The sequence below is a fragment of the Snodgrassella alvi genome, assembly GCF_002777425.1.
In the GTDB taxonomy this organism is placed as follows: domain Bacteria; phylum Pseudomonadota; class Gammaproteobacteria; order Burkholderiales; family Neisseriaceae; genus Snodgrassella; species Snodgrassella alvi_B.
The window spans coordinates 1-44,449 of sequence record NZ_MDVC01000089.1; the positions used below are offsets into that span (position 1 = coordinate 1).

General features: G+C 45.5%; 36 protein-coding genes, 2 tRNA genes and 3 rRNA genes. 18 read left to right on the forward strand and 23 right to left on the reverse strand.

Annotation, left to right across the window (positions count from 1 at the left end; all coding sequences use genetic code 11):
- Positions 1-108 precede the first annotated feature (108 nt).
- The 6 genes from rrf to BGI33_RS07800 all read right to left on the reverse strand — a co-directional run bounded on the left by rrf (position 109) and on the right by BGI33_RS07800 (position 6,638).
- Positions 109-221, reverse strand: a 5S ribosomal RNA gene (gene rrf / locus BGI33_RS07775).
- Between the two features lie 108 nt (positions 222-329).
- A 23S ribosomal RNA gene (locus tag BGI33_RS07780) occupies positions 330-3,219 on the reverse strand.
- A gap of 353 nt (positions 3,220-3,572) precedes the next feature.
- A tRNA-Ala gene (locus BGI33_RS07785) sits at positions 3,573-3,648 on the reverse strand.
- A 15-nt stretch (positions 3,649-3,663) separates the two neighbouring features.
- A tRNA-Ile gene (locus BGI33_RS07790) sits at positions 3,664-3,740 on the reverse strand.
- Between the two features lie 77 nt (positions 3,741-3,817).
- A 16S ribosomal RNA gene (locus BGI33_RS07795) occupies positions 3,818-5,356 on the reverse strand.
- Together the 16S, 23S and 5S rRNA genes with 2 tRNA genes alongside form the textbook arrangement of a ribosomal RNA operon.
- Positions 5,357-5,738: 382 nt before the next feature.
- Positions 5,739-6,638 (reverse strand): Rossmann-like and DUF2520 domain-containing protein, encoded by a 900-nt coding sequence (locus BGI33_RS07800; protein ID WP_100090655.1) that lies wholly within the window; start codon positions 6,636-6,638, stop codon positions 5,739-5,741.
- 134 nt (positions 6,639-6,772) lie between these two features.
- On the opposite strand from BGI33_RS07800, the gene minC reads away from it, so the two are divergent.
- The 5 genes from minC (at position 6,773) to dtd (ending at position 10,235) form a co-directional block, all read left to right on the forward strand.
- On the forward strand, positions 6,773-7,516 hold the full coding sequence (gene minC, locus BGI33_RS07805; protein WP_100090656.1) for a septum site-determining protein MinC: 744 nt from the start codon (positions 6,773-6,775) through the stop codon (positions 7,514-7,516).
- An 83-nt stretch (positions 7,517-7,599) separates the two neighbouring features.
- Positions 7,600-8,415, forward strand: a complete 816-nt coding sequence (minD, locus tag BGI33_RS07810; RefSeq protein ID WP_100090657.1) for a septum site-determining protein MinD — start codon at positions 7,600-7,602, stop codon at positions 8,413-8,415.
- 3 nt (positions 8,416-8,418) lie between these two features.
- A complete protein-coding gene (gene minE / locus BGI33_RS07815; RefSeq protein WP_100090658.1) occupies positions 8,419-8,688 on the forward strand; it encodes a cell division topological specificity factor MinE in 270 nt (89 codons plus the stop codon).
- The gene (locus BGI33_RS07820) at positions 8,685-9,611 is read left to right on the forward strand and encodes a LysR substrate-binding domain-containing protein (protein ID WP_100090659.1); all 927 of its coding nucleotides are present in this window, start codon (positions 8,685-8,687) and stop codon (positions 9,609-9,611) included. Before minE ends, BGI33_RS07820 begins: the two co-directional genes overlap by 4 nt.
- 189 nt (positions 9,612-9,800) lie before the next feature.
- On the forward strand, positions 9,801-10,235 hold the full coding sequence (gene dtd / locus BGI33_RS07825; protein WP_100090660.1) for a D-aminoacyl-tRNA deacylase: 435 nt from the start codon (positions 9,801-9,803) through the stop codon (positions 10,233-10,235).
- 46 nt (positions 10,236-10,281) lie between these two features.
- Here dtd and BGI33_RS07830 read toward each other — a convergent pair whose 3' ends face one another.
- From BGI33_RS07830 to BGI33_RS07845, 4 genes are all read right to left on the reverse strand, one after another.
- Entirely contained in the window at positions 10,282-10,917 is a 636-nt protein-coding gene (locus BGI33_RS07830) for a hypothetical protein (RefSeq protein WP_100090661.1), read from the reverse strand.
- Positions 10,918-11,173: 256 nt separating this feature from the next.
- The gene (locus BGI33_RS07835; RefSeq protein ID WP_100090662.1) at positions 11,174-11,734 is read right to left on the reverse strand and encodes a DNA-3-methyladenine glycosylase I; all 561 of its coding nucleotides are present in this window, start codon (positions 11,732-11,734) and stop codon (positions 11,174-11,176) included.
- 55 nt (positions 11,735-11,789) lie between these two features.
- Entirely contained in the window at positions 11,790-12,356 is a 567-nt protein-coding gene (locus tag BGI33_RS07840; RefSeq protein WP_100090686.1) for a TMEM165/GDT1 family protein, read from the reverse strand.
- Positions 12,357-12,679: 323 nt separating this feature from the next.
- Positions 12,680-14,137 carry a DASS family sodium-coupled anion symporter gene (locus BGI33_RS07845; RefSeq protein WP_100090687.1) on the reverse strand — a complete coding sequence of 486 codons (1,458 nt, stop codon included), beginning with the start codon at positions 14,135-14,137 and terminating at the stop codon, positions 12,680-12,682.
- 398 nt (positions 14,138-14,535) lie between these two features.
- On the opposite strand from BGI33_RS07845, the gene dnaK reads away from it, so the two are divergent.
- From dnaK to BGI33_RS07860, 3 genes are all read left to right on the forward strand, one after another.
- Positions 14,536-16,470 carry a molecular chaperone DnaK gene (gene dnaK / locus BGI33_RS07850; protein WP_100090663.1) on the forward strand — a complete coding sequence of 645 codons (1,935 nt, stop codon included), beginning with the start codon at positions 14,536-14,538 and terminating at the stop codon, positions 16,468-16,470.
- A 648-nt stretch (positions 16,471-17,118) separates the two neighbouring features.
- Positions 17,119-18,288, forward strand: coding sequence for an alpha-hydroxy acid oxidase (locus BGI33_RS07855; RefSeq protein ID WP_100090664.1), 1,170 nt, complete (start codon positions 17,119-17,121; stop codon positions 18,286-18,288).
- 179 nt (positions 18,289-18,467) lie between these two features.
- A complete protein-coding gene (locus BGI33_RS07860; RefSeq protein ID WP_100090665.1) occupies positions 18,468-20,747 on the forward strand; it encodes a Tex family protein in 2,280 nt (759 codons plus the stop codon).
- Between the two features lie 93 nt (positions 20,748-20,840).
- Here BGI33_RS07860 and BGI33_RS07865 read toward each other — a convergent pair whose 3' ends face one another.
- Together BGI33_RS07865 and budA are read right to left on the reverse strand one after the other, a co-directional pair.
- Positions 20,841-21,281, reverse strand: coding sequence for a hypothetical protein (locus tag BGI33_RS07865; protein WP_100090666.1), 441 nt, complete (start codon positions 21,279-21,281; stop codon positions 20,841-20,843).
- 114 nt (positions 21,282-21,395) lie between these two features.
- Complete coding sequence (budA, locus tag BGI33_RS07870) at positions 21,396-22,097, reverse strand: acetolactate decarboxylase (protein WP_100090667.1); 702 nt, start codon at positions 22,095-22,097, stop codon at positions 21,396-21,398.
- Between the two features lie 681 nt (positions 22,098-22,778).
- On the opposite strand from budA, the gene BGI33_RS07880 reads away from it, so the two are divergent.
- The 4 genes from BGI33_RS07880 to BGI33_RS07895 are packed head-to-tail and all read left to right on the forward strand — an operon-like array spanning position 22,779 to position 25,440.
- Positions 22,779-23,939, forward strand: a complete 1,161-nt coding sequence (locus BGI33_RS07880; protein WP_100090669.1) for an MFS transporter — start codon at positions 22,779-22,781, stop codon at positions 23,937-23,939.
- A gap of 17 nt (positions 23,940-23,956) precedes the next feature.
- On the forward strand, positions 23,957-24,163 hold the full coding sequence (locus BGI33_RS07885) for a cyanate hydratase (RefSeq protein ID WP_257378984.1): 207 nt from the start codon (positions 23,957-23,959) through the stop codon (positions 24,161-24,163).
- Positions 24,164-24,189: 26 nt separating this feature from the next.
- The gene (locus BGI33_RS07890; RefSeq protein WP_100090670.1) at positions 24,190-24,783 is read left to right on the forward strand and encodes a uracil-DNA glycosylase family protein; all 594 of its coding nucleotides are present in this window, start codon (positions 24,190-24,192) and stop codon (positions 24,781-24,783) included.
- 27 nt (positions 24,784-24,810) lie between these two features.
- Positions 24,811-25,440, forward strand: coding sequence for an NAD(P)-dependent oxidoreductase (locus BGI33_RS07895; protein WP_100090671.1), 630 nt, complete (start codon positions 24,811-24,813; stop codon positions 25,438-25,440).
- Between the two features lie 80 nt (positions 25,441-25,520).
- Here BGI33_RS07895 and BGI33_RS07900 read toward each other — a convergent pair whose 3' ends face one another.
- The 6 genes from BGI33_RS07900 to metK all read right to left on the reverse strand — a co-directional run bounded on the left by BGI33_RS07900 (position 25,521) and on the right by metK (position 33,490).
- Positions 25,521-26,405: a lipid A biosynthesis lauroyl acyltransferase gene (locus BGI33_RS07900; protein ID WP_100090689.1), complete on the reverse strand. Its 885-nt coding sequence runs from the start codon at positions 26,403-26,405 to the stop codon at positions 25,521-25,523.
- 210 nt (positions 26,406-26,615) lie between these two features.
- Positions 26,616-28,145: a DHA2 family efflux MFS transporter permease subunit gene (locus BGI33_RS07905; RefSeq protein ID WP_100090672.1), complete on the reverse strand. Its 1,530-nt coding sequence runs from the start codon at positions 28,143-28,145 to the stop codon at positions 26,616-26,618.
- Positions 28,146-28,350: 205 nt separating this feature from the next.
- Positions 28,351-29,547, reverse strand: a complete 1,197-nt coding sequence (locus tag BGI33_RS07910) for an efflux RND transporter periplasmic adaptor subunit (RefSeq protein ID WP_445081766.1) — start codon at positions 29,545-29,547, stop codon at positions 28,351-28,353.
- 38 nt (positions 29,548-29,585) lie between these two features.
- Entirely contained in the window at positions 29,586-31,037 is a 1,452-nt protein-coding gene (locus BGI33_RS07915; protein WP_100090674.1) for an efflux transporter outer membrane subunit, read from the reverse strand.
- 19 nt (positions 31,038-31,056) lie between these two features.
- Entirely contained in the window at positions 31,057-31,551 is a 495-nt protein-coding gene (locus BGI33_RS07920) for a MarR family transcriptional regulator (RefSeq protein ID WP_100090675.1), read from the reverse strand.
- A gap of 769 nt (positions 31,552-32,320) precedes the next feature.
- Complete coding sequence (metK, locus tag BGI33_RS07925; protein WP_100090676.1) at positions 32,321-33,490, reverse strand: methionine adenosyltransferase; 1,170 nt, start codon at positions 33,488-33,490, stop codon at positions 32,321-32,323.
- A gap of 99 nt (positions 33,491-33,589) precedes the next feature.
- Between metK and BGI33_RS07930 the strand changes: the two genes are divergently transcribed.
- Positions 33,590-34,468, forward strand: a complete 879-nt coding sequence (locus BGI33_RS07930) for a lysophospholipid acyltransferase family protein (RefSeq protein ID WP_100090677.1) — start codon at positions 33,590-33,592, stop codon at positions 34,466-34,468.
- A gap of 734 nt (positions 34,469-35,202) precedes the next feature.
- Positions 35,203-35,418 (forward strand): hypothetical protein, encoded by a 216-nt coding sequence (locus BGI33_RS07935; protein ID WP_100090678.1) that lies wholly within the window; start codon positions 35,203-35,205, stop codon positions 35,416-35,418.
- 343 nt (positions 35,419-35,761) lie between these two features.
- Here BGI33_RS07935 and rpsI read toward each other — a convergent pair whose 3' ends face one another.
- The 3 genes from rpsI to dinG all read right to left on the reverse strand — a co-directional run bounded on the left by rpsI (position 35,762) and on the right by dinG (position 38,868).
- Positions 35,762-36,154 carry a 30S ribosomal protein S9 gene (rpsI, locus tag BGI33_RS07940; protein WP_025329932.1) on the reverse strand — a complete coding sequence of 131 codons (393 nt, stop codon included), beginning with the start codon at positions 36,152-36,154 and terminating at the stop codon, positions 35,762-35,764.
- Between the two features lie 9 nt (positions 36,155-36,163).
- Complete coding sequence (gene rplM, locus BGI33_RS07945) at positions 36,164-36,592, reverse strand: 50S ribosomal protein L13 (RefSeq protein WP_100090679.1); 429 nt, start codon at positions 36,590-36,592, stop codon at positions 36,164-36,166.
- Positions 36,593-36,735: 143 nt separating this feature from the next.
- Positions 36,736-38,868 (reverse strand): ATP-dependent DNA helicase DinG, encoded by a 2,133-nt coding sequence (gene dinG, locus BGI33_RS07950; protein ID WP_100090680.1) that lies wholly within the window; start codon positions 38,866-38,868, stop codon positions 36,736-36,738.
- 132 nt (positions 38,869-39,000) lie between these two features.
- On the opposite strand from dinG, the gene BGI33_RS07955 reads away from it, so the two are divergent.
- From BGI33_RS07955 to BGI33_RS07970, 4 genes are all read left to right on the forward strand, one after another.
- Entirely contained in the window at positions 39,001-39,834 is an 834-nt protein-coding gene (locus tag BGI33_RS07955) for a MetQ/NlpA family ABC transporter substrate-binding protein (RefSeq protein ID WP_100090681.1), read from the forward strand.
- A 287-nt stretch (positions 39,835-40,121) separates the two neighbouring features.
- Positions 40,122-40,721, forward strand: a complete 600-nt coding sequence (locus tag BGI33_RS07960; RefSeq protein WP_100090682.1) for a CDP-alcohol phosphatidyltransferase family protein — start codon at positions 40,122-40,124, stop codon at positions 40,719-40,721.
- 1 nt (position 40,722) lies between these two features.
- Positions 40,723-41,637: a phosphatidate cytidylyltransferase gene (locus BGI33_RS07965; protein ID WP_100090683.1), complete on the forward strand. Its 915-nt coding sequence runs from the start codon at positions 40,723-40,725 to the stop codon at positions 41,635-41,637.
- 3 nt (positions 41,638-41,640) lie between these two features.
- Entirely contained in the window at positions 41,641-42,285 is a 645-nt protein-coding gene (locus BGI33_RS07970) for a lysophospholipid acyltransferase family protein (RefSeq protein WP_100090684.1), read from the forward strand.
- Between the two features lie 484 nt (positions 42,286-42,769).
- On the opposite strand, the gene BGI33_RS07975 is transcribed toward BGI33_RS07970, so the two are convergent.
- Positions 42,770-43,147, reverse strand: a complete 378-nt coding sequence (locus tag BGI33_RS07975; protein WP_100090685.1) for a hypothetical protein — start codon at positions 43,145-43,147, stop codon at positions 42,770-42,772.
- A 4-nt stretch (positions 43,148-43,151) separates the two neighbouring features.
- Positions 43,152-44,449, reverse strand: a 1,298-nt coding sequence (locus tag BGI33_RS07980) for an RHS repeat domain-containing protein (RefSeq protein ID WP_144235406.1), incomplete at its 5' end; no start/stop codon positions are given.

The following is a 44,449-nucleotide window of genomic DNA, read 5'->3' on the forward strand; positions in this document are numbered from 1 at the left end:
AAGGCTGCTGTTATGTTTTGCTAGCAGGCATCTATATTCATTGCCTTCTAGCCTTTAGCCAAAGCAAGAAACCCGGCTGATCTCTCAACCGGGTTCTTCTTATGGGGAGTCTGGCGGTGTCCTACTTTCACATGGGCATCCATACTATCATCGGCGCTAGGTCGTTTCACGGTCCTGTTCGGGATGGGAAGGCGTGGGACCAACCTGCTATGGCCGCCAGACATTAAACTGTCAAATCAGAAAGCCTTAATCTTGGTGATGTGTATTCATCAGTAAGCTTTTATCATTTCTTCTGTACATGCTCTCATGTATGAAGTCCTTCAAATGATAGAGTCAAGCCTCACGAGCAATTAGTATCGGTTAGCTGCAAGTGTTACCACTCTTCCACACCCGACCTATCAACGTCCTGGTCTCGAACGTCTCTTTAGAGGGATTAAATCCCTAGGGAAGTCTCATCTTCAGGCGAGTTTCACGCTTAGATGCTTTCAGCGTTTATCTCTTCCGAACTTAGCTACCCGGCGATGCGACTGGCGTCACAACCGGTACACCAGAGGTTCGTCCACTCCGGTCCTCTCGTACTAGGAGCAGCCCCCGTCAAACTTCCAACGCCCACTGCAGATAGGGACCAAACTGTCTCACGACGTTTTAAACCCAGCTCACGTACCACTTTAAATGGCGAACAGCCATACCCTTGGGACCGACTACAGCCCCAGGATGTGATGAGCCGACATCGAGGTGCCAAACTCCGCCGTCGATATGAACTCTTGGGCGGAATCAGCCTGTTATCCCCGGAGTACCTTTTATCCGTTGAGCGATGGCCCTTCCATTCAGAACCACCGGATCACTATGTCCTGCTTTCGCACCTGCTCGACTTGTCGGTCTCGCAGTTAAGCTACCTTGTGCCATTGTACTATCAGTCCGATTTCCGACCGGACCTAGGTAACCTTCGAACTCCTCCGTTACTCTTTGGGAGGAGACCGCCCCAGTCAAACTGCCTACCATGCACGGTCCCCGATCCAGATGATGGATCCGGGTTAGAACCTCAAAGTCACCAGGGTGGTATTTCAAGGACGGCTCCACAGATACTAGCGTTTCTGCTTCTTAGCCTCCCACCTATCCTACACAAGTGACTTCAAAGTCCAATGCAAAGCTACAGTAAAGGTTCACGGGGTCTTTCCGTCTAGCAGCGGGGAGATTGCATCTTCACAACCATTTCAACTTCGCTGAGTCTCAGGAGGAGACAGTGTGGCCATCGTTACGCCATTCGTGCGGGTCGGAACTTACCCGACAAGGAATTTCGCTACCTTAGGACCGTTATAGTTACGGCCGCCGTTTACTGGGGCTTCGATCCGATGCTTGCACATCTTCAATTAACCTTCCAGCACCGGGCAGGCGTCACACCCTATACGTCCACTTTCGTGTTTGCAGAGTGCTGTGTTTTTATTAAACAGTCGCAGCCACCTATTCTCTGCGACCTCTAACGGCTTACGGAGTTAATCCTTAACCATCAGAGGCATACCTTCTCCCGAAGTTACGGTATCAATTTGCCGAGTTCCTTCTCCTGAGTTCTCTCAAGCGCCTTAGAATTCTCATCCTACCCACCTGTGTCGGTTTGCGGTACGGTTTCATTCAAACTGTAGCTTAGTGGCTTTTCCTGGAAGCGTGGTATCAGTCACTTCGTGTCCGTAGACACTCGTCATCACTTCTCGGTGTTAAGCACCCGGATTTGCCTAAGTGCTCCACCTACCGGCTTAAACGATCTATTCCAACAGATCGATGACCTAACCTTCTCCGTCCCCACATCGCATTTGAATCAAGTACAGGAATATTAACCTGTTTCCCATCGACTACGCATCTCTGCCTTGCCTTAGGGGCCGACTCACCCTACGCCGATGAACGTTGCGTAGGAAACCTTGGGTTTTCGGCGACAGGGCTTTTCACCCTGTTTATCGCTACTCATGTCAACATTCGCACTTCTGATACCTCCAGCATGCTTCTCAACACACCTTCTTCGGCCTACAGAACGCTCCCCTACCATGTCAGTTATCTGACATCCGCAGCTTCGGTTACAGATTTGAGCCCCGTTACATCTTCCGCGCAGGACGACTCGACCAGTGAGCTATTACGCTTTCTTTAAATGATGGCTGCTTCTAAGCCAACATCCTGGCTGTCTCGGCCTTCCCACTTCGTTTACCACTTAATCTGTCATTTGGGACCTTAGCTGGCGGTCTGGGTTGTTTCCCTCTTGACACCGGACGTTAGCACCCGATGTCTGTCTCCCGAGGAACCACTTGATGGTATTCTTAGTTTGCCATGGGTTGGTAAGTCGCAATGACCCCCTAGCCATAACAGTGCTTTACCCCCATCAGTGTCTTACTCGAGGCACTACCTAAATAGTTTTCGGGGAGAACCAGCTATCTCCGAGTTTGTTTAGCCTTTCACCCCTATCCACAGCTCATCCCCGCATTTTGCAACATGCGTGGGTTCGGTCCTCCAGTACCTGTTACGGCACCTTCAACCTGGCCATGGATAGATCACTCGGTTTCGGGTCTACACCCAGCAACTAATCGCCCTATTAAGACTCGGTTTCCCTACGCCTCCCCTAATCGGTTAAGCTCGCTACTGAATGTAAGTCGTTGACCCATTATACAAAAGGTACGCAGTCACGGATTACTCCGCTCCCACTGTTTGTATGCATCAGGTTTCAGGTTCTATTTCACTCCCCTCCCGGGGTTCTTTTCGCCTTTCCCTCACGGTACTGGTTCACTATCGGTCGATGATGAGTATTTAGCCTTGGAGGATGGTCCCCCCATCTTCAGACAGGATTTCGCGTGTCCCGCCCTACTTTGCGTATACTTAGTACCACCTCTGAAATTTCGAATACGGGGCTTTCACCCTCTTTGGCCAAGCTTCCCAGCTTGTTCTTCTATCTCAGTGGCTATCATATACAGGCTCTTACGCGTTCGCTCGCCACTACTTGCGCAATCTCGGTTGATTTCTTTTCCTCTGGGTACTTAGATGGTTCAGTTCTCCAGGTTCGCTTCTCTGCACCTATGGATTCAGTGCAGGATACCATGCTTATACATGGTGGGTTTCCCCATTCGGACATCGCGGGATCACAGCTCTATTGCCAGCTCCCCCACGCTTTTCGCAGGCTTACACGTCCTTCTTCGCCTATCATCGCCAAGGCATCCACCTGATGCACTTATTCACTTGACTCTATCATTTCAAGAACCTCTTGACTTCGCCATCTCCACCGTTGACTAGTGAATATGACTAAGGCCTTTACTCTCATAAAGCTTACTGCTTTGGTTGTCTGAACAACGCCTTTTGTTTTCGTTGTTCAGCGATACAATCATCACCCAATTCTTTCAGCACTTTCTTCTTCATCTGTTTCCAGATTCCGATTCCTGTGCCTCAATCTTTGTTTGTTGATTTCGGCTTTCCAATTTGTTAAAGATCGATGCGTTACTTCGCAAATTAAAGCTAGCTTCTGCTTCGTCTGTACTCAGACTAAACTACCTTTAATTTCCAAAGTATCCTGATTTAACTTCCCTCTTCCTACAGAGTCGTGGTGGAGGCAAACGGGATCGAACCGATGACCCCCTGCTTGCAAAGCAGGTGCTCTACCAACTGAGCTATGCCCCCGCGTCCTTAAATATGTGGTGGGTCTGGGAGGACTTGAACCTCCGACCCCACGCTTATCAAGCGTGTGCTCTAACCAGCTGAGCTACAAACCCAGTTTATTCAGTCTCTTCTCGCATCTTTTCAGTTTACCGATAAGTGTGAATGCGAATCAGCCTCTTCTTTTCTCTAGAAAGGAGGTGATCCAGCCGCAGGTTCCCCTACGGCTACCTTGTTACGACTTCACCCCAGTCATGAAGCATACCGTGTTAAGCGACCTCCTTACGGTTAGTCTACCCAATTCTGGTATCCCCCACTCCCATGGTGTGACGGGCGGTGTGTACAAGACCCGGGAACGTATTCACCGCAGTATGCTGACCTGCGATTACTAGCGATTCCGACTTCATGCACTCGAGTTGCAGAGTGCAATCCGGACTACGATCGGCTTTCTGAGATTGGCTTCACCTCGCGGCTTCGCTACCCTCTGTACCGACCATTGTATGACGTGTGAAGCCCTGGTCATAAGGGCCATGAGGACTTGACGTCATCCCCACCTTCCTCCGGTTTGTCACCGGCAGTCTCATTAGAGTGCCCAACTTAATGATGGCAACTAATGACAAGGGTTGCGCTCGTTGCGGGACTTAACCCAACATCTCACGACACGAGCTGACGACAGCCATGCAGCACCTGTGTTACGGTTCCCGAAGGCACTCTCCTATCTCTAAGAGATTCCGTACATGTCAAGACCAGGTAAGGTTCTTCGCGTTGCATCGAATTAATCCACATCATCCACCGCTTGTGCGGGTCCCCGTCAATTCCTTTGAGTTTTAATCTTGCGACCGTACTCCCCAGGCGGACAATTTCACGCGTTAGCTTCGCTACTAAGGCATCTAGTACCCCAACAGCTAATTGTCATCGTTTAGGGCGTGGACTACCAGGGTATCTAATCCTGTTTGCTACCCACGCTTTCGAGCATGAACGTCAGTGTTATCCCAGGAGGCTGCCTTCGCCATCGGTATTCCTCCACATCTCTACGCATTTCACTGCTACACGTGGAATTCTACCTCCCTCTGACACACTCTAGTCACACAGTTTCAAATGCACGTCCCAAGTTGAGCTCGGGGATTTCACATCTGACTTATTTAACCGTCTGCGCTCGCTTTACGCCCAGTAATTCCGATTAACGCTCGCACCCTACGTATTACCGCGGCTGCTGGCACGTAGTTAGCCGGTGCTTATTCTTTAGGTACCGTCAGCACTAGATGGTATTAGCACCCAGCTTTTCTTCCCTAACAAAAGTCCTTTACAACCCGAAGGCCTTCTTCAGACACGCGGCATGGCTGGATCAGGGTTCCCCCCATTGTCCAAAATTCCCCACTGCTGCCTCCCGTAGGAGTTTGGGCCGTGTCTCAGTCCCAATGTGGCGGATCATCCTCTCAGACCCGCTATGGATCGTCGCCTTGGTAGGCCTTTACCCCACCAACTAGCTAATCCAACATCGGCCGCTCAAATAACGCGAGGTCCTAAGATCCCCCGCTTTCCCCCTCAGGGCGTATGCGGTATTAGCCATCCTTTCGGACAGTTATCCCCCATTACTCGGTACGTTCCGATGCATTACTCACCCGTTCGCCACTCGCCACCAGAGAGCAAGCTCTCCGTGCTGCCGTTCGACTTGCATGTGTAAAGCATGCCGCCAGCGTTCAATCTGAGCCAGGATCAAACTCTTATGTTTAATCTTAGCTTGTTGCAATCTCGAAGTTCCCTCCGAAATCACTGGTCTGCTTCAAAGTTATTGACAAGTATATGTCTATATATCTCGTCTCTCTGAATCAGTGTGAGGCTCATCCGCACTCACACTTATCGGTAATCTGTTCTGTTAAAGAGCGTTGCTTTCGACTGCGTTCTACTTTAAACTGTTTAGTTCGTTTCGTGTCGCGTCATCAGCGAAGAAAGCGAACTATACGCCTCACCTAAACCTCTGTCAACTACTTCATCCTTTTATTTTTGTATAAATTAATAACAAATTGATTCTTAAATAATTTATTTTTGGAGCTTGGCTTCAATTTGTTTTTGATGTAACGAGCTTCCTTAGATATCTCTCTTACTTTAATGGTTTAGTCATCTGTTGATGAAATTATTTGCAGTATCTGTTGATATTTGTCGCTGCTTAATGTGGTTAAGTTTAAAGTTTGTTCTGCCAGTGCTTTATAAACTGCCTGCTCTGATGGATTTAATGCCTGCCAGTGGTGGGCGATTGTGTTGCTGTCGCCTCGTTTTATTGGACCTGTTAATGCTTCTGTTGGAGACATTATTTGCAGTTGATCCAGATTTTGCTGCATTAGCTGGTTGACCAGTTTTTCTGCTAAATTTTGCGGTAAGGATAAGGAAGCCAATATATTGCGTGCATAAGCATTTAATGTGACTAAAAAGTTAGCACTAATGGATAGTGCTGCGTGATAGCGATTTTTTTGAGCAGAATCAATACTGAAACTGTTTAGATTTGCCGCCTGTGCTAGCTGTTGTAATAGAGGTAATGCTGCACTATCACCTTCTATGGCGCACAGATGGCCGGCCAATGTATTAATTGCTGTTTCAATTGAGGCAAAAGCAAATACTGGATGTAATGAACCAGTTAATGCTTTTTGCTTGTTTGGCATTAATACTTTGCTATTTAATGCTCCGCTAAAATGAAGTATCAATGTGTTGGCTGTTATCCAGTCTGCCTGATTAGTTTGTTGGCTAATTGTTTCTATGGCCTGATCACTGACACCTATGGCTATGATATCTGCTGGTGGTAAGGTATTTAGCTGTTTGTGAAGCTGAATATGCGGTATGTGGTTTTTAAGATGCTGTGCTGCTGTAAAACTGCGGTTCCAGGCTGCCTGTATATTTATTTGCCCACTTTGATGCCAGATGATGGCCAGTGTTGAAGCAACTTTACCGGTACCGATGATATTTATTCGTGGTATATATGACTTTGTTGGTTGAGTGGATTTGGTAAAGGTGTCAGTCATTATCAATTTTTCTCGGCTAAAGGATGATTATTTTGTTTAAGGTCATTGGTTGTAATTGAAGCCGCTTAATCAAAACGGTACACTTCGGTACTTACTCTATATTCTAATCATAATTTACTTGGGCAAACACGTTAATGAAAGCTGCTTTTAATGTGAAATCCGCGCGTCTGGATACACTATCAGTACAATTACTGACTGATGATCTGACTTTGATTAACCATGAACTAAAGCAACGGGCAGAACGTTTCGGTAATTTACGTAATATGCCTTTTACTCTGGATCTGCAAAATCTTGTCAATCCGGCAACATTGGATTTGGGAAAGCTGATTGCGCTGTTTGCACGATATTATCTGCGTATTATAGCCATTCGTCATTCTGATGCAGTCTGGGCCAGTTTGGCTAAACAACAAAATATAGCTTTTAGTATTTTGCCGGAAGAGCAGGCTAATACACGGGTTAAGGCTGTAGCCGAGGCACTGTCCCCACAAGCGGCAGATGTTAATAATGAAAAAATTATTTCATCAGCTGCCACAAATGCCCTGCCAACACTGGTTATTGATCGTACGATCCGTACCGGGCAGCAGGTTTATGCGGAAAAATCTGATTTGATTGTTCTGGGACTGGTTAGCGAAGGCGCGGAAATTATTGCCGATGGCAATATTCATATTTACGGCCCTTTACGCGGACGGGCTTTAGCAGGTGCAGCGGGTAATAAGGATACACGTATTTTTGCCCAGTCTATGCAGGCTGAGCTTGTATCTGTGGCAGGTATTTATCGCATTTTTGATCAACAGTTACCGGCACATCTGGATCGTCACCCGGTGCAGATTTTTCTGCAAAATGACCGGCTGGTACTCAGTGCGATTCAGGCAAATTAATTTATTCAGGCTCATGAACTTTATGTGTTGCTGATTTGTGAATGTATTGATTAATTCATTTATATAACAAAAGGAATTTAATTGTGGCAAAGATTATTGTGGTGACGTCAGGTAAAGGTGGTGTTGGTAAAACCACGACCAGTGCCAGCATTTCAACAGGTTTGGCTTTAGCCGGCCATAAAACTGCGGTAATTGATTTTGACGTAGGCTTGCGTAATCTGGATTTGATTATGGGTTGTGAGCGCCGTGTGGTTTATGACCTGATTAATGTTATCCAGAATGAAGCTACTCTTAATCAGGCGTTAATCAAGGATAAGCACTGCGATAATCTTTATATTTTACCTGCCTCACAAACTCGTGATAAGGATGCGCTTACTCGGGATGGTGTGGAAAAGGTTTTAAAAGACCTGACTGGCAAGATGGGCTTCGAATACGTAGTCTGTGATTCACCGGCGGGTATTGAGCAGGGTGCGTTGATGGCTTTGTACTTTGCAGATGAGGCCATTGTAACCACCAATCCGGAAATTTCCAGTGTGCGTGATTCTGACCGTATTCTGGGGATTTTATCCAGCAAATCCCGTCGTGCTGAAACTAATAGCGCTCCGGTTAAAGAACATTTACTGATTACGCGTTACTCACCTGAACGCGTAGAAAAAGGTGAAATGCTGTCGGTTCAGGATATTCAGGATATTTTGCGTATTCCTTTGATTGGTGTGATTCCTGAATCGCAAAATGTGTTACAGGCTTCTAATTCGGGTACGCCTGTTATATTGCAGGAGAATTCTGTGGCTGCTGACGCGTATGAAGACGTGGTGGCGCGCCTGTTGGGTGAAGACCGTCCAATCCGCTTTCTGGATGCTGAGAAAAAAGGCTTTCTCAAGCGCCTGTTTGGAGGTTAAGCCATGTCTATAATGGATTTTCTTTTTGGCAAGAAGCAACAATCCGCTCAGATGGCACGCGACCGCCTGCAAATTATTATTGCGCAAGAGCGTGCTACACAAACGCCGGATTATTTGCCTACACTGCAAAAAGAGCTCTTGGAAGTGCTGTCAAAATATGTTCATGTATCTTTGAATGATATTCAGATTACTCAGGAAAAGAAAGATGGTATGGATGTATTGGCACTCAATATTACCTTACCGGAAACAGGAAAGAAAAAGGCCAGTGAATGACGCTGACTGAATTGCGCTATATTGTGGCTGTAGCTCAGGAAAAACATTTTGGACGTGCAGCCCAGAGATGTTTTGTGAGCCAGCCTACTTTATCTATTGCAATTAAGAAGCTGGAAGAAGAGTTAGGACTAACATTATTTGACCGCAGCAGTAATGAAGTCATGACCACTGAAGCTGGCCAGCGAATTGTGCTACAGGCACGTCGGGTGCTTGAGGAAGCTGATCGTATCAAGCTAATGGCAAATCAGGAACAAAGCGAGCTGGAAGGGATATTTAAGCTTGGTCTAATTTTTACAATTGCGCCTTATTTATTACCGAAACTGATTTTATCATTGCGGCAGCTGGCACCGGAAATGCCGTTGCAACTGGATGAAAACTACACTGATGTACTAACAGAATTACTCAAGCGTGGTGCTCTGGATGCAATTGTAGTTGCTGAACCGTTTCATGAAACGGGACTGCAAACCATTCCGCTCTATGATGAACCTTTTTTCGTTATTGTTCCAAAAAGCCATCCTTTTGAGCAATTAGACGAAGTTACGCCAAAACAGCTGAGCGAAGAACGTGTATTGTTGCTTACAGAAGGTAATTGTATGCGTGATAATGTACTGGATAGCTGTCAGGAACTGGCTTCGCGTCAGAAAATTTTGGGTTTGTCGAATAGTATTCAAGGAAGTTCTATTAATACAATTCGGCATATGGTTGCCAGTGGTTTGGGTATCAGTGTTATGCCTGCTACAGCATTAACAGAAAATGACCATTTGTTATTCAGTATTATTCCTTTTACCAATCCAACGCCAGAACGGCGTGTGGTATTAGCCTCGCGGCGTAATTTTGTCCGCCCCAAAGCCTTACGCATGATTAAATCAGCTATTTTGTCCTCGCGGTTGACCGGAGTACAGTTTATTCATGATTTTGATTAAGCCTTGTTGTCATAATAAAAAACGCCTGTATTTAAGCAGGCGTTTTTATTGGGTAGGATTTTCTGATTGATACCAGATGGGCAGTGTCTGGTTATTTGCCTGTATGGTGTTTTTTTAATCTGTACTGATAGAATAATCTTCTAAAGGGAAAGAAATTAAAAATTAGATAGATTTTAAACAGGATATTCAATGATTGCATTAATACAACGTGTTAAACGAGCTAGTGTCAGTGTAAATAGTGAAATTGTCGGCCAGATAGAACATGGACTGCTGGTTCTGTTAGGTGTTGAACAGAGTGACGATCGACAAAAAGCTGAACGCCTTTGTGACAAGGTACTTGGTTACCGGGTTTTTAGTGATGAGGATGATAAAATGAATTTGAATGTTAAGCAGGTGAATGGGCAACTATTGGTTGTATCACAATTTACTCTTGCCGCTGATACTAAAAAAGGTACGAGACCAAGTTTTACTAAAGGTGCAACGCCTGCTGAAGCTAATCATTTGTATAATTATTTTGTTGAATTATGCCAAAAACAGCTTACTACTAAAACTGGAATTTTTGCAGCAAATATGCAGGTTTCTCTGCTTAATGATGGACCGGTAACGTTCTGGCTACAAGTTTGATTACTGATTATTGCCTATATTTTGAAATATGATTATTGGTTTATTTTTAGTATCGGCTTAACTCTTGTTTCAATACGCGGATATTGGCCTGGCGGTCGGTAACATCTTGCTGCCAGCGCTGAATTTGGGTAACAATGCCTTGTTTCTGTGCCCGACGCAGTTGCTGCTGAGCTGTCGCCAGCGCGCGTTGTTCACTGGTGATATCACGCTGTACTAGCTGCTTTGGGGTTAATTTGGGCACCACAATTATTTTTGCTTGTACTGTAACCGCTTTATTTTTAATTGCAGTGGCGGTATCTAATTTGGGTGTTTGCTGGCGCAGAAAAATACCCATTTTAGGTGTTGGCGGTACTTTCATTAAATCGCTGTCACGACCAAATTCAGCACTATACCAGAGACGTTGTAACTGTTCTAAGCCGGGAGCATTCTGATTTTCCAGAGAATGTTTTTTTAAATCATCACTGTCTGTGGGCGGATGTTTGGCAATCTGGCATTGAACATCTAAAGGTTTGGTTGTGTAGCTAACATGATTATTTGCCAGTGGACATGCATACCAGGTTATCGGCGCATGTGTGCTAGCCGCAGATGCTGCTGTTTTATCTTCAGCCCAAACAGGGTTTAAATAGCCTGATAACAGTACGCAGGCACTGAAATAAAGACCAAGTCTGAACTTGTTTTGCATGGCAATGGCTCATTGGGTCTAAACTAAACTATTAAACAATAAAAACAAATAGTTTAACCACCCTGATTAGGTTAATTAATCAATAAATCTGTATATTCCATACAAGGGGTCTGATTGTACGACAATTTTTTTGCTGTGCTTATGCTTTTTATCGCAGCTTTTACTTTTTTGCATATGATTTTTTAATTTTTGTATTTATTGCGGATGAATGTTGAGTTTATTCTGATTATATGATGATGTGTACAAACTGGCTTTTTTAATGCTGAGCACAAAAACAACTAGTTAAATGATCATTGACTAATCCCATTGATTGCATGAAAGCATAGCAAGTAGTGGGTCCGACAAAGCTGAAGCCGCGTTTTTTTAACGCTTTGGACATGGCAGCGCTGACTTTTGTCTGGGACGGCACGTCAGATAAAAATTTATAGTGATTGATAACCGGCTGATGATTGACAAATGACCAGATAAAACGGGCAAAATCCTCTCCATGCTGCTGCATGGAGAGATAGGCATGGGCGTTATTTATAATGGCCTGCAATTTGGCCGGATGGCGAATCAATCCCGGATTTTGTAGTAATGGTCTGATATCTGTGATGGTAATAATTTTATGTGGATCAAAATTGTAAAAACAGCGCCGGTATTCATCGCGTTTTTTTAACACGGTAATCCATGATAAGCCGGCCTGCTGGCCTTCCAGACAGATTTTTTCAAACAGCTTTTGTCCGTCTTTCTGCACCTGCCCCCATTCATAATCATGATAATGCTGATAAAGGGGATCTGTTTTAACCCAGTCACAGCGTTTTAACTGTTTTTGCATGGTATTTTGATGAATCCGGTAATATTAATCAATCTGCTCAGTCATGCCTGATATTTTAGTTTAACCATGTCTGTATCAGGGTAATGATACCTAAAAGACAAAACAGGAAACAGGCACCTATACGGATTCGATTGAGAGGTAGGCGTTGCATCAGCCAGTTGCCAAAAAATATCACTGGAACATTAGCCAGTAATAAGCCTACGGTACTGCCCAACACTACTGAGTACAAATCACGATATTGAGCGGCCAGTAATATTGTGGCGATCTGGGTTTTATCCCCTACTTCTGCCAGAAAAAACAATACTGCAGTTGCCACAAATGGACCATAGCGCATAAAACGGGTATCGACCCCATCATCTTTATCTGGTTTTAACAGCCATAAGCCAACTACCAGAAAACTGAGCCCAACTACCCAGTCCATTAATTGGGGCGTAAAAAACCGCGCTACTTCAACCCCAAACCAGGCAGAAACAATATGATTAAGCAAGGTAGCACATAGCATACCGGTGATAATGGCATATTTTCGGGCAAAGCGGGTAGCAAGAAATAAAGTCAGTAATTGAGTTTTGTCACCAATTTCAGCCAAAGCAACTGGTATAACAGAAGACAGAAAAGCATGAATCATTTTTAGAATACCGTTGGCGGGCTGAAAGACAAAAGACACGATAAAACGCCCGCCATAGCGGTTTTATCCTGTCTCAAGTCTCGTTAATCCACCATCTGGTCAGACGTTACGACCATACAGCAAATGCTGCAAATATGTTGACCGTAACCACAGGTACTGGAGAAATCACCTGTGCAACTACTCCCTTAAGGCAATGCATCATAACCGATTCCAGACAGAAGCAACAAGTGAAATCCCTGCTAAAACCATTGAATTTGATTTTAAACAACAAAACAGGCTGCCATACTTTCTGGCAGCCTGTGAGGATGAACAGACTTGGATTAATAGTAACCCAGAACTTTCCACCATATACCACCGACAACAACAAATATCATCAGTTCAATTACGCTCATGATGAAACCCACTTTCCACCATTCACCCAAGGTAACGAAACCAGAACCAAATACCACTGGTGAAGTGCCGGTAGCGTAATGGGTAAGCGTCATCATGATACTGGAAGCGGCAGCCATCATTAGTGCAAACAGCATTGGAGGTGCGCCCAGTGCCAGACCAGCAGAATAGAAGGCAGCAAACATAGCTGTGATATGTGCGGTGGTACTGGCAAACATATAGTGTGCATACATATAAGCCAGTAATAACAGTGCACATGCACCCATCCAGCCCATACCCAGGCTACCAATACTGCTTTCCAGTACACCGGAGAACCAAGTAATCAGTCCCAGTTTATTCAGGAAAGTAGCCATCATTACCAGTGCAGCAAACCAAGTAATGGTATCCCATGCACTTTTTTCTTTCAGGATGTCGTCCCAGCTTAATACACCGGTTAACAATAATAGTGATAAACCAATGAATGCAGTAGTGGTTGGGTCGACAGTAAAGGCTTTACCAAACAGCATGGCCGGAATACCTGCCCACAGAATCAGCAATACTGCAAAAATACCCAGCATGATTTTTTCATCACGGGTCATTGGCCCTTGTTCTTTCAGGCGCTCTTTAGCAAACGCAACTGCATTCGGAGTCTGCTTGATTTCAGGCGGATACATCCAATATATAATCAGTGGCATCAGGAACATGGCTACCAGACCGGGCAATAGCATGGCCAGCGCCCATGTCCCCCAGGATAGATGAATATCGCTATTTGTTGCCTTGGCTACAAGATCCACAATTAGTGGATTAGGCGCAGTAGCGGTAATAAACATGATTGAACTGATGGGATTGGCATGGTAGTTTACTAGCGCCAGAAATTTGCCCATGCGTTTTTCTGTACCTTTTTCTGGGTCAGAATCATAGCTGGATGCAATGGATTTCATGATTGGATGAATAATGCCACCACCACGGGCTGTATTACTTGGTGTAACCGGAGCCAGTAACAATTCCACTACGGCCAGACTATAGGCAACACCCAAGGTGCGTTTACCCCACAAACCAATAAACAGATAGCCAACACGTGCACCCAAGCCGGTTTTTAACAAACCACGTGAAATCATGATAGCCACACCGATCAGCCAAATCAGCGGATTACCGAAGCTGCTCAGGGCATCATTCATGGCTTTGCTGGGGCTTTCTGCGGTGACTCCAGTTAATGCTACCAACATAATAGCAATAATGGATAGCGCGCCAATTGGCATGGCTTTGCCAATGATGGCTGCAATCACGCCAACAAACATGGCCAATAAATGCCATGCCTGAGGTGAAACCCCTTCTGGTACCGGTATGGCAAACCAGATAATCAGGCTGATTAACAGCGCTATGGCAGCGGGAATGGGTTTAAACCCAATTTTTACAGGCATACAACATACTCCTAAATCATGAAGATATAGATACAGCCAGACAGAAATCATTAATATAGAGTGATTGTAAACTCTTACTGCAAAATACCGTCTGATATAGCGCAAAAAAGTATCAGACGGTATTGGCGAAAAAAAGCACGATTTTACTGTTCAAGCCTGAATGAATATAACATATAACCATGTAAGCAAACGCTATTGATATTAAAGCAGACTTTTACCAAGCTATTAATTGGATAAAATTTGCAAAACTATGCTTGAAATCGTCCCGGGCATACCCATTTACGATGCATTAGCAATAGCATAGCGGTGGTTTTGAACTACTGTATTTGCAGCCGTACGATAACGGCGCAAATTACGAAATTAAATTATTAGGAGATTTTTAAATTATGGCAAAAGTAATCGGTATTGACCTGGGTACTACCAACTCTTGTGTTGCCATTTCCGAAGGTGGCCAGACTAAGGTAATAGAAAATGCTGAAGGTGCACGTACTACACCTTCTATTGTAGCTTATCTGGACGATAACGAAATTCTGGTAGGCGCCCCAGCCAAACGTCAGGCTGTAACCAACCCGAAAAACACTGTTTACGCAGTAAAACGTTTGATTGGCCGTAAATTCGATGATGCTGAAGTGCAGCGCGATATCAAATCCATGCCTTTCCAGATTGTTAAGGCCAACAATAATGACGCTTGGGTAGAAGCGCATGGTGAAAAACTGTCACCTCCACAGGTTTCTGCTGAAGTATTGCGCAAAATGAAAAAAGCAGCTGAAGATTATCTGGGCGAAACAGTAACTGAAGCTGTGATTACCGTACCGGCCTATTTTAATGATAGCCAGCGTCAGGCTACTAAAGATGCCGGCCGTATTGCTGGTCTGGACGTAAAACGTATTATTAATGAACCAACTGCTGCGGCTCTGGCTTTTGGTATGGATAAAGGTGAAAAAGGCGACCGCAAGATTGCCGTTTATGACCTTGGTGGCGGTACGTTTGATATTTCCATTATTGAAATCGCTGAAATTGATGGCGACAAACAGTTTGAAGTATTGGCCACCAATGGTGATACTTTCCTCGGTGGTGAAGACTTTGACCAGCGTCTGATTAATTACATCATTGATGAATTCAAAAAAGATCAGGGCATCGACCTGAAAAATGATGTAATGGCCTTGCAACGTCTGAAAGAAGCTGCGGAAAAAGCCAAAATCGAACTGTCCAGCGGCCAGCAGACTGAAATCAACCTGCCTTACATCACCATGGATGCTTCTGGCCCGAAACATTTGGCCATGAAAATTACCCGTGCCAAATTCGAAAGTCTGGTAGAAGACCTGATTACCCGCTCTATCGAACCTTGCCGCACCGCAATTAAAGATGCCGGCCTAAGCGTAAATGACATTAACGATGTGATTCTGGTAGGCGGTCAGAGCCGTATGCCGAAAGTACAGGAAGCGGTTAAAGACTTTTTTGGTAAAGAACCACGTCGTGACGTTAATCCAGACGAAGCCGTGGCTGTAGGTGCTGCAATTCAGGGCGCTGTATTAGCTGGTGACCGTAGCGATGTATTGTTACTGGACGTAACGCCATTGTCTCTGGGTATTGAAACCATGGGTGGTGTGATGACCAAACTCATCAATAAAAATACCACCATCCCTACCAAGGCAACGCAGACATTCTCTACCGCTGAAGACAACCAGAGTGCTGTAACCATCCATGTATTACAGGGCGAACGTGAACGTGCTTCTGCCAATAAGAGTCTGGGACAGTTTAATCTAGGTGATATTCCGCCAGCTCCGCGTGGTGTTCCACAGGTAGAAGTGACTTTTGACATTGACGCCAATGGTATTCTGCACGTATCTGCTAAAGACAAAGGTACTGGCAAAGTAGCTAATATTACCATTCAGGCTTCTTCTGGCTTGAGTGAAGAAGAAATCGAACGCATGGTAAAAGATGCGGAGGCCAATGCTGAAGAAGACCGCAAGTTGGCTGAACTGGTAAGCAGCCGCAATCAGGCTGAAGCCCTGATTCACTCTGTACAGAAATCTCTAAGTGAATACGGCGACAAACTGGACGCTGCTGAGAAAGAAAAAATTGAAGCAGCCATCAAGGAAGCTGAAGAAGCTGTTAAGGGCGAAGACAAAGCTACTATTGATGCTAAAGCTGAGGCTTTGGGTACAGCCAGCCAGAAACTGGGCGAAATGATGTATGCTCAGGCACAGGCTGAAGGTCAGCAGGCCGGCGCTCAAGCAGAACAGCCACAAAACAAAGGCAACGACGATATCGTCGATGCTGAATTTGAAGAAGTAAAAGACAAAGAGAAAAAAGACTGATTTTTTTCTCCTTATATGTACAACCCCACTTATGAGTGGGGTTTTATTTTATGGATGATTTGTAACCGATAAAGCCTATTTTGTCTGACCAATTGTTCAGGCAGATAAGAATGATTACTTTCATCCTGATATTTTTGGTGTTCAAACCACAGTTTTGGTATTGCTGTCTGCCAGTATTTTTTACACAGATGAATACATATATGGACAGATACTGCCATTATATCTGTAAAAAAACTAACATGTTAGGAGGCTGGCCGTTACAATAATCGTACCAATTATTTACAACAAAGCAATTCTACTGGAGCAGAAGATGGACTTTTATATTTTGCTAATCCTACTCGGCATCTGTTGTGCCATATTAACGGCTGGATTTTGTGGACGTACGCAGCGTTGGGGACCTTGGACAATGCTGATTGGCATTAGCTGTCTGCTGCTTCTGATTATGGTGATGATTTATAAACTGTCACGTGTTGTCTGATTATTGGCAGCCCTCTACCAGTTTGCTGTCCATTCAGGCAGACAACTTAACTAGTTTAAATGCAGACAGAAATCAATGACAATGATTACAACCAGATAGAATTGATGTATAACTTTATCTTGTTCAGTTAATACTATTCCCACTAAGAAAATTTGAAAATAGGTAACCACATGCAAAACAAATTAAGCAAAATGACATGTATCGAAGATTTGCGCAAAGTTGCTAAGCGCAAAGTACCGAAAATGTTTTACGATTATGCCGATACCGGTTCGTGGACAGAATCTACCTATCATGCCAATAGTGATGATTTTCAAGGTATTAAGCTACGTCAGCGCGTACTGACGGATATGACCGGCCGTACACTAGAAACAACGATGGTAGGACAGCAAGTAAAAATGCCTGTGGCACTGGCACCTACGGGATTAACCGGTATGCAACATGCTGATGGCGAGATTCTGGCGGCACGGGCGGCAGAAAAATTTGGTGTACCATTCACCCTGTCCACCATGTCTGTCTGCTCCATCGAGGATGTTGCAGAAAACACCAGCGCCCCTTTTTGGTTTCAACTGTATGTGATGCGTGATCGTGAATTCATGCGCGATCTGATTCGCCGTGCTCAAGCCGCAAAATGCTCCGCGCTGGTGGTTACTGCTGATTTACAGGTACTAGGACAACGCCACAAAGATATCAAAAACGGCTTGTCTACTCCGCCTAAACCAACCCTGCGCAACTGGATGAATCTGGCCACCAAACCGGAATGGTGTCTGGCCATGCTCAATACTCAACGCCGCACCTTCCGCAACATCGTTGGCCATACCAAAGGCGTAGCTGACATGACCTCACTGTCCTCATGGACATCTGAACAATTTGATCCGCGTCTGAGCTGGAAAGACATAGAGGAAATCAAGGATTTATGGGGTGGAAAACTGATTATCAAAGGTATCTTGGATGCTGAAGATGCTGAAATGGCAGTGAAATCTGGTGCAGATGCGATTGTGGTATCCAATCATGGCGGCCGCCAGCTAGATGGCGCACCCTCTACTATCCATGCTTTACCCAATATTGTCTCTGCGGTAGGTAATAATATTGAAGTTTGGCTGGACAGTGGTATCCGCAGTGGTCAGGACGTTCTCAAAGCCATTGCCATGGGTGCCAAAGGTACATTGATTGGTCGAGCATTCCTATATGGTCTGGGCGCATATGGTGAAGACGGAGTAAAACGCGCATTAGAAATTATCTATGATGAAATGGATACCACCATGGCCTTTACTGGACATACTGATATTAAAGCCGTCAATACGGATATTTTGATACCCGGTACTTATCCTGTTGCCAGATAAATTCATCTAACCCAAACAACATTTAGGGCTATTTGTTTCAAACAAATAGCCTTTTTTATTGATACAGGCCGCTAATACATCTTATGGCAATATTTACTAGCGATTTTCACATACGGGAACAGGTGACAAAGCTTCTGTAGCCAGCTATGCTTGTCTTTTTGATTGCAGATTAAATTGTTATGAACATCACTGAGAAAATTGCTTCAGAACTGAATGTTGCTTCTGCACGGATTCAGGCAGCGATTGACTTGCTGGATGATGGCGCCACTGTACCGTTTGTGGCACGTTACCGCAAAGAAGCTACTGGAGGTCTGGATGATACTCAACTACGCACCCTTGCTGAACGCCTACAATACCTGCGTGAATTACAGGAACGCAAACAGACAGTACTATCCAGCATTGAAGAACAGGGCAAACTCACTGATGAATTGCGGCAGACCATAGCAGCAGTTGATAACAAAACTGCATTGGAAGATATTTATCTTCCCTTTAAACCCAAACGCCGTACTAAAGCCCAGATTGCCCGCGAGCATGGGCTGGCACCACTAGCTGAAGCCCTACTCACTCAGCCAGACCTGAATCCGGAAAGCGCCGCACAAAGCTATCTGAACGACAACGTAGCCGACAGCAAGGCGGCGCTGGATGGCGCGCGTGCAATTTTGATGGAACAATTTGCTGAAGATGCCAATCTAATTGGGCGCTTACGTGATAAATTGTGGCGTGAAGGAGAAATCCATGCCACGATACTCGAAGGTCAGGAAAGTGCCGGCGAGAAATTCAAAGACTACTTTAATCATCGCGAACCGATTCACAGTATACCCAGTCACCGTGCACTGGCCATATTACGCGGCCGTAACGAAGGCATACTGGCACTCAGTCTGAAATACCAGCCAGATGATATTCCGCTGAGCGAACAGAGTATTTACGAACAACTGATTGCGCAACAGTTTGGCATTGCTGATATGGGACGTGCAGCCGACCGCTGGTTACGCGACACCGTACGCTTGAGCTGGCGTGCCAAAATCTTCCTCTCACTGGAACTGGAAGCGCTGAACCGACTAAAAGAAAATGCAGATCAGGCTGCCATTAGCGTTTTTGCCCAGAACCTGAAAGATTTACTGCTGGCCGCACCGGCCGGTCGCCTTACCACCATCGGGCTTGATCCCGGCATCCGTACTGGTGTGAAAGTAGCCGTAGTCGACGATACCGGCAAGCTGCTGGAAACCGCCACCATCTACCCGCATCAACCGCGTAACGACTGGAAAGGCGCACTAACCATACTGATGCATCTGGTTAAACAGTATAAAGTCCAATTGATTGCCATCGGCAACGGCACCGCCAGCCGAGAAACCGACAAACTGGCCGGTGAGCTGATTCGCACCCTGCCGGATTACCACCTGCAAAAAATTATTGTCTCCGAAGCTGGCGCATCTGTTTATTCCGCTTCGGCACTGGCAGCCAAAGAATTTCCCGATTTGGATGTTAGCCTGCGTGGAGCTGTTTCTATTGCCCGCCGCCTACAAGACCCACTGGCTGAGTTAGTTAAAATCGACCCTAAGTCCATTGGCGTTGGCCAGTATCAGCATGATGTTAACCAAAGCCAGCTAGCCAAAAGCTTGGATGCCGTAGTTGAAGACTGTGTGAATGCAGTGGGTGTAGATGTTAATACCGCCTCAGTTGCGTTACTCGCGCGTATTTCTGGCTTGAACAACACACTGGCTCAGAATATTGTCAGCTACCGCGACCAGAACGGCGCTTTCGCCAATCGTCAGAACCTGCTTAAGGTACCGCGTCTGGGTAGCAAAACCTTCGAACAGGCAGCCGGCTTTCTGCGTATTCAAGGTGGAGATGAACCTCTGGATGCCAGTGCCGTCCATCCCGAAAGCTATCCCATCGTAGCCAGAATGCTTAAAACAGCACAACTGCGTGCCGACCAGCTCATTGGCAACCGCAGCGTGCTTAAAGCACTGAAACCCACCGATTACATTGATGCCAATGTGGGGCTGCCTACCATTAACGACATTCTGGCCGAACTGGAAAAACCCGGCCGCGACCCACGTGGTGAATTTCAAACCGCTACCTTTGCCGACGGTGTGGAAGACATTACCGACCTTCAGCCCGGCATGATACTTGAAGGCGTGGTCAGCAATGTGGCTGCATTTGGCGCCTTTGTTGATATTGGTGTCCATCAGGACGGACTGGTACATGTTTCTGCACTGGCCGACCGTTACATTGCCGACCCGCGCGATATTGTTAAAGCCGGTGATGTTGTTAAGGTTAAAGTAATCGAAATTGATATACCGCGCAAACGTATTGCTCTGTCCATGCGTCTGAATGACGATGCTCAGGCAGCATCTCAACGAAACGAACGCCCGCGCAGACAGAATGGCAAAACGCCACACAAGCCCAGCAGTGCAAATAATGCCATGGCTGCGGCCTTTGCCCGTTTGAAACAGTAACTGTAAAGGCAATCAGTTAACAACAGGGGGGGCATTAACTGCCCCCCCTGTGTATATCAGCCTGAAAGCAATCATCAAGACGCAGCAACACCTCTAGCGACAATCTTTGCCAGACAGCGGCACACTCACCTGCGAATGATCCTGAAACGTATAAACATACACAAAATTAAATCCACCCAGCAACATACGCCGAGTCAGCGGCTGGCGGCAATTCTGCTGTAAATCTTTTTTCGCCGCAGCCACATTGAAATTATTCTGATTACGCTTGCTATCGAGCATCGTATACGAATAATAAATTGTCTGGTTATGCCGTACTGCTGCGTTAAACATAATCTGGTTATGTTTCTGTGGCAGCTTCTTCTGTAACGCCAGCAACTGCTGGTCAACAGATGTTGTCAACGCCGGGTCAATCGCCAGCGGCATATGCGCAGGCAGGCTGGCTGCTTCAGATGAAGCGGTGGCTGAATCCGCTGATTGCTGGTTACAGCCGACCAGCAAACACAGACAGAATAGCCCACAGATTATTTTTTTCATGGTTTACACTTTCAGCGCAAATAGCAGGCAAGTTATCCAGTAGTACCTGTAAATTCTACCGTACACCCCTTAAATCTATTCCAGATAACCAGAAAATAGTGTAACACGCCTAGATTAATTTTCTACCTGTTTGATAACATTATTTAGATCATCCATTTTCAGATTTTTGCGCAAATATTCCTCGTCCTCAGGCAGCACAATTTCTACCGATTGCTTGCGCTCAAACGCCAGCTCAGCCTTACTGGCCATAAAATCAATTACATGCCCGCCCAGTTTACGCGTGGTATCAATAAAATGCAGGTGAAAACCGGCTACTGATAGCTCCTTGAAAAATTCCGGTGTCCAAAAACCAATTAATGTACCGCTTACATCCTCTATAGTATCTACTACCTGCTGTTCAAATACCTTGACTACAGACGGATAAGGTTTCTGCTGCGCAAACGGACGGCGGATTTTCAGCTTATTGAAGCGGCCACTGATTTTTACGGCCACAAATATATTATCCAGCGGCAAATAGTGCGCCAGATGTGTATACAGATTATTTTTACTCACATCGGTGATATCCACTACTTTATCCGGCTGAAACGTTGTTACCTGTACAAATGGCAAAAGCTCATCGTCACCCATGACCTTTACCGCTTTATCACCGTCTGCTTCCAGAAAATCCTTATCAATAATTACCTCACCGGCAAGTGCATGCGAGCAGCCCAAACCAAAATCACCATGTTTTTTTGCTTCCCCAACACCGAATACCCCATCAAACAACCCTGCCATCAAAGCATTAATTGTTGAAAACTGCACGATTATCTTCTTCATTTCTGTCTACTCCAGCAGCAGATTCTAAATTATTTACATATTAATATATTCCATATTACACCTTAAATTAATACATTTTTAGCTGTTTCTTACCTCATCCTGATTTAATCCCAGAAGTTTTAAAGACGCCATAAACAACAAATTGCCCTGACAGATAGCTCCCACAAATACTGCTGTATACGCAACAACAGTGCCGATACTGTTATGGTATGAGCAATCTTGATTATTTCTGGCTATGATTCGGGCTGGCGCAATCAACCAACCCTCTCACAGGCAACCCATGCAACTTTTGTTTACTATTTTCTGGCTGTCATTGCAGAAATCTGCACTCTGGCTGCTGGGTACATTACTTTGACGGTTATTTGTATGGCTGCTGGTACTGGTGGAAGTCATATTGGCGACCGCGTATATACACAGTCTGTAGCAGCATTTATATCTGTTGCTCGCTGCTGTCACCATAATTGGTAATAAAGTAATACCGGATAAATGAGATATCAGTGGTGTGCTGGTGTACCCGCTTGATACTGCAATTATGCTATTAGCACCACGAGACTGAATTTTTGCTCAATTTATTAATTCTGCTGAATGTGGCATTCATTTATGTGCGCGAAAAGTGACAAGCAGGCAAGCTACGTCTAAACTTGCTGTTTATAGCTGAACGAACTATGGCTGTAGATTATTATGTTATTAAAAAGCTTACTTTCGTTGTCGTTAGGTACATTTGCACTAGGCATGGCAGAATTCAGTATGATGGGTATTCTGCCAGATGTGGCCGCTTCACTCGGTATCGATATTGCACAGGCCGGGCATTTTATTGCTGCTTATGCGCTTGGTGTATGCAGTGGAGCATGGCTGCTGGTATTAAGTTACCGCTTACCGCCCAAAACCATTCTGCTGTCACTGTCGGTACTGATTGCGATTGGTAATCTACTGGCGGCCATGGCACCCGGCTATATAACTCTGCTGCTGGCACGTTTTATTTCCGGCTTGCCACATGGCGCCTATTTTGGCATCGGTTCAATTGTCGCTACCAAACTGGCACCTCCCGGACGTTCGGCGCAGGCGGTAGCCATGATGATTGCCGGCATGACAGTAGCCAATCTGCTTGGTGTACCGGTTGGCACATGGCTGAGTCTGCATTTAAGCTGGCGGCTGGTATTTACTTTGGTTGCCGTAGTAGCAATTGTGCTGGTGTTCACTTTGCAGCGTTTTATTCCACCAATAGAACGGCTACCAGATACCGGTATTCTGGGACAATTCCATTTTCTGAAATCGGCGGCACCGTGGCTGATTCTGGCGGCCACTACTTTAGGTAATGGCGGAATCTTCTGTTGGTTCAGTTATATCAGCCCGTTATTAACGCAGGTATCCGGTTTTAGTGGTAATCAGGTTAGTTTGTTAATGGTGCTGGCCGGTGCCGGTATGGTGGCTGGCAACTGGTGTGGTGGCCGTCTGGCAGACCGCTACACACCGGGACAGGTAGCCGCCAGTTTGCAGGGGCTGGCAGCTGTGGCGCTGCTACTGATTTTTCTGTTTGCTTCAACTGGCTGGCTGTCGGCGACACTGATGTGTATATGTACATTCTGCCTGTTTGCGGTATCGGCACCGCAGCAATTATTATTGCTGCGCCATTCTCCGGGCGGTGCACTGCTTGGTGCTGCCAGTGTACAGATGGCATTTAATCTGGGTAATGCCATTGGTTCGTATGGCGGCGGGCTGGCCATCAGCCAGCACTGGGGCTATCAATATCCGGCATTACTGGGTGTACCACTGACATTATGCGGTTGTGCCTGTCTGATATGGTTTCACCGCCGCTATGAAAATCAGGGACAGTTTATCTGAAACTTACGGAGGTTATGATGAGTGATTCTATACCACTGAGCATCAGGCAACGCATGCAAGTGGCCATTAAAAATGGCAATAAAGCCGAACAGCAACGCCTGTGGCATGAATACAGTGGCCAGCAGAGCTTTTCCAATGAATGGGTGATGGCGGCGCGGCTGGGCGAGCCCGGTTATACAGAAGAACAGGCACATATGGTTGCCTGCCTGTTTGGCCGCTGTTAGACAACACCATTACGCTACGAGTATTTATGGCTGAAATAATAGTTGAAACACATCCGCTGGCACCGTTTCTACCAGCCAGTGCGCGGCTGCTGATGCTGGGTTCATTTCCGCCACCAACTGCACGCTGGAAAATGAATTTTTACTATCCCAATCTACAAAATGATATGTGGCGCATTTTTGGGCTGGTGTTTTTTCAGGACAAGCACCATTTCTTTACCGAAAACAATAAAGCATTTAATGAGCCCTTAATCCGTGCTTTTTTATCTGAACGCGGCATTGCCATTAATGATACTGCCTATCAGATCAGGCGCCTGCAAAACAATGCAGCAGACAAGTTTCTCGAAGTGGTTACCCCAGTAGATTTACCGGCCTTACTGGCACAGATTCCAGATTGTCAGCACATAATGACTACTGGTGACAAGGCCACCAGCACACTACTACAGCTTCTGCCAGCCGGTACAGCCGCACCAACTATCGGCCATCCCACTGATACCACTCTGGCTGGCCGGCACCTAACTTTATCCAGACTGCCCTCTTCTTCGCGTGCCTATCCGCTCGCACTGGAACGTAAAGCAGCCATTTATCGGGATTATTTTCATACTATCGGTTTATTAAGCTGATTCTGACTATTTAGCGGGAGAACATTGATGCACATTCTGGTTTTTGGAGCCACCGGTGGCGTTGGCAGGTCTTTAGTTGAGCAGGCACTGGCCAATGGTGATGAAGTTACTGCGGCAGTGCGCACACCGGAAAAACTCAACTTACAGCATCCCAACTTGCATATTCGCCGCTGTGATGCGTTTGAGGCTACTGATGTTGCTGCACTGTTTGCCGCTAACAACCATTATGATGCAGTGGCCTCAGCTCTGAACACTAATCAGGGGGTCAAACCGGGTGATGATTTGCAGCGCATGCTCAGCAATATTGCTCCGCAATTGCAACAACATGGCATTAAACGCATCGTCTACTGCGCTTCCGCCGGTGTGGATAATGAGCTGGAAGGTGAACGTGGTCAGGCGGCAATGGAATTTCTACGCCATCCGCTGGTCGATCATCGTGCTGCAATTGAGCAGATTCAGGCGGCTGGTCTGGACGCAACGATTGTGCGCCCGCTGGGCTTAACTCATGATGCCCTTTCTGGTCATTATGCTGAAGCAACACAGGGCATTCCAGCTGGCAGTGGCCGTATTGCCCGCGCGGATGTGGCTCATTTTATGTTGAAAGCGCTACATAACGATGCTTATATCGGCCAGTCTATAGCGTTATCAGGTTTCTGAATAAATAACTGCTGCCAGAGAATCAACTCATGGCAGCAGTATTTTTTGGCCGGCTGTTTGCTGTAGCGGATAGCCGGTTTTTATTTGTGAATTTTCTGATAAAACGATGCCTCGCCCTCTGGGCGGGTTTTGAAACGTTTATGTAGCCAGTAATACTGTGACGGCTGTTCGCGCACCCGTGCCTCAATAAAATCATTCATGCGCTGGGTATCGGCAACTATGTCTTTACTGGGGAAATTGTCCCACTGCGGATAAAAACGCAAGGTAACGCTGCCATCCGCTTCACGGGTAGGAATCGCCGGAATAACCTTAGCTTTAGTTAAAGCGGCAATACGGCTAAGGCCGGCAATCGTAGCAGTGGGAATACCGAAAAAATCCACAAAAATCGATTCACGCCGCCCAAAATCCTGATCGGGCAGATAAAGAAACGGCGCACTGCTGGCTTTGATTTTCTTGATAATGGCACGCAGCCCTTCCGTACGTCCAATCAGAAAAGCATTGTTATAACGCTGGCGTCCTTTGAGAATTTGCTCATCCAGCTGCTTGTTTTTCTGATGCGAATAGACGCTAATCAGAGGAACATCCTGATTGAGGGCATATACCGCCGCCTCAAAAGCAGTAAAGTGCGGATAGAGTAAAATCACTTTCTCACCGGCAGCCAGTACTTCATCCAGATAATGCTTGTCCTGATAGCGCACTAGCTTTTTCAGCCGTCTGGCATCGCCATACCAGTACAGGCCATATTCCAGTAACAGCATGGACATATGATAAAAATGTTCACGCAGTACCTTGCGCCGCTGCCGTTCTGTCCATTCGGGAAAACATTGGCGCAAATTAATCAGGCCAATGCGCCGCCGCGGCGCTACCGCATAATAACTTAACCAGCCCACACATCGTGCCAGTGCATGAATCATACACAACGGCAGTAATTGCAGCACATATAAAAAAGCAAACGCCAATTTCATCATCATTACTAATATTACCTAACTGCTTATCGCCAGCCATGCACTTAAACGCTATCTATTGTACACAAGCTGCCACCACTTTACATTCACAGTTGTATATAAACATTTGCCTTACAACAGATTGTAATAATGTTGTGTATACGGAAAGGATAAAAAAATAACACGGTCTGCACAGAATGCACAGGCCGCGTTAGTAGATAGCAAAGGATTTCAATGTGCCCCGCCGCCACCGCCACTACCAAACGGTGGCTTGGCAAACCATACCAGCACAATCAGAATTAAGAAAGTCAAACCATACAGCCAGAATAAATCATTCGCACCCATAATATGCGCCTGCTGACCAATAGTATGCTCAATCGAACCTAAAGGCTGTACACCACTTAAACCGAGCTGATTCATACCCTGAATTGACTCATTCATAGTGCTATTATAAGGATGGATGTTTTCCACCAATTGCGTATGATGCAAAGCTTCACGTTTATCCCACAATACATTTACCATTGAAGTACCAATACCACCGGCCAGAATGCGCACAAAATTGGAAATACTCGACGCGCTGGCAATCTGCGAACCAGACATATTAGACAGGGTAATCTGAGTTAACGGCATAAAGAACATCGCCATACCAATCCCCTGCACAAACTGCGGCCAGAATACATCCATAAAACCCATGCCAGCATTAAAATTGGTACGCCAGAAGAAACAGATAGCGTATACGGTAAAGCTGATGGTTACCAGCACCCTCATATCCAGCCGGTTACCAAACTTACCAATCAGTGGCGACAACAATACTGGAAAAATACCAATAGGTGCCGTGGCCAGCCCCGCCCAGGTAGCGGTATAACCAAGCTGCATCTGCAACAGCATCGGCAGCAGTACAATCGCCCCCATATAGGTCATATAGGCTGTACTGAGGGTAATTACCCCTACGGTAAAATTACGGTCTTTAAACAGGCGCAAGTCTACAATCGGATATTTGGCATACCATTCCCAGATAACAAAATAGCCCAGACACACTACAGCAATAACAGCCAGAACAATAATTTCATTGGATGAGAACCAGTCCAGCTCATGGCCGCGGTCAAGCATCATCTGCAAGGCACCTACGCCTACTACCATCAGCGATAAGCCCATGCGGTCGATTGGCTCGTGTACAGTTTCGGTTTCGCGTTTTTTCATCATCTGCCATGAAATACCGGCAGCCAGCAAACCAATTGGCACATTAATAAAGAAAATCCAGCCCCAATGCCAGTTATCACTGATAATACCACCCAGAATCGGCCCGAAAATCGGTGCCACAATGATTACCATCGACCACATAGCCAGCGCCATTGGACGTTTTTCCGGCGGATAGGCGGCCATCAGCAAACTTTGCGACAGCGGAATCATCGGCCCGGCCACAGCACCCTGCAACACGCGGAAAAACACCAGCAATGCCAAACTGGGTGCAATACCACATAAAAACGAGGCCAACACAAACGACAGTGTCGCCACGACAAAGACTTTCACTTCACCAAAGCGGCGCGCCAGCCAGCCAGTAAGCGGTACTGAAATAGCATTCGCTACCGCAAACGCAGTAATCACCCACGTACCTTGACTATTGGCTGCACCCAGATTACCAGTAATGGTTGGCAATGCCACATTGGCAATGGTGGAATCCAGCACCTGCATAAAAACGGCCAGTGACAGTGCCACCGTAACCAGAGCCAGTGCCGGACCTTTTAAAGGAGAATGCGTCATTCAAGCAGCCTTATTGCAGAAACATTACTCATCTCGCAGCATATCCAAATCTGTGCGCACAGACACAAATAATGCGGTTCACAAAGATAATGCTTCTGGAATTACAGTAAAATCAGGCCAAATCACTACCTGAGTAAAACCTGCTGGTGACAGGGCTGTTGTTCCTGCACCAGCAGCATCCAGATAAGATTCAGCATTAACAGAATCAGGGAGCGTACTGGGCGAAAATCTGCTCAATCATATTATTGATTGGCGTCCAGTCAATTGCAGCCATATTGCCATTGGTGGGAATCGCATGCACTGATGTTAAATCCTGCCCATTCTGGTTACGCGTATTTACCTCAACATCCATTGATAACCCTACCCGCAACGGATGCGCAGCCAGCTCTTTCGGATCCAGCGCAATACGCACCGGCACGCGCTGTACCACTTTAATCCAGTTACCGGTTGCATTCTGTGCCGGTAAAAGAGAGAACGCTGCACCCGTACCAGCAGACAAACCAGCCACCTTACCGTGATAGGTTACTTTACTGCCATACACATCTGCTCTGATTTCCACCGGCTGCCCGATACGGATTTTAGCCAGCTGGCTTTCCTTGAAGTTGGCATCCACCCAGACATTATTCAACGGTACTACCGCCATCAGTGCCGCGCCTGTAGCCACTTTCTGACCCACCTGAACATTGCGTTTGGCAACTTGTCCATCTACTGGCGCCTTGATTTGGGTACGCTGTAAATCCAGCCATGCACTTTTCAGATGGCTGACTGCTGTCATCACTGCCGGCTGCTGGCGCAGCGGAACATTATGCCCCAACACCGCTTTTGCCGCACTTTCCTGCCCTTGCACAGCTTTCAGTTTTGCCTGAGCTTCCAATACCGCATCACGAGCATGGCTTAACTCTTCAGCAGAAATGGCATCCGTACCGGCCAGACTCTGGCGACGCTGCAAGTCTGCTTGCAAGCGTTTTAACTGAGCCTGTTGTGCGGCCACCTGTGCACTGGCCTGACGTGACTGAGCAGTCTGCTGCTGATTCTGGCGAATTGCATTAATCAGCTCATCATGTGCCCGTTCAAACGCTAGCTGCATATCACTGTTATCCAGCTCAACCAGCACCTGACCGGCTTTAACGGTTTGCGTGTCATCCACATTCACCTTCTGCACCGTACCAGTAATCTGCGGCGTAATCTGCACCAGATGACCATTCACATATGCATCATCGGTGGATTCTTTATGCTGCCAGACCAGCAGATACATCAGCAGAAAGCCCAGTGCAATCAGCAGAAATACGGCAGTCAGCACCACCAGCTTGCGCTTGCGGCCTGTGGGCACTCGTTCAGACTGCGGCTGAACCGCCGGTTGCGAGGTTGTTACCGCCTCGTTAGTTTGCTTTTGTTCACTCATACGTAAATAGCTCAATAAAATAGAAAAATAACAGTAAATTAACGAGTAGCCTGAGTATCTGAAAGCTGGAAACCACCACCCAGCGCAGCATGCAGACTATTCCAGCTCTGTTGCTGCCAGGCAATGGTTTTAACCCAATCAGCACGTGCCCTCAAAGCAGTATCTTCGCGTTGCAGTTTGGTAATAGCATTGTCCAGCCCGGCCGCATGACGTTTGCTGCTGGATACTGCATTCTTCTGTGCCACCTGAAAAGCCTGCTGCTGCAATGGCAATGCCACCGTACTGTGCTGATAATCACTCATGGCATCGGCTGCCTGCTGCAAGGCTGTCAGTACCGTCTTATCATATTGGGCTACCTGTTCATTATAGGCAGAACGTTTACCCGACAACGCAGCCTGCAAACTGCCTGAAGTAAAGATAGGCAACGAAATGGCTGGCACAATACCCAGCATCCGTGAAGAAGAATGCACCAGATCAAACGCATCCACGTGCGCCAGACCGGCCAAACCCTTAATTTCAATATCAGGATAAAATGCCGCCTCTGCCGCCTTGATACCAAAATAATTCGACTGTAATAAGGCTCGTTGTGCAGCAATATCAGGCCGTTGTCCCAGAATATCCGCACGCAGCCCATCAACCGCCACCTCAGGCACTTTACCCAGCGGCTGAGGTACCATTGCCGGCAGCTGGTTTGGCGACAGACCAACCAGTACCGCCATGCTGTGACGAGTACGTTCGATATCCGCCTGCGTCTGGCGCAAGGCACTTTGCAAACCCAGTACTGTTTGCGTAAAAGTATACTCATCACTGGCTGGTTGCAAACCAGCATGAATCCGGTTGGCAACCAGCTTTTGCAACTGCTGATTCACACCAATACGCTGTTGCAGAATATTCACCTGCTCCTGCAACAACTGCCATTGTGTATATTGCGATACAATGCTCTGGCTTAACACCAGTCGTGCCTGTTCCTGCTGATAGGCAGCAGCAAGACGCGCACCAAGTGCCGCCTTAATCAGATTACGCTGCTTGCCCCAGAAATCAAAAGTATAATTAACGGCCACAGCAGCCATTTCATTACGGAAAACATGATTCGGGTCATCACCAGCCCTATTTGAATCCGGCTTCGGATTCAAATATGCAGCTACCCCATTTGCCTGTATACCTACCTGTACACCAGCCTCACCTCTGGCACCACGCCATTGCGCTTCTGCTTGCGCAATACGCGCGGCAGCAATGCGCAAATCCGGTGCATTAGCCAAGCCTGTATCCATAAGCTTATTCAACAGCGGCTGATTCAAACCCAGCCACCAGTTCTGCCCAGTATGGGCAGACTGACCGGCAGGTAATTGCAGTTGTGTCGCCTCCTGTGGCGTTTGCAAATCTGGCTGCTGGCCAAAATTGGCACAGGCAGACAACAGCAGCAAAGTAACCGGAGTAATAAGGGATAACTGACGTAATCGGAATCGGGGCACAGACACAGTTAATTTCATGCAAATCTCAGCAAAAAAGTTAAGCAGCAGTTAATAACTTGGTTAGCAACTGCTGCAATTGTTCATATTCCGGTTCACTCAGGGCTGACCATACCCGCCGGCGTACCTCATTGGTTTCCGGACTAACCAGCTGAATCAGATTTTCACCAGCTTTGGTTAACTTCAAGGTAATTTTACGCCGGTCTAAAGGATGAGTAGAACGCGTTGCCCAGCCATTAAGCACCAAATCATCAGACAAACGCGTTGCACTGGTGCGGGTTAGATTCAGAATACTGCTCAGTTCTGATGGTAAAATCTCATGATTCGGCCGCGCATAAACCGCTATCAGCGCATGCCATAGACTTTCTGACAGATGGTGCTGGCGCAAACGTTCATTCAGCTCACTTTGAATAGTCGTATGCACCAGACGTATTAACCGGCTGAGCATTACCAACTGAACATTCATGCTTGGCATTTTCACTGCCAGCACCCCTAAAGTAGCTTCCAGTTCGGTAGCAGGAAGAGAAAAACCCATGTTAGAGCACCTCAAAATCCAAAAAATAAACCATTACAATAACCATACCATTTATTATAAATGAAGCTTATAGTTTGGCTGAAAATATTCCAACCCCAAAATAGTAACTATATTATCAAATTTATTGACAAGTACGCTTATATGCCCGTAAACCGCCCCACCAGCAAATATCATTACCGATGCACCTTTTCCAGTTCACAGACATAATCTGCCATATGCCATGCCAGACATCAGGCTGACCACACCACAACCATAAACTGCTTTGAACCATCATTTAGACCAGTGCACCGGCCAGAACCAGTCACAGAAAAATCAACCAGCCGAACTTATTAATAAACAGTCACAAATTCCACACTGATAATTATTTTTCTATACAAACTATAAGATAAAAATCCAGAACTATCCTTATGTGTTAAGGGCATAATTATATTTGATAACAGATTAAATATTTAGTTATTTTGAAGATTTTTACGCCATATTAACCAGATATCTGTTTTATTCTGCCTGTCTCAACAACCCTTCACACCAGCCTTAAACAAAATTGCATCTTTCCCCCTATACAAAACTGCAATTTTCTTAGCAAACACACCAACAACAACGACAAAACCAGCAAGGTTAGTTTATTTCTCAGACAAGCTTTCAGGCTGCCATAAACACAACACGCACCTATTCTGACCAAATCCTGCAACTGCCAAAACCATATCCGCAGCCGGCACAACAACCAGCAAAAAGGCTGCCTGAAAAGCAGCCTTTCTTCATACAACCTGAATCAAATACCCGCAGCCTCACGCAATAATTGCGCCTTATCCGTGCGTTCCCATGTAAATTCTGGTTCTTCACGTCCAAAGTGGCCATATGCTGCCGTTTTCGCATAAATCGGCCGCTGCAAATCCAGCATTTTAATAATCCCTTTCGGACGCAAATCAAAATGCTCCTGCACAATCTCAATTAGTCGATTTTCATCAATTTTACCGGTACCAAAAGTATCAATCGCAATAGAAGTAGGCTGAGCAATACCGATAGCATAAGAAATCTGAATCTGACACTGACTGGCCAAACCAGCAGCAACAATATTCTTCGCCACATAACGGCAGGCATAAGCAGCAGAACGGTCAACCTTGGTAGGGTCTTTACCAGAAAACGCACCGCCACCATGCGGCGCCGCACCGCCATAAGTATCCACAATAATCTTGCGGCCAGTCAGACCACAGTCGCCCTGCGGCCCGCCAATCACAAAACGGCCGGTCGGATTAATCAGATACTGCGTTTCATCAGTTAACATATCAGCAGGCAATACCGGCTTGATGATATATTCTTTCACCGCTTCAACCAGTTCCTCACGCCCGACATCCGGTTCATGCTGCGTAGACAACACCACCGTATCAATGCGCTTCACCTTACCAGTCTCACTGTCATACACACAGGTTAGCTGCGCTTTCGCATCCGGGCGCAACCATGGCAGCTCACCACTTTTACGCACTTCACTCTGGCGCTGCATCAGACGATGCGCATAATAAATAGCAAACGGCATCAGCGTAGGCGTTTCATCACAGGCATAACCAAACATCAGCCCCTGATCACCGGCACCCATATCCAGGTCAAGACCTTCCCCTTCATTAACACCCTGCGCAATATCAGGAGACTGCTCGTCATAACACACCATCACCGCACAGCCGCTGGCATCAAAGCCCAGCTCCGATGAGTTATAACCGATACGCTTAATCGTATCGCGTGCAACCTGAATATAATTAATATGCGCACGTGTAGAAACCTCACCGGCCAGCACACACAAGCCGGTATTGACTAAAGTTTCAGCCGCCACGCGTGCGGCAGGGTCCTGAGTCAGGATAGCGTCTAAAATAGAATCGGAAATCTGGTCGGCAACTTTATCTGGATGACCCTCAGATACCGATTCGGAAGTAAACAGAAATTCACTCATAATTGGCGGATACTTTCTGATGCTAATAATGCTTTATGGGCAGTTATAGATGCTTTTGTTATAATGTTGCCCAAATTTTGAGTTTGAGATACACAACAGATGCAAAAGCTGGTTTATGTCGTATTTTCCTTGTTGGCATTAATTCCCTTGCCAGTCTTACAAGGCATAGGTTCAATACTGGGGCGTCTTGGCTATTACTTTGCCACCAATGAACGTAAACGCACAACTAGAAATCTGCATTTTAGCAAACTTGCCGCCAACGACCAACAAGCAGAGAAACTGGTTAAATCCGTTTTCTCCGAAACAGCCAAAAGCGGGCTAGAACTGTCCATCGCATGGACCCGCTCCAGCAAACACATCGTCTCCCTGTTTAAAGAAGTGCACGGCTGGGAACACATCGAAGAAGCCATCGCCCGCAACGAAGGCCTGCTGCTTATTACCCCGCATCTGGGCAATTACGACCTTGCCGGCCGTTACCTGAGTGAAAAACTACCCTTTCCTCTCACCGCCATGTATCGCCCGCCCAAAATAAGTTGGCTGGAAAGCATAATGAATAACGGCCGCGTCCGCGATAACGGCTATACTGCACCGGCCAATATGCAGGGCGTCAAACAAATCGTACGTGCCTTAAAAAACACAGAGGCCACCATCGTTTTGCCCGATCAGGTACCTGGTGAAGGCGAAGGTGTATGGGCAACTTTTTTTGGTCAACCAGCCTACACCATGACATTGGCCTCACGTCTGGCCGTCATGCCTAAAGTAACCGCCCTGTTCTTTTGCGGCGAACGCCTACCCCACGGCCGCGGCTTTGCCCTGCATATCGCTCCGCTGGAAGGTACACTCAATGGCAATCGTGAACATGATGCCCAGATTATCAACAACAATGTCGAACAATGGGTAGCACGCTTTCCCAGCCAGTATTTGTTTGGTTATAACCGGTATAAGCACCGTAATACAAAACCACCGACTACCCCATAGCAATTACAGAACATACCTAGAATAAATCATCACAAACAGACTGATGACCACACTAGAGACAAAATACTGGAAAGCCATTTTGACAGAACAGTTATTTAAACTTAAATAATAAATATATTATTACCAAAATCTGTATATCAGCATTGTAGTAACTATTCATAGACACATAAATAAACTTGTATTTTAAATATATAACCTTATCAGCGAAAATAAATTCTATTTTATTAGAAATTACTCAATATAATTTTTATACATAAGAAACCAATTTAAATAATTGCTTATATATAAAATATTTACAGATAAATATTTATGCTTACTGCTTTGTCACTAAATCTAATAAATACTTTAATAAGTAGCATAATTTCATTTCTTAAGAATATCTATCGCTATAATGCAAAGCTTTTCAACCTTAAAGTTACTATTCATTAGCATAAAAACAAATCTATTACTTTAAATAGAAATGTATTACAAAGACGGACTGGCTTGCTGCACAGAAAATATAAAACAGACTGACCAGTACGATATCATTAGCTAATAGCAACAAACTTATTTATATTACAAATTAGTTAAATTGATATCAAAATACCTATACTTTTATCTTTTAAATCCTTTTTCGCATTTCTATCATCTATATAAATATAAGTGTTGATAAAAAGTATAGCTTGAATCTTTTTCCAACTTCAATATTTGTTCCCAAAATAGCAAAATCCAAAGATAGCGACAGACAAATTGCCATGAATCAGAATTCAGAAAAATTAATTTCAGCCGCCTATTCCGATAATAAACAGGCTTTAGAACAATTATTAATTTTATCCCCAAAGGAGATTAGTAGATTTGCCAGAAAAACCTGTTCCATATCTAAAGACATAGAAAATGCGATACAAATAACACTTTGGCAAATTCACAGAAAGATTGGCACATTAAAAACAATAAAAGCTCTTACCGACTAGCTCTTCAGAATTATAGAAAGAGAATGTTATCGGCTATTTAGTTCCCGACTGTCAAAAAATACCGAGACAAAATTTAATCTAAATAACACAGCAACACCTGATTATGATTTGAATCTACGCATTGATTTAACAAATTCAATTGTGACTATGCCACCGATTTATCGCCAAATATTAATTATATGGGATAATGAAGAATATACCGCACCCAGAGTTGCCAAAAAATTAGGTATTACTGTTGAAGCTGTAAAAAGTAGGCAGCACTGAACCAGAATAATGATAAAAGAAAAAGAGCCATAAAGGCTCTTTTTTGTATTTGTAAACTTTTTGGCAGTGGCAATACAGATTAACGTTTGGAGAACTGTTTGGCACGGCGTGCTTTGCGCAGACCGAATTTTTTACGTTCAACTTCACGTGCATCACGAGTTACCAGACCAGCAGCAGACAGAGTTGGCTTCAGAGCTGCATCGTAGTCAATCAGTGCACGGGTAATGCCGTGACGAATCGCACCAGACTGGCCGGTTTCACCGCCGCCTACTACATTTACTTTAATGTCGAAAGCTTCCAGATTTTCGGTCAGTACCAATGGCTGACGTACAATCATACGGCCGGTTTCGCGACCAAAAAACTCATCAAGCGGACGACCATTTACAATAATCTGACCGCTACCCTTTTGCAGGAAAACACGAGCCACTGAACTTTTGCGGCGACCCGTGCCGTAGTAATATTTACCGTTCATTGCGTGTCCTTAGATATCCAAAACTTTAGGTTGTTGAGCAGCATGGCCATGTTCTGCAGTAGCATATACTTTCAGCTTTTTAATCATGGCATAGCCCAACGGGCCTTTAGGTAACATACCTTTAACGGCTTTTTCCAGCGCACGACCAGGGAACTGGTTTTGCATTTCTGTAAAAGTACGCTCGTAGATACCACCCGGGAAGCCTGAGTGGCGATAGTATTTTTTGTCAGTCTGTTTCTGACCAGTTACACGCAATTTGTCAGCGTTGATTACAATGATGTAATCACCTGTATCAACATGCGGCGTGTATTCTGGCTTATGTTTGCCACGCAGACGGCGAGCGATTTCAGCAGCCAAACGACCCAGAACTTTGTCTTGAGCGTCAACTACATACCAATCGCGCTTCACCTCATGCGGCTTAGCTGAAAAGGTTTTCATAGGAGCTAATCCAGATAAATATACGAAAGCTTCTAATATTAAAGATTAATCAAGTGATTGTCAATTGCCACACTTGGTTGATATGACAAACCCCCTGTACTCAGCAAGGTAGACAGACAATGCTTTTCACCCCAGATTTATGCCTAACCGATGCGTTTGAATGGTGGCAAACACGCCAGTAACTGCTTGCCATAACGTGCTGTCAGAATACGGTTATCCAGAATGGTTACCCGGCCGTAATCTGTTTCGGTACGAATCAGCCGTCCTACTGCCTGTATCAGCTTGATACTCGCTTCCGGCACAGTAATTTCCATGAATGGATTGCCGCCGCGTGCTTCTATCCACTGGTTACGGGTTTTCTCAATCGGGTTATCCGGCATGGCAAATGGCAGCTTGGCAATAATCACTTGCACACACATTTCACCAGGCAAATCCAGCCCTTCGGCAAAACTGTCGAGCCCAAAAATGATACTGGGCTTACCGGCAGCAATGGCTTCCTGATGGCGCTGCAATAATACCTGTTTGGATATTTCCCCCTGTACCAACAATAGCGGCAAATGACTGTCTGGTAATTTCAATGCCACTTCCTGCATTTGTCGGCGTGAAGAAAATAGCACCAAAGTACCAATGGCTTCATTTTCATTAATCAGTTTCGGCAGCCATTTGACAATTTCACTGGTATGCGCAGCAGCATCTTTCGGACTGGCGGCCAGTGCCGGTATATACAGTTCACCCTGTTCGGCAAAATGAAACGGGCTATCCAGTGCCAGCATGGTGGTATCCGGCAACCAGTTCAGGCCGGTTTGCTTCAACAGTAAATCGAATGTTCCCAGCGAGCGCAGCGTTGCTGAAGTAAGCAGGGCACCGGCTGCACGCCGCCACAAACCACTGGCCAATTTGCTGGCACTGGTAATGGGTGAGGCATTAAAACTGTAATCCACTTTATCTTTAAAAGTTCGCGTAATCCATTTAGCCAGTGGTGCTTCACCTTCTACATTCTCAGTAGAAATTAAATCCCATACATCAACTACCTGCTCTGTTCGCGCCAGCAACATACCCAAATCGCCACTTAGCCGGTCGAGCAGGCTGCTGTCCTGATTTTTATCGCGCCGTGCGGCCACTAGTGCTTCATTCATGCTGTTTATGTGCTTGAGCAACATGCGTGCCGCTATGGCTGTATTGTTTACCAGCATACTTAAGCTGGACGGAATAGTGCCATCCGGCCACAGCCAGCTGCTTTCTTCGATGCCTTCCTGTGTAGCCAGACTGGGTTCATCAGCCAGATGAATCAACCACTCCTGCAAGCTTTCCTGCAAGCCGGATGCAGCCTCGGTAGCCATTACAGCCAGCTCACTCTTATCCAGCACACCAGCCACTTTATCAATAATATTACCAATCCGGTCCAAAAACCACAGTGCCTGATTGAGGCTGTGTTCAGCAGCAAACTGCTGCAAGGCCTTGTGCGATAAATGATGAGCCTCATCAATGCAATAAAAGCTGTTGGCTGGTGATGGCAGAATCACGCCCCCGCCCATACCAATATCAGCTAACAACAAATCATGGTTGGCCACAACTACATTCACCGTTTCCAGTGTTTCCCGTGCCAGAAAAAACGGACATTCCGGCCGATTAGGGCAGCCGGCTTTCAGGCAGCCATGGCGGTCATTGGTTACCCTTTGCCACAGGCTCTCATCCATCTGTTCCGGCCAAGTGTCACGGTCGCCATTAAAAGTACGCGCAGCAAACTGGTCTGCCATCTCACGCAATACAGCTAATTCTTCAGCTTTCGGCTTTCTGTCCCATAATTCCTGTTGTGGTTCAAACCCCTGCAAACTATCCTGCGCGTTTAATTGGGTTAATTGATACAGTTTATACGGACACAAATAACGTCCTCGCCCTTTTGCCAGTGCAAAGCTCAGACTCAAGCCACTGTGCCTGACGACAAACGGTAAATCCCGCCCCACCAGCTGCTCCTGTAAGGCCACCGTGGCACTGCTAACCACCAGAATTTTGCCACGTGTCTGCGCCATAATTCCACCAGCCAGTAAATACGCCAGACTTTTCCCGACACCCGTTGGGCCTTCCACTATAACGATAGACTCACCATTGCGCTCCGGTGCATCCTCACCAGCCTGCTGTTGCTGAGTACGCGAAAATGCATTGGCAATGGCTGCAATCATTTCCCGCTGAGCCTGACGCGGCCGGAAATGGGGCAGACTTTTAGCGATATTCTGGTAATGTTCGCGTATGGCGTTTTTTTCTAAATCAGTGAGCATAACTATTCAAGCAAAGGACAAATGGCATAAATGCTTATTCTATTTAGTAGTAAAGTTATTTAAAATCAGTGTATTTGCAGACTCATTCCAATTATATACTGAAATTCCATATTAAATTTCAGCAGGTACATTATGAACAAAATTATCTATCTTGTTTTATCCTGTTTAGTGGTAACAGGCCTGATTGCCTGCTCCAAAACCCAGCAGGACACAGCACCTACTACCCCAACCACAAAAAAAGAACTGGTTTTTGGTGCTTCTGCCATGCCCTATAGCACTGTCTTTGAACAAGGTATCAAACCCATTCTGGAAAAACAGGGCTACACAATCAAAACCCTGAATTTTTCCACGCTGGAAGTGAATAATCAATCAGTTAATAATGGTCAGGTTGATTTTAACCTCGATCAGCACACTGCTTACCTTAACGTTTTTAACCATGAAAAAAACACACACCTGTATCCTCTGGTACATATTCCTACAGTTCCAGCCGCCATTTATTCAGATAAATACACTTCTATCCAGCAGGCTCCCAATGGCGCCAGCGTGCTGATTCCCAGCGACCCGGCCAATACTTCCCGTGCATTGCGCATCCTCACCGACAACCATTTAATTCAGCTAAAACCCAATACCAATCCGATACTAGCTACTACCAGAGATATTGCCAGCAATCCCAAACAACTGAAAATCAGGGAAATTGATTCCGTGATGATTCCGCGCACATTGAATGAAGTAGATTTCGGTTTTGCCTCCGGTGGCATTGCTTATCAGTCGAAACTGGATCCGAAAAAAGCTGTCTTACGCGAAAAAGTAGTTCCGGAAATGGAAATGGTGGTTACCATCAATGAAAAAAACAAAGACATGCAATGGGCAAAAGACCTCAAAGCAGCCTATCAGTCACCAGAATTTAAACAATTTATGCAGAAATACAATCAAAATCAGATGTGGGTAATGCCACAGGGAGAATAAAGTATTTCAGCCCCCAATTACTCTGAAAACTGCCGGTAATATTATTCCTGTATTACCGGCAGTTTATATATCAGTAACAGCCCAAAGGCCACGTCTGCCTCTCAACTACCAGCCTCATAGATACTAAAATAAATATCCGCTACAAAATAATATAAATTTCTTATCACCGATTAGCAGCATCACCAGACAAATCGTTTCCAAAGCAAAATATCTTTAATAAAAATAACATAACAACAATATTAAATACATTTTATAATAGAAAAATTACACCACATACTTGCATAAGCATGACTCTATACAAAATCAAACCTGCTTTTCAAAAACTTTTACGTCCACTTATGTTCTGGCTATACAGAAGGGGCATTACCGCCAACCACGTAACCCTTGGCGCTATAGGCCTTTCAGTCATTATTGGTGTCATACTGGCCATTTTCCCCTACCTCGGGCTTTTCTGGCTGCTACCTATTACCCTGTTTATTCGCATGGCACTCAATGCGCTGGATGGTATGCTGGCACGCGAATGCAACCAGCAAAGCCGGCTTGGTGCAGTTTTAAATGAGCTGGGTGACGTATTATCTGATATCGCCCTGTATTTACCCTTTATCCTATTATCGGGTAGCAATACTGCAGTAGTACTGATTATGCTGTTTTGCGCTGTGCTCACTGAATTTTGTGGCATTCTCGTCCAAACGATTAACGGGATTCGCAGCTATGCCGGCCCAATGGGTAAAAGTGACCGCGCCCTGATTTTTGGCACATGGTCATTACTGCTGGCCATCTGGCCTGAATTAACCTCATGGAATAATCTACTGTGGTGTGTGTCTATCATCTTACTGCTATGGACTTGCATTAACCGCTGCCGTAGTGCCTTAACCGGAGGCCACTAATATGCTGCTGCAAAAGTCCTTACTGGTTATCTTCTGCCTGTTATTGCTGGCAACAGTTATTAATGGACTGCTGGTATGTCTGAAACCGAACAAAGACTGGCACGAACTAACATTACGCATTCGTACGTGGTGGATTATTATCATCCTGTTTTCTCTGGCACTGATTAGCCCGCACTGGCTCGGATTAAGTTTTTTTGCGCTGGTCAGCTTCATGGCCTTAAAAGAATATTTAACATTGGTACCTGCCCGCCATGCCGACCGGATGCCTATTTTATGGATGTTTATCACCATTCCAATTAATTACTGGTTAATCGGAATCGATTGGTATGGGCTGTTTATCGTATTTATTCCCGTATATATGTTCCTGTTCTTACCTGCACGCATGGTGATTGCCGGAGATACCAGACACTTTCTGCGCACTGTCTCTCAGCTACAATGGGGGTTGATGACCACTGTATTTACTTTTAGCCATGTTGCTTTTCTCTTAGTGCTACCCAACGATAATCAACAAACTGGTGCACTGCTGGTACTGTTTCTGGTGGGTTTAACCGAATTCAACGATATTACTCAATATCTGTGGGGCAAATCTCTGGGCAGAATTAAAATCACCCCTAAAGTCAGTCCGAATAAAACACTGGCCGGCTTACTTGGTGGAATTGGCAGCACCACCATTGCCGCCATGCTATTAGGCCCGCTACTCACTTCGCTAACCTGGGGTATGGCCTTACTGGCCGGCCTGATTATCAGCGTAAGCGGTTTCTGTGGCGATATCGTCATGTCTGCAATCAAACGGGATATCGGTATTAAAGACAGCGGTACACTGTTACCCGGACATGGAGGCATCCTCGACCGTCTGGATTCACTGATTTTTACCGCACCCGTATTTTTTCACTTTATTCGTTATTTCTATTACTAAACCATGCTGAAATCATTACTCAAACCAATATTTGCCTTATGCATAGTATGGCCGGTTATGCGTTTATGGATGGGTTTACGTATTCACCAACACCACAACTTGCCCAAACAGGGTCCAGCCATCATTGTTGCCAACCACAATAGTCACATGGATGTTTTTGCGTTGATGTCACTCTATTCACCCTTACAACAACGCCACATTCATCCTGCGGCAGCAGCTGATTACTTTCTCAGTAATAAATGGATGGCCTGGTTTGCACTCAACATCCTGAATATTATTCCAGTAACCCGACAGAATAGTGGTCAGGGCAATCCCCTGCAAGGCTGCGAAGAAGCTTTACGCAAAAATAAAATTCTTATTCTTTTTCCAGAAGGTTCACGTGGTGAGCCAGGGAAAATGCAGCCATTAAAATCAGGCTTATGGTATCTAAGTGCCGCCATGCCCGATGTACCGATTATTCCAGTGTGGCTACAAGGCACTGAACAGATTATGGCAAAAGGCAATCGCATCCCCTTACCCCTGTTTATCGATGTCAACATTGGCCGCCCCATGTACTACCACCCCGACAAAGAACAATTCAAGGCTAAATTATTAAACAATTTACTAGCATTGCGTCCGCTATATAAAAAAAGAGACTCCAATGACTGAACAACGCCAAGCAGAAGAAAGTATTTTTCATACCAGTGATAAACAAGAATTATTTTACCGACTCCTATTCCCTCAGTTTTCAAGCTAAGGTGAGTACCGAGACAACCACTTCTACACTTTCCACCATCCATAAACCAACAAGTGCTTTTTCATTATCTCTAGCATCAATTCATTTACAAAATAGCTTAAATACAACACATAAATTTATTTATTATTTTGCATTTAACAGATATAAAATCAATTATAAAATAATTAAAATACTGCTTTTAGATACAAAGTCAACTAAAGCAGATGATAAACTAAAGGAAACATAAGCGAGGGAGAAACAATATTTAAAAACCTTAAAACTAAAAAATATATATGGCAAAAAATAGTTGCAACTTGTTGTCTGAAAATGTATTGCCACTCCATATGATTGGTCAAGCCAGGTAAAGTATGCTGGGATGAATAGAAAAACTAGTTTATAGTACCCTGAATTTAAATCTCACAGCTCTATTGGGTATAACATGACGTTATCGGGAGTTGTAAAAAATGATATATAGCTATCTATTACACATGTATCAGATGTTTCTATAAAAATAATATCTTTTCCAAGTGACAAAACCAAAATACCACCATCTTCACAAGATATCACTTTAGCTTTAAAAATCATATTGTTATTAATGAAATTAATGCTAAACTCGTGATTTTTTTCAAGAGTTATATTTTTACCCCATTCAAAAAAATCATCAATTTCTAATTCAATATTATAAGAAGTATTTAATAATGGCTTATTATTTCCCCAAATAGCGACACCATAACCTAAATCAGATTCGAACTTCACTAAATTTTCGTCTATTTTGCCTTTTAAAGTAATTTTCATTTTTTCAATGGTATCCTAATAATTTATAGACTTTGCCATTTTTTATACGATCAAACTTACTTACTTTAGCACATGGTGCTAATCCTAATGGATCAATCCACGTTAGAGAATTAGATGCATACTGATGCAGATTAAACCCACCCAGCAGCCCAATCGGATCTGGCTGAGTAAATCTACCTATATCCGAGTCATAGTACCTGAACGTATTGTAATGTAAGCCGGTTTCTCTGTCTAAATATTGTCCCTGATATCTGAGATTCTGCTCTATGGGTTCGTGTTCGATTTCATGAATCCGTTTACCCCATAACTGAAAGCTACATTCCCAAAGTATTTTACCGTTTGCATCGGTTAGTTCTTCTGGGCAGCCATTCAGGTCGGTGTGGAAGTACATGACCCTTTCTGGCTCATTACTTCGTTTATCTATCCGTGCCAGTGGTTCGTAGCTGTTCTGGTCTGTGTAGATATATAGGCTGGTAGGGTGATTCGGACCGGTTTCCTGAATCATTCTTAACCCGTCCCACAGGAAGCGGGTACGATTGTAAGGTTTGCCTTCGCGGTTTAACTTTTGTTTTTCGATGCGTCTGCCAAGGGCGTCGTAGAGGTAGCGGTATCGTTCCGTTTTGTTGAGCTGTTCGATGCGTACTTCGCTCAGACGGTGTTCGGCATCGTAGTGGTAATGCTGGGTAGCACCGGTGATCTGTTTACTGGCAGTTCTGCCGTGCTCGTCGTAGCGGTAGTGGTGCCCTCTGAAATGCAGGAGCTGGTTACAGCGAATCAGGTTGTGGTTGCTGTAGTCTTCTCTGTATTTGCTGTCCAGCAGGTTGGCTGCGGCATCGTATTGCAGGGTTTCCCAGTATCTCTGGTTGCGACAGCCTTCGATTCTGCCGGTGTGATCATAGCGGTAATCGGTCTGGCCGTGTTTGCTGTGTTTTTTGCTTACCAGTCGGTCTAGGTTGTCGTACTGGTAGCTGCGTTCGAGCAGGATATCGGGCAGGATGGGGTTCTGATTGCGCTGTATCTGTTTGCGTTGCAGCCGGCTGTTGCGGTCGTATTTGAACTGGGTGTTCAGGCGTCCCTGAGTGCGTAATACTTCGCGGTGCAGGTTGTCGCGTTCGATATCGCTGATGATGTGGCCGTCGATGTTTATCTGGTGCAGGTGGCCGGAGCCGTAATAGAGGTTGTTGATGGTGCGCCCATCCGGCAGGGTGGTGGCGATGCGATTGCCCAGTGGGTCGTACTGGTGGCTGAGGGTGCCCTGTGCGGTGGTTTCGCTCAGCAGGTTACCCAGTTGATCGTAGCTGA

What these genes read in the sequence shown, in the direction of transcription:
- BGI33_RS07965 (WP_100090683.1), top strand. Translation starts at nt 40,723, where the DNA reads ATGCTGCTGCAAAAGTCCTTACTGGTTATCTTCTGCCTGTTATTGCTG.
- BGI33_RS07955 (WP_100090681.1), top strand. Translation starts at nt 39,001, where the DNA reads ATGAACAAAATTATCTATCTTGTTTTATCCTGTTTAGTGGTAACAGGC.
- BGI33_RS07970 (WP_100090684.1), top strand. Translation starts at nt 41,641, where the DNA reads ATGCTGAAATCATTACTCAAACCAATATTTGCCTTATGCATAGTATGG.
- rpsI (WP_025329932.1), bottom strand. Translation starts at nt 36,154, where the DNA reads ATGAACGGTAAATATTACTACGGCACGGGTCGCCGCAAAAGTTCAGTG.
- BGI33_RS07960 (WP_100090682.1), top strand. Translation starts at nt 40,122, where the DNA reads ATGACTCTATACAAAATCAAACCTGCTTTTCAAAAACTTTTACGTCCA.
- BGI33_RS07930 (WP_100090677.1), top strand. Translation starts at nt 33,590, where the DNA reads ATGCAAAAGCTGGTTTATGTCGTATTTTCCTTGTTGGCATTAATTCCC.
- BGI33_RS07935 (WP_100090678.1), top strand. Translation starts at nt 35,203, where the DNA reads ATGAATCAGAATTCAGAAAAATTAATTTCAGCCGCCTATTCCGATAAT.
- BGI33_RS07920 (WP_100090675.1), bottom strand. Translation starts at nt 31,551, where the DNA reads ATGGGTTTTTCTCTTCCTGCTACCGAACTGGAAGCTACTTTAGGGGTG.
- budA (WP_100090667.1), bottom strand. Translation starts at nt 22,097, where the DNA reads ATGAAGAAGATAATCGTGCAGTTTTCAACAATTAATGCTTTGATGGCA.
- BGI33_RS07885 (WP_257378984.1), top strand. Translation starts at nt 23,957, where the DNA reads ATGAGTGATTCTATACCACTGAGCATCAGGCAACGCATGCAAGTGGCC.
- BGI33_RS07855 (WP_100090664.1), top strand. Translation starts at nt 17,119, where the DNA reads ATGCAAAACAAATTAAGCAAAATGACATGTATCGAAGATTTGCGCAAA.
- BGI33_RS07820 (WP_100090659.1), top strand. Translation starts at nt 8,685, where the DNA reads ATGACGCTGACTGAATTGCGCTATATTGTGGCTGTAGCTCAGGAAAAA.
- metK (WP_100090676.1), bottom strand. Translation starts at nt 33,490, where the DNA reads ATGAGTGAATTTCTGTTTACTTCCGAATCGGTATCTGAGGGTCATCCA.
- dinG (WP_100090680.1), bottom strand. Translation starts at nt 38,868, where the DNA reads ATGCTCACTGATTTAGAAAAAAACGCCATACGCGAACATTACCAGAAT.
- minC (WP_100090656.1), top strand. Translation starts at nt 6,773, where the DNA reads ATGAAAGCTGCTTTTAATGTGAAATCCGCGCGTCTGGATACACTATCA.
- BGI33_RS07910 (WP_445081766.1), bottom strand. Translation starts at nt 29,547, where the DNA reads ATGAGTGAACAAAAGCAAACTAACGAGGCGGTAACAACCTCGCAACCG.
- BGI33_RS07835 (WP_100090662.1), bottom strand. Translation starts at nt 11,734, where the DNA reads ATGCAAAAACAGTTAAAACGCTGTGACTGGGTTAAAACAGATCCCCTT.
- BGI33_RS07900 (WP_100090689.1), bottom strand. Translation starts at nt 26,405, where the DNA reads ATGAAATTGGCGTTTGCTTTTTTATATGTGCTGCAATTACTGCCGTTG.
- BGI33_RS07880 (WP_100090669.1), top strand. Translation starts at nt 22,779, where the DNA reads ATGTTATTAAAAAGCTTACTTTCGTTGTCGTTAGGTACATTTGCACTA.
- BGI33_RS07865 (WP_100090666.1), bottom strand. Translation starts at nt 21,281, where the DNA reads ATGAAAAAAATAATCTGTGGGCTATTCTGTCTGTGTTTGCTGGTCGGC.
- rplM (WP_100090679.1), bottom strand. Translation starts at nt 36,592, where the DNA reads ATGAAAACCTTTTCAGCTAAGCCGCATGAGGTGAAGCGCGATTGGTAT.
- BGI33_RS07915 (WP_100090674.1), bottom strand. Translation starts at nt 31,037, where the DNA reads ATGAAATTAACTGTGTCTGTGCCCCGATTCCGATTACGTCAGTTATCC.
- BGI33_RS07860 (WP_100090665.1), top strand. Translation starts at nt 18,468, where the DNA reads ATGAACATCACTGAGAAAATTGCTTCAGAACTGAATGTTGCTTCTGCA.
- dtd (WP_100090660.1), top strand. Translation starts at nt 9,801, where the DNA reads ATGATTGCATTAATACAACGTGTTAAACGAGCTAGTGTCAGTGTAAAT.
- BGI33_RS07890 (WP_100090670.1), top strand. Translation starts at nt 24,190, where the DNA reads ATGGCTGAAATAATAGTTGAAACACATCCGCTGGCACCGTTTCTACCA.
- BGI33_RS07905 (WP_100090672.1), bottom strand. Translation starts at nt 28,145, where the DNA reads ATGACGCATTCTCCTTTAAAAGGTCCGGCACTGGCTCTGGTTACGGTG.
- BGI33_RS07800 (WP_100090655.1), bottom strand. Translation starts at nt 6,638, where the DNA reads ATGACTGACACCTTTACCAAATCCACTCAACCAACAAAGTCATATATA.
- BGI33_RS07975 (WP_100090685.1), bottom strand. Translation starts at nt 43,147, where the DNA reads ATGAAAATTACTTTAAAAGGCAAAATAGACGAAAATTTAGTGAAGTTC.
- minE (WP_100090658.1), top strand. Translation starts at nt 8,419, where the DNA reads ATGTCTATAATGGATTTTCTTTTTGGCAAGAAGCAACAATCCGCTCAG.
- BGI33_RS07895 (WP_100090671.1), top strand. Translation starts at nt 24,811, where the DNA reads ATGCACATTCTGGTTTTTGGAGCCACCGGTGGCGTTGGCAGGTCTTTA.
- BGI33_RS07830 (WP_100090661.1), bottom strand. Translation starts at nt 10,917, where the DNA reads ATGCAAAACAAGTTCAGACTTGGTCTTTATTTCAGTGCCTGCGTACTG.
- dnaK (WP_100090663.1), top strand. Translation starts at nt 14,536, where the DNA reads ATGGCAAAAGTAATCGGTATTGACCTGGGTACTACCAACTCTTGTGTT.